This window comes from Bradyrhizobium sp. CIR18, assembly GCF_014198295.1.
In the GTDB taxonomy this organism is placed as follows: domain Bacteria; phylum Pseudomonadota; class Alphaproteobacteria; order Rhizobiales; family Xanthobacteraceae; genus Bradyrhizobium.
In genome coordinates, this window is sequence record NZ_JACIHF010000004.1 from 1 (window position 1) to 55,455 (window position 55,455).

Sequence of the window (55,455 nt, forward strand, 5' to 3'; positions counted from 1 at the left end):
GCGAACACTACAGACTTGGCTGGCAATTGCCGTGACCGCGCCCCTCTCTCCTCATGTCCTCAGCCTCCAAGACCGATAACGCAACAGGCCCCTTGTGGGAGAAGGTGGCGCGAAGCGCCGGATGAGGGGTATCTATCCGCACGCACGAAACTAGAGATTCGCGCGCGGAGACATACCCCTCACGCAAGTGAGCTTTTGTCTACGAACGGAGCTGCCCTCTCCCACAAGGGGAGAGGGCACAGTAATGCGCAACCTCTCGCCTCAGTTCGCCAGATACACGTCCGGATCGGCGCTCCAGCTCGGCTTCTTGAAGGCGTTGCGCAAGGCGGGCGACATCGGGACGTTGTAGTTGAGGCCCTTCGGCGGCGTCGGGGACTGCAGCCATTTCTTGTAGAGCACCTCGATCTCCGGGCTTGCATAGAGCTCCGCAGTCGCGCGGTCGGCGAGCGCCTTGAACGGCGCGTCCTCCCGCCGCAGCATGATGCCGTAGGGCTCCGGCTTGGAGAACGCCTCCTCGCTGATCATGAAGGCTTGCGGCTCCTTCGAGCGCGCGATCGCGACCGCGAGCTGCACGTCGTCGAGTGCGTAGGCCTGGGCGCGGTCGGTTTCCAAGAGCAGGAAGGCTTCGGCCTGATCCTTCGCCGGCATCAGACTGATGCCGAGATTGCGTTCCGTATTGACCTTGGCGAGCTGCGTCAGGTTGACCGAGCCGGCCACGGCCGTGACCGCCTTGCCCTTGAGATCGTCGATGGTGTTGATCTTTGCGGCCTTCTTGGCGGCGAACCGCGTCGCACTGAGGAAATGCGTGTTGGTGAAGGCGACCTGCTTCTGGCGGTCGGCGTTGTTGGTGGTCGCCGAGCAGTGCAGGTCGAGCGTGCCGTTCACCATCAAGGGGATCCGGTTCGACGAGGTCACCGCGAGCGTGTCGACGACGATGTCGGGCATGCCCAGCTGTTTCTTCACGACGTCGACGATCCTGAGGCAGATGTCCATGGCGAAGCCGACCGGCTTCTGGTTGCCGTCAAGATAGCTGAACGGGACCGAGGCCTCCTGATAGCCCAGGGTGATCTTTTTGGTCTCCTTGACCTTCTGGAGCGTGCCCGACAGATCTTCGGCTGAAGCTGCGCCCGCAAGACATGTCAGGGCCAGGATAACGGTGGGTAGACGCATCGGCTGCTCCTAAAGGGGGCTCGCGCCTCCATCCCGGGCGCGATCGCGGGATTTGATAGCGCAGGCGCAGGCCAGCCGCCAGACGGGCTCGCGCCTATCAGCTATCGCAGCTTTCGATATGACGAGCGGCCGTTTGGCTCCGCCTGTGCCGAGACGGATATTACGCGTCGATGCCGCGTTGGACCAGGATGCGCTCGGCGCTGTCGTTCCAGACATCCATCTTGGTGATCTTGCCGTTGCGCACCACGAAGCGGTCGATGTAACGGTTGCCCTCGAATGGAGTGCCGTCCTTCCATTCGCCGTAGAGGGTGCCGACGCTGTAAACCACGGTCTCGCCGTCGCCGGGGCAGACATCGAACCGGTCCATCCTCTTCTTGACCCAGCGGTAGCGCTTGGCGTTGAAGCCGGTCGGGCCGCGCGGATGATCGAACTCGCGCCCGCCGGTGAAGGTGATCACGGTGCCCGGCGCCATATAGGCGGCCGCAGCGTCGGGATCGGGGATCATCGATGCCGTGAGATAGGCCTCCACGATCGCGGCGTCGGACAAATCAGCAGTTTCGGCTCTGGCGGCAACGGACATGGCAGGCTCTCCCGGGTTCGCGGAATATTACCGCCACTGTCGCCGAATCCATGCATATATTTTGAACATCTGCCTCGCTACACTGCCGACAATCTGGAGCCGCCGATCCCGGCTGATTGCTCTAAATTCCGTCCGCAAGAGCCATGATCACCCAGCCCGCCTTCGACCTGATCTTCCGTAACGCATTGTTGCGATCATCCGCCGCGCCTGTCGACATCGGCGTGAAGGGCGGCCGGATCGCCGCGATCGCGCCGAACCTCGCCTGCGAAGCCGTCGAGGTCGATATCGGCGGGCATCTCGCCCTGCCCGGTTTCGTCGACACCCACATCCATCTCGACAAGGCCTGCCTGCTCGACCGCTGCGGCCACGATCACGGCAGTCTCGGTGACGCCATCCGGGCCGTGTCGGCGATGAAACGCGACTTCACCGTCGAGGATGTTTACACGCGCGGCGCCAAGGTGCTCGAACGCGCGATCGTAAACGGCACGACGCGCATGCGCACGCATGTGGAGATTGACCCGCGGATCGGTCTGCGAAGCTTCGAGGCGGTGAAGGCGCTGAAGCGCGACTATGCATGGGCGCTCGACCTGTCGCTCTGCGTGTTCCCGCAGGAGGGGCTAACCAACGATCCCGGAGCTGAGGAGCTCCTGGTCCAGGCGCTGCGCGACGGCGGCGAGACGATCGGCGGCTGTCCCTATACCGACACCGATCCGACCGCGCATCTTGCGCGCATCTTCGATCTCGCCCAGGAATTCGACGTCGACGTCGATCTCCATCTCGACTTTGATCTCGATCCTTCCTGGTGGCATCTCGACGAGGTCTGCCGCCAGACCGAGCGGCGCAACTATCACGGCCGCGTCACGATCGGCCATGCGACAAAGCTCTCGGCCCTGCCGCCGGAGCGGATGAAGACGGCCACGGTGCAACTGGCGAAAGCCGGCGTCGCCGTCACCGTGCTGCCCGCGACCGATCTCTATCTGATGGGGCGCGACGCCACCCACAACGCGCCACGCGGGCTGACCCTCGCCCACAAGCTCGCGGGCGACGGCGTGGTTTGCTCGGTCGCCACCAACAACGTCCTCAATCCCTTCACGCCGTTCGGCGACGCCTCGTTGCTGCGGATGGCGAACTTCTACGCCAATGTCGCGCACGCCTCGGTGAGGGATTTCGACACCTGCCTCGATCTCGTGACCGAGCTGCCGGCGCGGCTGATGAACCTCCACGATTACGGCATCAAGGTCGGCAATCCCGCCGATCTCATCGTGCTTGATACGCAAGACAGCCGCTTCGCCATCGCCGAGCTGCCCGACGTCATGATGGGCTTCAAGGATGGCCGACAGACGTTCGCACGGCAGCGGCCCGCGCTGTTCCGGCCTAGGGCCTGAACGGGTTTCCGGTCGAAGCTCCAACGGTAAAATCGTCGGGAACACGGCTGATCATCGGACGTTTCGCGCCGATTCCTCCCAAGTCCGAGCCCGGTAGAATCCCGGACCGTAGCTGTGCGCATTGCACAACAGGCCGCCCGGATCATATTAAGGGGACGCACTGAACGACCTGTTCAGTGGGGAAGCATGTACATGTTCAGCGCATTCAGTAGCATGGATTATCGCTCCATTCGGGCCGACTCGCCGGCGGAAACGGCCGTCAAGCGCCTGAAGGGAATCGGCGAAGTCCTATCTGGCCTCGATATCTCGGCGATCCACACGCAGGACGACATGACCCGCGCGCTTTGGACGCTGGATACTGCCGACAAGTGCATCCGTATGATTCTCGCAGAGTTCCGCACCGCGCCCGCCAAGGAGCAGGTCGTCCGCGAGGCCAAATGCCTGGTCGACCTGATCGAGCTCGCCCGTGACGAAATCTCGAACTATCGCGACCGCGGCAGGGTTTTGAGCTCAACCTACGCGTTCGGCGTCAGCGTTTGATCTTGCTCAGGATTCGATCTGCCTCGGTACGCCAATCAGCGCTGCGCGCGAACTCCTTGGTGCCCCTGGCGCCGAACAGCCCTTCATCGGCGAGATCAGCGACCCAGGCCTGACGCTCGGCTGTGCCCTGCGCGGACCATGGTGTCAGTCCCGCCTCACGCACGGTCTCGGCGACCTCACGCACCTCCTCGGCGCGTCGGCGACCGTGCTCGATGACGCGCTGGAAGAAATAGGTGCCCTGCTTCTCCCAGTTGATCGCGGGAAAGGTTTCCGCGAGCGAGGCCAGCACGGCATCCTCGACTCCATAGGCGCGCGCGGTCGTAAAACTCTCGATGACCATGGCCTCCAGGCCCTTGATCATGATGCTGCGGCACATCTTCACCGCGGAGGACACGCCGAGCTTGTCGCTCGCGACCCTGGCGGCAAAGCCGATCGCGTTGAGCAGCGGCTCCAACTCTCTCGCGCCGGGACCGCCGAGCAGCAACGGCACCTTGATGCGATAGGGCGGCACCGAGGTCATCACGGCACCTTCGACATAGCGGCCGGCGGCGCCGTCGATCAGCGCCGCGGCGCGCTGCTTGGCGCCCGGAGAGGCCGAATTGAAATCGAGGAACCAGGTGCCCTGGTTGATCGCAGCGGCGCAGGCCTTCGCCACCGGCACGGCCTGGCTGGCGGTGACAGCGGAGATAATGAAATCTGATTTCGCGGTCAGCTCAGCATGAGATGCTGCCAGCGTCACACCGTGTTTCGCCGCATGCTCCTTCAGCGGCGCGCCCTGCTCGCCACCGAGCTTGATGTCATAGGCCGAGACCTTGATATCCTGCCGGCGCAAATCCTCGGCCAGGATACGGCCGACTTCGCCATAGCCGATAAGCCCGATCTGCCATCGTTTCGGATCCACCATCAGTTCAATCCTCGGGTCGTCTCGTCGAACAGCTCCTCGACCGCATAGCGGCGCGGGATCAGCGCCTGCTGGAATGCGTAGTCGACGATCAACTCCAGCGGCTTCCGGTTGACCTCGATCCCGAACGGGACAAGATCTGGCGTTGCCGCAGGCCCCACCTGCACCTTGTTCTGCTTGAGGAGATCATAGACGCCCGCAACGATCCCGGGACGCGTTCTCGCCAGTTGCTCGGTCACGACCACGAGATGATTGACCGGTACGACACCGCGCTTGGCGTACCATTTCGCGGCCTCCGCGGCCGGATCCGGGAACAGCGGCTTCAGCCTGGGACTATCAGAGGTCTCGCCGAGAACTGCGTCGAGCTCGCCGTCGAGCAGCATCTGCAGGATATTCTTGTCCTTCGGCGCGCGCTCGGTGGTGTCGACATATTCGGCGACGTGCGGATCCTCGAAGGTGACCCAGCGGATCTTGTCGAGATTGACGCCGTAATCGTTGGCGAGAATGCCCCTGATCCAGGCGCCGGTCGTCGTCGTGAACGAGCGGATGCCGACGCGCTTGCCTTCGAGATCGGACGGTCCGAGCGTTCCCTTCGTGGGATTGTAGAGCGCATAGGAATGCTGGAAGCGACCAAGCATTGTGGCCGGCAGCAGCACCAGCGGCTTGCCGTGGGCTTTCGCCATCAGGTAGGTGACAATCGCCATCTCGCAGACATCGAAGGCCTGCTCCCGCACCATCGGCTTGAACGCGGTGTTGGTCGGCGTGTACGTGATGAAGTCGAGATCGAAAAGATCGGAGCGGAACGCGCCGCTCTTCACCGCCTGCACGTGGGGATGATTGCCGAGCACGGCCTTCAGCTTGAGACGATCCATCCGCCCGCTCCGCTAATCTTCAGACGTCCTCGGGATTGTCGACATAGACGAGCCCGGCCTTCGCCAGCGCCTCGCGCATGCTGTACATGTCGAGGCCAAGCTCGCCCGAAGCGAGACGCTTGCGCTTGCCGCCCTCGTCAGCGTTGCGCTTCTTCGCCTTCCCGGCGACCTCGGCCGCATGGCGCTTCGGGACCACGACGACGCCGTCGTCATCGGCGACGATGATGTCGCCGGGATCGACATTGACGCCGGCACAGACCACGGGAATGTTGACCGAGCCGAGCGTCGCCTTGACTGTGCCCTTGGCCGAGACAGCGCGCGACCATACCGGAAATTTCATCTCATGCAGCGCATTGACGTCGCGGCAGCCGGCATCGATGATCAGCCCCTGCACGCCGCGTGCCTGCAGCGAGGTCGCCAGCAATTCGCCGAACATGCCATCGGTATTGTCGGTGGTGCAGCCGACGACGAGGATGTCGCCCTTTTTGCACTGCTCGACGGCGACATGGATCATCCAATTGTCGCCGGGCTGCGCCAGCACGGTGACGGCGGGCCCGGCGATCGACGCGCCCGCCCAGACCGGGCGCAAATAGGGCTTCATCAGACCCACGCGCCCGTAAGCCTCGTGCACGGTCGAGACGCCGTACGCCGCCATTCCGGCGGGATCGGCACGCTTGATATTGCGAACGACGACCGGCTTCATGCCAGCTCCTCCGCAACCGTTGGGAACAGGCGCTGATAGGCCTCGCCATAGGTCATGGGCACGCCGGTGTTGCGGCTGCCCTGGATGCCGCGGTTGAGCGCGACGCGCTCGTAATAGCCCCACAGATGTTTTTGCGCGGCGAGGATCTGGAATGCCTCGTACTTCTCCTTCCAGACCTCATCGATCTTGAGGAGCAGATCCGGCTTGTAGTTGCACTGCTCAGGCTGATGCGGCTCGAACAGGAACACCGGCGGCGCCGAATATTTGTACTGCGCGCCGGGCTTGTGACCCATCGCCTGCGCGACCACACGCGTCTCCTGGGCGAAATGCGCTGCGTTCGGGTGGTCGAAATTATAAGGGTCTTCCAGCGCGTGGGTCAGCACGAAGCTGGGATTGAGCTCGCGGTAGATGTCGACCATGCGGTCGAAATGCGCCTCGGTCAGCTTGAGGGGATAATCGCCGCAATCGAAGAACTCGATCTCCGCGCCTAGCAGCTTTGCCGCCCGCTCCGCCTCGTCCTTGCGCCCGGCCTTGACCGATTCCAGCGTCGCGCCCTTTTCCTTCCAGGCAAACTGGCTCTCGCCGCGCTCGCCAAAGGACAGGCAGACGATCTTCATGCGATAGCCCTTCTTCGCATGCAGCGCGATCGCGCCGCCGGCGCGCCAGACGAAATCGCCGGGATGGGCGGTGATGACGAGACCTGTCTTCATGGGAGAAACTCCCCTCTCTTGTTCGTAAGCATCATAGACCGCCTGCGTCGCGCCGGAAGCCAATTCATCGGATCGCAGCGGCCACGTGTTCCTCGCCGTCGAGCACGCGCCTCAGCCGTTCGCCGTCGAGCGCGCCTTCCCATTTGGCAATCGCGATGGTCGCGACCGCGTTCCCGATCAGATTGGTCGGCGTCAGCCCCTGCGACATCAGGCGATGGATGCCGAGCACCAGTGCCACGCTCGTCACCGGGATGGTGCCGGTCGCCGACAGCGTCGCCGCCAGCACGACGAAGGCGGCGCCCGCGATCCCCGCCGCGCCCTTGGAGGTCACCAGCAGGATCAGCAAGAGCTCGATCTGCTCGGCAAGCCCGAACGGCGTGTTGGTCGCCTGCGCCAGGAACACCGAGGCCGCGGCAAGGTAGAGGCAGGTGCCGTCGAGATTGAAGGAGTAGCCGGTCGGGATCACGAGCCCGACCACGCTCTTCTCGCAGCCCGCCTTCTCCAGCTTGGTCAGCATCCGCGGCAGCACCGTCTCCGACGACGTCGTGGCGATGCAGATCAGCAGCTCTTCCCAGATGTAACGGATCAGCTTGAGCAGCGAGAAGCCGCAGAGCCGCGCGACGGGGCCGAGTGCCACGACGATGAAGACCACGCAGGTGAGATAGAAGCCTCCGAGGAGCTTGCCGAGCGAGGCCAGCGATCCCACGCCGAACTTGCCGACCGTGAAGGCGATGGCGCCGAATGCACCGATCGGCGCCGCCCACATCACGAAGCCGACGACGGCGAACACCATTTTTGCGGCGATGTCGATCAGATGGACCAGCGGCGCGGCCCGTTCGCCGAGCTGCACCAGCGCAAAGCCGCAAAGGACCGAGATGAACAGCACCTGGAGGATGTTGCCTTCGGCGAAGGCGCCGATGAACGTCGCGGGCACGATGTTCATCAGGAATGGCACGAAGCCGATGACGCTGGTCTGCTTGACATAAGGCTCGATCGCGCTGGCATTGATGCTGGCGGGATCGATGTTCATGCCGACGCCGGGCTTGAGCAAATTGATCGCGATGAGACCGATGATCAACGCGATCGTGGTCATGATCTCGAAATAGACGATCGCCTTCACCGCGACGCGCCCGACCCGCGCCATATCGGCCATGTGGGCGATGCCGTGCACGACGGTGCAGAAGATGATCGGCGCGATCAGCATCCGGATCGCCTTGATGAAGGCATCCCCGAGCGGCTGCATCTCGGCGCCCGCCTCCGGACTGGCGATCCCAAGCGCGATGCCGGCCGCCATGGCGATGAGCACCTGGATCCAGAGCTCCCTCCACCAGGGCCGCCCGCGCGGCTTGTCGATCGCGAGCACCGTCATCGGTCGAACTCGAACAGGCGCGCCGGATTGTCGACAAGGATCTTCTGCTGTAACTCCGGCTCCGGCGCGAACAGCGGAATCAGATCGACGAGGTCGCCGTCATTCGGCATCACCTTGACGTTGGGATGCGGCCAGTCGGTGCCCCAGATGACGCGGTCGGGCGCGGTCTCGACGATCTTTCGCGCGAACGGCACCGCGTCGGTAAAGGGCGGACCGCTGGAGGACACCCGCTCCGAGCCACAGATCTTGACCCAGCATTTCTCGTCGCGCTGCATCAGCTCGATCAAAATCTTGAACGGCAGCTGGTCGAGCCCCTCGGAGGCCTTCACCCGTCCCATGTGGTCGATGGTGTAACTCAGCGGCAGCCTTGCCAGCATGTCGGCATAATCAGGCAGGTCGATCGCATCGAAATGCAGGTCGATGTGCCAGCCGAGCGGCGCGACCATGGCGATGACGCGATCGAACACGCCCTTGTCGGGGACGCCGCCGAGATGGCGGACGAAATTGAAGCGGCAGCCGCGAAAACCGCCCTCGTGCAGCGCACGAAGCCCGCGCTCGGTGATGGTGTCGTCGATATTGGCGACGGCACGGTAGGCACCGTTACTCTGCGCGATCGCATCGAGCGCCACACTGTTGTCGGTGCCGTGCACGCTGGCATTGACGATGACGGCGCGCTCGACACCGATCTTGGCATGCAGCGCGCGGAAATCCTCCAGCGGCGCATCCGGCGGCGTGTAGGATCGGTCAGGCGCGTAAGGGTATTTCGAGCCGGGCCCGAAGATGTGGCAGTGCGCATCGCAGGACAGTTTTAGCAGCTTGAACTTCGGCGTGCGCGTGTTCCGATCGGGCGGCGGAATGGTGGGTGTGTACATCATCGTCATCAGGTGAACTTGAACAGGCGTGCGGGATTGTCGACCAGCAGCTTTTGCCGGACCTTTGCGTCGGGCGCGTAGAGGGGAATCAGGTCAACGATCTCGCCGTCGTTCGGCATGACCTTGACGTTAGGGTGCGGCCAATCGGTGCCCCAGAGCACGCGATCGGGCGCGTTGTCGATCAGCGCCTTGGCAAACGGCACCGCATCGTGGAACGGCTTGCCGACGGCGGAGGCGCGCTCGAGGCCGGTGATCTTGACCCAGCACTTCTCGTCCTTTTTCTGAAGGTCGAGCAGCGCGGTGAAGCCGGGATCGTCAAGCCCCTTCCCGGCCTGCACCGTGCCCATGTGATCGATCACATAAGGCGTCGGCAGCGCAGTCAGGAGGCCTGCGAATTCGGCGATCGTGCCCGGCTCAAAATAGACGTCGATGTGCCAGCCGAGCTCGGCAACGCGGTGCACGATGCGCTGGAACTTACCCATATCGCCGACGCCGCCGAGACGCCTGAGGAAGGCAAAACGGCAGCCGCAGATGCCGGCCTTGTCGAGCGCCGCCAGCTCCTTCTCGGTCATCTCGTCATTGACGTTGGCGATGCCCCTATAGGCCCCCTCGCTCTGGGCGATGGCGTCGGTGACGACGCGATTGTCGGTGCCGTGCACGGTCGCATTCACGATGACGCAGCGCTCGACGCCGATCGTCTCGTGCACGCGGCGGAACGCCTCCAGTGGCGCATCAGCCGTGTTGTAGGGACGCTTTTCCGCGAAGGGGTAACGCGACGCCGGCCCGAAGATGTGGGTATGGCTGTCGCAGGATTTTGCCGGCAGCTTGAACGACGGCGTCGTGGGATTTGGGTCCGGCGGCGTGATCGTCGACATCGCTTTCGGCTCTGCGCCTTGCGCACACGCCTCGCTCGCAAGCGCCGTACCGGCCAGTCCGGTCAAGAGATGCAAGCACTCCCGCCTGTTCATGTTCCCAACACCCTGTCACATCGTCCGCCTGCGAGCGGAAGCGCTGTTACGCGCCTCCCCTCGGGTGGCTTCTTTCAAGTCTTGCTGCTGACGACCGGCCGCCGCCGCGCCGGCGCGGCATGATCGAGCGGCGGCGCCTGGAATGAGGCGACCGTGGCCTGCACCAGCTGCTCGATAGCGCTGGCGGCATCGCCGCCATCGGCCTCGCCGCGCGACAGGCGCGAGACGCGATCCGGTGTCACCAACGAGTAATAGAGTGCGCCGAGCAGGAAGTGACTGCGCCAGACGATGTCGGTGCGCGGAATGTGCGGCAGGCTCTCGTGGATCGCATCGATGAAGGCGTGGCTGGTGTCGTCAAAGGTCTGCGCGATGATTTTTCGCGCGACCTCGTTGCCCTCGGCCGACATCACGGCGCGCAGCCGCGTGAAGCGCGCCCCCCCGCCGGCGAGGTCGCTGCCCGAGGTGAAGGCCGGCACCACATAGGCGCGCACGATCGCTTCCAGCCGGTCCTGGAGATCGCGCACCCGCCTGGCGGCGGCGAGCAGCTCCGAACGTCGCAAATTCATCGGCCCGCAATGGCGCCGGTAGATCTCCAGCAGCAGGCCGTCCTTGGTCTTGAAATGATAGGTCACGCTGCCGGGATTGGCTCCGGCAGCCTGCGCGATGTCGCGCACCGAGACGGCGTTGAAGCCGTTGGTGGCGAACAGCTCCTCGGCCGCGGCGAGGATTGCCTCGCGCATGTTCGGCTTGCGGGCCGTTTCCTTGCTGGTGGGCTTGCGTACCATGTGATTTGTACTATCGTACAAAAGATCAGGTCTCGTCAACAAAAACCATGGGCGGCATCCGGACGGCCTGGAAGACCGATGCAAGGATGCGTGCGCCCGCAAGGAGTGCTGGGAAAATGCTGGGTTTGAACAAGACAATCGGCGGATTGTTGCTGGGCGCCGGTTTGCTGCTCGCGGGCAGCGCCGCGCAGGCCGCCGACACTTATCCAAGCAAGCCGGTTCACATCCTCGTGCCTTACGCGGCCGGTGGCGCGGTCGACGTGCTCGCGCGCACGCTGAGCCAGGCGCTGGCCAAGTCCTGGGGTCAGCAGCCAGTAGTCGACAATCGTCCCGGCGCCGGCGGCATCGTTGCCTCGCAGGCGCTGACGCAGGCCGCGCCCGACGGCTACACGCTGATCCTGGTCGCGAGCGGCCATCCGCTCAACCAGTTCATCTATCCGAGCGTGCCCTACGACACGTTCAGGGATTTTACCGCAATCACCGAAGTCGCCTCCTCACCGCTCGCGATCGTGGTGGCCAAGGACAGTCCCTACAAGACGCTCGGCGACCTCCTGGCTGCGGCGAAGAAAGAGCCGGACAAGCTATCTTACGGCATGTCCGGAAACGGTACCTCGGCGCATCTGGCCGGCGAACTGCTGAAACACATGTCCGGCAGCAAGATCGTCGCGATCCCCTACAAGGGCGGCGCGCCGGCATTGACGGCCGTGATCGCAGGCGAGATCCCGCTCAGCATCAATCCGCTCGCGGAAGCGATCGGACAGCTCGAAGGCGGTCCGGTGCGCGCGCTCGCGGTGACTTCGGCTGAACGCTCCAAGGCATTACCTGACGTCCCGACCGTCGCAGAATCCGGCGTCGCCGGTTACGACGTTTCGGTGTGGTGGGGCGTGCTTGGTCCGGCAAAAATGCCGCCGGAGATCGTGGCGAAGCTCGAGACCGATCTGAAGGCGGCGCTGCAGGATCCGAACGTGCTGTCGACGCTCGGCAAGATCGGCGCCGCTCCGGTCGGCTCCTCCGCCAAGGAGTTTGACGCCTACATGCGCGCCGAGGCGACCAAATGGGAGCCGGTGCTGAAGGCGGCCAACATCCGCGCGCAGTGAGGCTCTTTGCATGAGGGCCTTCTCTGGACGCCTCGCCCGCACCGCCCTTTTGGTGGCCGCAATCATCAGCCTGTTCGGCGCGTCCGCGCGCGCCGACGGCGAGGCAAAGCTGCTGGCGCCGAGCGGGCTTGCGCGTCGGCATCTATCCGGGCAGCCCGACCTCGATGGTGACGGATGCCGTCGGCAAGCCGCACGGCCTCGCCTATGATCTCGGCGCCGAGCTCGCCCAGCGGCTCGGCGTTGGCGTCGATTATGTCAGGTTCGAGCGCGTTGCCGACATCGTCAGCGCGATCCACGATGGCAAGATCGACTTCACCGTGACCAACGCCACGCCGGCCCGCGCCAACGAGGTGAGCTTCAGCCAGCCCGTGCTGGCAATCGAGCTCGGCTTTCTCGTCCCGGCGAATTCGCCGATCAGAGAGGTCGAGGACATCGAGAAGCCCGGTGTGAAGATCGGCGTCACCAAAGGCTCGACCTCCGAGCGCACGCTGCCGACAAAATTCAAGAACGCGACCATCGTTCCCGCCGCAAGCGTCAAGGCCGCCATCGCGATGTTCGGGAGCAGTGAGATCGATCTCTACGCGACCAACAAGCCGACGCTGTTCGAAATGTCCGACCAGATGCCGGGCGCAAGGATTCTCGACGGCAATTGGGGCCTGGAGCACATGGCCATCGCGATCCCCAGAGGACGCGAAGAGGCGCTGTCCCTGCTCAACAGCTTCGTTGCGGAGAAACAGTCGTCCGGCGCGTTGGAGACGATCCAACGTCAGGCCGGCTTGCGCGGCGCGATGAAGGTAACGCGCAAGTAGGTCTCGCCGAGCGAGACCGCACGACGCAGCTGCTGCAGTCTCTCGAAAACCTGCGAACGATTGGCGATCGCAGCATCGCGATAGCCTCGCGTCCATTTGCTGCAAATCAACGCGGCAAGGTGGACAAAGCGTCATTTGTCTTCGGGGCTGCGCTAGGCGACCAGTGCCAAGATCGCCGGAGACCGAAGAATGAACAAACCCCTGTTGTTGACACTCCATCGCTGGATCACGCTGGTCTTTGCGCTTCCCCTGTTCGCGATCATCACCACCGGCCTGATCCTGGCGTTCGAGCCGCTGATGCAAGCCAATGGCATCGGCGGTCCGGCGATCGATGCCGCGCGCGTCGTCGAGCTGGTGAAGACGTACGATCCACACAACAAGGCGCGCGGGCTTTCGATCAATGCGGCTAGCCAGCGGATGACGCTGCAAGGCTCCGGCGCGCCGGCCATCGACCTCGTGACCGGCGCACCCGCTGCGGCCAGCTCCGGCCCGATCGATCTCTTCCGGTGGGCGCGGATCACGCATGAACGGCTGCTCGGCCAGGCGTGGCTGGTGACAAGCTCGACCATCGCCATGGTCATCCTGATGCTGCTCGGCAGCCTCATGGGACTGCCGCGGCTGCGCAACACGCTGTCCGGATGGCACAAGGGCACGGCCTGGTTCGCGCTGCCGCTCGTCCTGTTGAGCCCGCTGACCGGCCTGTGCATGGCGTTCGGCCTGACGTTTCAGAGCGGAGGCGTTCCGGCCGGCAGCGGCCGTCCCCTCGCCCTGCCCGACGCGATACGCATGGTCGCGGCCTCCCACGATCTCACGCACGTGATCTCGATCGGTATGCGCGGCGGCCACATGATGGCGCGAATCTATGACGGAGGAGAACTACGCGCCTATGCCGTCAATTCATCGGAGGTCACGCCACTGCCACGCAATTGGCCGCGCCTGATCCATGAGGGAAACTGGTCGGCCCTGATCGCCTCGTCGCTCAATGTGGTGACGTCGATCGCGCTGCTCACGCTGCTGTCGACCGGTCTCCTGATCTGGGCCCGACGTAAACTGCGCAAGCGGCGACCGCGCTCCGACCGCCAGGCCGGCGCGGCCGTGGTCGGCGCCCGCTGATCGCTCGGACGGTCAATTTTGCGCGCTCGCCCGCATCTTCTCCGGCCGCGCGACGGGCCGCAGGAGATCGGCATCATCGTCGGCCGACGGGATCAGGATCGCGCGCTCGCGCGGCAGCGCCTCCGGCATCTCGTCGCGGATGAAGGCGACGAGCTTTTCCCTGATCTCGCAGCGCAGGTCCCAGGATTGCGGGGCGTTTCTTGCGCTGACCAACGCACGTAGCTCGATGGTCCGGGAGTCCGCGTCGATCACCTGGAGATTGACCACCGCGCCATCCCAGAGCTTGGACTGCTTCACGGCATCCTCCAGCCAACGCCGGATGCGCGGCACGTCGGCGCGATAATCGACGTGCAGCGCGATCACGCCGATCAGGGAGGCGGTGTCTCGGGTCCAGTTCTGGAACGGCTTTTCGATGAAATAGGACAGCGGCACCACCATGCGGCGCCAGTCCCACAGCCGGATCACGACGTAGGTCGAGGCGATGTCCTCGACCCAGCCCCATTCGTTCTCGATGATCACGGCATCCTCGATGCGGATCGGCTGCGTGATCGCGATCTGCAGGCCGGCGATCAGGTTGCTGAGCAGCGGCCGTGCGGCAAGACCGACGATGATGCCGGCCGCGCCGGCGGAGGCGAACAGGCTGACGCCGTATTGCCTCACCGAATCGAACGTCATCAGCGCGGTGGACACCGTGATGACGACGATGATGGTATCGGTGACGCGCTTGAACACGCGAACTTGCGTGACGTGCTTGCGCGCGACGAAGTTCTCGGTGACATCGCGGAAATTCTGCAAGTACCGCGCCGCGCTCATGTCCACGATCCGGATCGAGATCCAGCCGATCAGGGCAATGACGGCCACGACGAACAGGCGCATCAGTGGCGTGCGGATCATGTCGTCGAGCGGGGCAAGCGGCAGGACCAATGCGACGGCCGCCAGGCAAAGCGCCAGCTGGGCCGGGCCCGCGGTGCGGTCGATGAACACGCTCAGCAGCGGAAGGCGGGTTCCGAAGGCGCGCGCGAGCAGCCATACGGCGACCCGGTAGACGAACAGCGCAAGTAAGATCGCGCCGACAACCAGGCCGAGGCCGACAAACCACGACGGTATCCAGCCGAACATCCTGTCGATGTCGGCCATCAGGGCCTGCAGATTCATCGATTGTCCCCGTCATTGCATTCGCGTAGCCCGCTCAACGCCTCCCGGCCGGCTTGGCTCCCCTCTCTCGTGCAACGCAGCATTCCGCAGATGCAACCGTCGCCGAACTGCGCTAATTTCGGGGCACGATGACCAGACGTACCGGCAGCGCCGATCTTCCCTTGCACACCGGGCGGGTTCCGCCGTGGCTTGCGAGCCGCATGGCTTCGCTCGGATCGATCGTCACGCAGGCGATCGTGCATCATTACGGCCGCGATGCGTTTCTCCAGCGGCTGTCGCATCCGTTCTGGTTCCAGTCATTCGGCGCCGTGATGGGAATGGACTGGCACTCCTCCGGCATCACCACGTCCGTGATCGGCGCGCTGAAGCGCGGGCTCGGGCCGCTCCAGGATGAGCTCGGCATCTATGTCTGCGGCGGACGCGGCCAGCATTCGCGCAAGACGCCGGACGAGTTGATGCAGCTCGGCGACCGCGTCGGATTCGACGGCGCAAAGCTGACCCGCGCCAGCCGCCTGGTGGCGAAGGTCGACAGCGCGGCCGTGCAGGACGGCTTCGATCTCTATCTCCACGGCTTCTTCGTGACCGCCGACGGCAAATGGACGGTGGTGCAGCAAGGCATGAACGGCGACAAGCGGCAGGCCCGCCGGTATCACTGGCATTCCGAGGCGCTGAAGAGCTTCGTCGATGCGCCGCACAGCGCGATCGACGGCCCGCAACAAGGCGAGATCGTCAATCTGACCGACCACCGCGCCGATATCTCGCGTAGCGCGCAGCTCGAGCTCCTCAGCGATCTCGGCCCCGATCGCATCCTCACTGAATTCGAGCGGCTCACCGGGACTGCGCCCGAGCCTGCGCAGGCCATGCTGCCGCATCTGATCATGCCCGCGCATCATGATGTCCGGCCGAAGGATGTGTTCGCGCGGCGCCTGCACGGCACCCTCGCCGCAGCCGCCGAACGCGGCCCGGTCGATTTCCCGGAGCTGCTGCTGACGCCCGGCGTCGGCGCGCGCACCGTGCGCTCACTGGCGATGGTCGCCGAGGTCGTGCACGGCGCGCCCTATCGCTTCAAGGATCCCGCGCGCTTCTCGCTCGCCCATGGCGGCAAGGATCGGCATCCCTACCCTGTCCCGATCAAGGTCTACGACGAGACCATTCGCGTGCTGAAGGGCGCGATCCAGAGCGCCAAGCTCGGACGTGACGAAGAGATGCAGGCGATCAGGCGCCTCGACGACCAGGCGCGGCGGCTGGAACGCACCGCGCGCGGCCCGTCCGTCGAGACCTATATCGCCGGCGAGCGCGGGGCCTCACCCGACCTCGACGGCCGCTCCGTGTTCGGCTGGGAGCGCGACCTCGTGCCGACAAAAAAGCGGACCGGCTGAAGACCGGTCCGCGAGTTCAGCGGGAGGAACGCCCCTCTCAGGTCTCGTCAGTCTCCGGCGTCTCGTCGAGCCGGTTGGCTGCGTGATCCTGATACTGTTCGGTCTGAATGGACTTGCCGTCCATGCCGCGAATGTCCGAATGCTGGGCCTTGTCGCGGTTGGACAGGACCATGTTATCGCCGATCTTCTCCTTGGGCACATCGGTCAATGCACCGGTGCCGTCGCCCTTGCCATGCATGCCGGATCTGAAGTGCGTCTTGCTGCCGTGCCCACCTGGCATCAGTCTCTCCTCTTGGCCGTGATCTTCTCTAGTGCTTCTGTTGCGCCGCTGTCGGTTTCGGCTGCTTGTGGCCGCTCTGGCCGGAGTCGTTGTGCTTGTTGTGGTCGCTTTCCTGGTTGAGGCCGCCGCGGCTCACCGGAAATTCGCTGTGTCGAGCTTCCGGCCGCGCGCGATGAGCAGCGGTACCCTCGACGTTGCGGCCGGATGCCTGATCGAGCTCCCTCGCATCGGGAATGTCAGGCTTGCGCTCGAGAATGCGAACCTGCTGTTCGTGGGTCTTTCTGCCTTGCATTCTGATCTCCAATCGTCACCTGCCGCCGCCCTTGCCGGCCGCGTCGTGGCGGTGATGAGAATCCTGCTCGCCTCCACCACCGGAGACGCGGCTGTGGCTTCGCTGTTCATCGTCCGCAGGCGGCTTCTTCACTTCCAGCGGCGCCTTCGCGTTCTCATGCGATGCGCCGGGGCCGCCCTGGCGAATGCTGTTGGGTGTCTTGGTGGATGTCGACATGAATGTCGCCTCCTCAACGGTCTTGCTGGTATCCCTGATTGGTCGTGTTCTGCTTGATGTTGCCTTGCTGTCCCTGTTGGTCCGGATTTTCCGCGCGCTGCTGACCGCGCGGAGTCTGATCGGCCGATGTTTGCTTGGTGTCGCCAGTTCCCTTCCGGCTCTGATTGGCCGGCGGAACATTCGGCATTTTGCTGGTCATGATCCAACCTCTTCGAGAGATGGGACTTCTGGGCCCGGAACTGTTCCGTCGCGTGCCTCAGGTCCCGGTGGACAACAGCAAGCGCCGCAGGCCGTTCCGAGCGGATCATGGTCAGCGACGATTTGCCGAAGGAGAGAGCTTCACTCCGCCCGCACGGGAGAACGATCGGCCATCGCTGGCGCCGCAGCGGCAAATGTTCCGTGGATCTCGGCCGTGACGGGAAGCTTCGCAATCATGCGAATCCCCGGGCGCTTGCGCCAATGGATCTGCGAGGGGTCGACGGCCAGACCAAGTTTCGGCCAGCGCACGAACAGCGCTTCCAGCGCGCAGGCCACCTCGATCCGCGCAAGCTGATGGCCGAGGCAGAAATGGATTCCCGTCCCGAACGAGAGGTGACGGTTCGGCTTGCGCTCGAGATCGAGGCTTTCAGGGTGATCATGCATCGCCGGATCCATGTTGGCGGCGGCGAGCATCACCATGACACGGTCGCCCTTCTTCAGACGCACGCCTTCGACCTCGACGTCCCGCCGCACATAGCGTGGCTTGGAGAACTGCACCGGTGACACGAAGCGAAGAAACTCCTCCACCGCAAGCCCGACACGGCTCCAGTCCTGCTCCAGCCAATCGCGGAGGCCAGGACTCCTAAGCAGCTCGTAGGCGGAACCGCTGATAAGATGCGTGGTCGTCTCGGAGCCGGCTGCGAGCAGCAAAAACACCATCGAGACCATTTCATCCGGCGTGATCTGGGCACCCTCGCGCTCGACCTGGACCAGCTCGGCGATCAGGCCTTCGCCGCCCTGCACGCGCGCGGCCTGCAATTGCTGCTCCAGGTAGCTCCGCATCTTTCGGAACGCCCACAGCAAGCGGAAGAAGCTGACGACATTCGTCAGCGAGGACATCGCGTTGCCCCAGGCGATGAATTTGGGCCGGTCGGCCAGAGGCAATCCCAGAAGCTCGGAGATCACTGCGAGCGGCAGGATGCGCGCGTAGCGCTGGACCAGATCGGCTGGCCGTCCCTCCGCGAACAGCTCGTCGGCCAGGCCGTCGGCAATGGCACGGATGCGCGGCTCCATCGCGACGATGGCACGACGGCGAAAGGCCTCGTCCACGATGCTGCGGAGCCTGGTATGGTCAGGCTCGTCCATCGTCAGCATGTTGTTGGCGATGGTCCTGACGAAGCTCGGCATCCACCAGCGCAGACCCGCGACGTCACCATCCTCCTTGCGCAGCGTGAAGGTAGCGCCGTCCTTCAGCACCTGAGCCGTCGCGTCATGGGTCGTGGTGATCCAGACATCGCCGACCAGAGGAAATCGCGTCGCGACGAGAGGACCGGACATGCGCAACGCCGCGATCGCCTTGGGCGGATCGCGAAAGAAGGCCTCGCTGGTGAAATCGAGGCGCGCTGTCATGGGATCACCGGAGTGATTGCTGGCGTCTCACCCAAATGGTATGGGCGGGCCAACGCGCAAGTCGGAACCCGCGCGAGGAGACGGCGATCTATCCACGCCCCGGCGAGCGCTGGCCGGTCTTGCGTTGCTGCTGGTTGGTATAGGCGTCCCAATGGCTCCAGCTGCCGTTGCTGAGGCTCTGCATGTCGGTGCCGAGCGGACGGCGCGTGCGCTTGTCGTGATCGGCGATCACGCGCTCGGACTGGGCGATCTTGCGCTTGAGTTCCGCGATCGCCTTCTGGGTCTGGCCGTTCCGCTTCGAGGAGGCGATCTCGCCCATCGTGAAGCGCGCCGTCTCCAGCGCCTTCAACTCGGCGCGGTTCTTCTTCAACTGGACCCGGTGCCAGGCGATGTTGCTGTCGCTGTCCGCAACCATGTGGGAACTCCGCTGATTCGTTCCCACAGTGTATCAAGCGCCGAATCGGCGCCGCAACGGGCCCCACGCGGCGAAAATGCGGTCTTCTCAAGCTAGAATTGCGCGTTAGCGCTCGGCAAAGGCCTTTTCGACCACGAATTGGGCCGGCTCGCCGTGATTGCCCTCGATAAAGCCGCGCTCACCCAGGAGCACGCGGGTATCAGCGACCAATGCCGGGCTGCCGCAAATCATGACGCGGTCGTGGGCGGCCTCCAGCGCCGGCAGGCCGATATCGGCGAACAGCTTGCCTGTGGTGATGAGGTCGGTGATGCGGCCGCGGTTGCGGAACGGATCGCGCGTCACGGTCGGATAATAGACCAGCTGGTTCTGAATGTACTCGCCGATCAGCTCGTCCTTCGGCAGCGTCTCGGTGATCATCTCGCCATAGGCGAGCTCCTTGACGTGCCGGCAGCCATGCAACAGCACGACCTTCTCGAACCGCTCATAGGTCTCGGGGTCCTTGATCACGCTCAGGAACGGCGCAAGGCCCGTGCCGGTGCCGATCAGGTAGAGGTTGCGCCCCTCCTCCAAATTGTCGATCACCAGCGTGCCGGTGGCCTTGCGGCTGACGATGATCTCGTCGCCTTCCCTCAAATGCTGGAGCCGCGAGGTCAGCGGACCGTCCGGCACCTTGATCGAGAAGAACTCCAGCGTGTCCTCGTAATTGGCGCTGGCGACGCTATAGGCCCGCAGCAGCGGCTTCTCGCCGACCTTGAGCCCGATCATGGTGAATTCGCCGTTGCGGAAGCGGAAAGTCGGGCTGCGCGTGGTCTTGAAGGAGAACAGCGTATCGGTCCAGTGGTGGACGCTCAAAACGCTTTCCTGGTTGAAATTGCTCATCTCACCTTCCCTGTCGCTTCCAATGCGGTTCCGAGGCGGGCAGCTATGCGTCGTTTGTACACGATCATTCGTATACTAATGAATAATCCTGCTTGATCCCGCGGTCAAGGCTGCCCAAGATCGAAAGCGTTGCAGTTAGGAATAAGGAGCCCCTTCCATGGCGCATGACGCACCCCAGGCCACCGGACCCTCGAAGCTCGTGATCCGGAATATCGGCCTGATCCTGTCCGGCGCCCTGGAAAAGCCGATCCTGGATGGCGACACCATCGTCGCCGAGAACGGCAAGATCACCGCGATCGGCCGCTTCAAGGACGTCGACATCGAAGGCGCGACCACGATCGTCGAGGCCAATGGGACCACGGTCGCGCCGGGCCTGATCGACAGCCACGTCCACCCTGTGGCGGGCGACTGGACGCCGCGCCAGAACCAGATCGGGTGGATCGACAGCAACCTCCACGGCGGCGTTACCACCATGATCTCCGCCGGCGAGGTGCACATGCCCGGCCGCCCCCGCGACGTCGTCGGGCTGAAGGCGATGGCGATCTTTGCGCAGCGCGCATTCTGGAATTTGCGCCCCGGCGGCGTGAAGGTTCACGCCGGTGCGCCGGTGATCGAATGCGAGATGGTCGAGGAGGACTTCAAGGAGCTGGCCGCCGCCGGCGTCAAGCTGCTCGGCGAGGTCGGCCTCGGCGGCGTCAAGGACGGTCCCACTGCACGCAAGATGGTCGGCTGGGCGCGCAAATACGGCATTCAGAGCACCATCCACACCGGCGGCCCCTCGATCCCCGGCTCCGGTCTGATCGACAAGGACGTGGTGCTGGAGGCCGACACCGACGTGGTCGGCCACATCAATGGCGGCCACACCGCCCTGCCCGACGATCAGATCCGCTGCATCTGCGAGGGCTGCAAGCGCGGCCTCGAGCTCGTGCATAACGGCAACGAGCGCTCCGCTCTGTTTACGCTGCGCACCGCGCGCGAGATGGGCGATCTGCACCGGGTCATCCTCGGCACCGACGCGCCCGCCGGCTCCGGCGTGCAGCCGCTCGGCATTTTGCGCATGGTCTCGATGCTGTCCTCGCTCGGCGAACTGCCGGCCGAGCTTGCGTTCTGTCTCGCCACCGGCAACACCGCCCGGATGCGCGAGCTCGATTGCGGCCTCATTGAAGTCGGCCGTTCCGCCGACTTCGTCATCATGGACAAGGCCCAGCACTCGCCCGGCAAGAACATCCTGGAGAGCGTCCAGCTCGGCGACCTCCCGGGCATCGGCATGACCATCATCGACGGCATCGTGCGCACCCAGCGCAGCCGGAACACGCCGCCCGCGGGGAAAGTGCCGGAGGTGGTGGCGAAGTGACGCAGCCGGAGCGGCACACCGCTCGGCATCGCCCCTCGATGGCGTTGAACAAGTCTGCGACCTGCTGCGTCTAACGCAGGCAGCCCCCGGCGGCGGCATTTCATTGCTGGACCATCGAGGGAAACATGAAGAACTCATCGCGAATAGCCGTCGGCGTTGCTGGCGCGGTGGCGGGCTATATCGCGATCTTTGTGCTGTTTTCCCTGTTCGATTTCGGCAACCGCGCGGACCCGATCACCTCGGGTCTGTTGGGACTGTTCGTTTACTCCCCCATCGGCGCGATCGCCGGCGCGGTGGTTGCCAACTGGCTGGTGAGGCGTTCAGGCCAGGACGCGGGCAATGGCAGCATCGCGCGCAACAGCCTGAAGTCTCTCGGCGTCGTCGTCCTGCTCTGCGTCGCCGGGATCGGCATCTACATCGCTTACGCCTATGCGACTGCGACGCCATGGCTCAACCGGAACGGCGGCAATCCCCTGCTCGTATTTGAGGTCCGTTTTCCGGCCGGGGTCGCGGCGCCGACATCGGCCCAGGGCATCACCATCGAATTGCAGACCGACCTCAACACGATGCCGGGCGAAGTGACCCCGACCGCCTTCTATCGTGACGGCGACCAGCCCGTCATCGCAGGCGAAGTCGAGCTCGCGTTTCGAACCTCGCACCGGCAGCTCGCTGTCAATATCGAGGGCCAACCGGGCCGAATCTATCCGATCGACTTGACGGCCCGGGCGCCGCATACGCCGGAGTTCGGGACCTGGCGGCGGCTCGCAGACGGCAGCGAAATTCGCTACCGCGCCAAATGGCCGGGCAAGACGTAAGCGTTCGAGATCAGCGCTTCTTCGCGATCTCACATCGCACATAGGTCTGGCGCTTGGCCTGCCCGACCGGTCCGTTGTCCATCACCAGCTTGCCGTCCACAGCGATGGAGACCCGGGGATTGGAGCGAAACTTCTCGCCCTCGCCTTCGCAGGCGAGCTTCATTTTCCAGCCGAGCTTTCCGTCGGCGGTGATCTCGCCGGCGCGGCAGCGCGTCTCGTACCAGTAGAGGCGATTGCCGCCTTCGACGCTCATGCGGTTGGGGCTGTCGTCATCGCGGCAGTCTTTTTTGGTGGACGCCCAGAAGCCCTCGTAGGGCTGCGCGGCAAAGGCGGGCGCGCAACTGCCCGCCAGCACCGCACCGAGAGTGAGGAGCATCGTAAACTTCGCCGCGACTCTCATGACTAATACCTCGACAAGTCCCTCATCGAGGTTAGTCGCCCGTCCCCGCACCTTGTTCAACTGCCGTAGGGTGGGCAAAGCGACTTGTCCGCCATAGCTCGAAGAGCGACGGCGGAAGCGTGCCCACCATTGAGAAGCGGTGGGCACGGCCCTTCGCGCCTTTGCCCACCCTACGAGACCTTCTACGGCACCCTCACCGCAGCTTGTTCAACAGCGCCATCAGCATCTCGCGCTCTTTCGTGTCGAGCGGCGCCAGCGTCTCGCGGGTGATGGCGAGCGCGTTCGGCGCGACCTTCTCCGAAAGCTGCTGACCGGCGCGCGTCAGGCTGACCAGCAGCCGCCGACCGTCCTCGGGATCCTGGCTGGTCTCGGTCAGGCCACGCGCCGTGAGCCGATCGATCACGCCCTTGATCGTCGCGACGTCCATCGCCGTCAGCCGGCCGAGCTGGTTCTGCGAGCACGGCCCGGTCTCGGCGAGCTTCGACAATGCCGCCCACTGCGTCGGCGTCAGATTGGTGCCGATATCGCGGGAGAAGATCGAGCTGTGGCGCTGCCAGACCTGGCGCAGGATGAAACCGACCTGCTCGTCGAGCACGTAAGGCGGTTTTGCCGGTTTGACGCCCTTCTTCACCGCGACACTTCTCGCCATCCGTCCCCCGCCTCTCACAACGACAGATGCGCGTCGCGGATATCCGGACGCGCATCGAGCTCGGCCATGGTGCCGCCGAAGCAGATGCGGCCGCGCTCGATGATGTAGGCGCGATCGGAAATCAACCGCGCGAAATGCAGATTCTGCTCGGAGACGACGATGCTGACGCCCTCCTTCTTCATGGTCAGGATGGCATCGACCATCTGCTCCACGATCTTCGGCGACAGGCCCTCCGAGGGCTCGTCCAGCAGCACCAGCGACGGATTGCCCATCAGCGTGCGCGCGATCGTCAGCATCTGCTGCTCGCCGCCGCTCATGCGGCCGCCGGGACGGTTCTTCATCTCGCCGAGATTTGGAAACAGCGCGAACAGCTTTTCGCGCGTCCAATGCGGCGCGTTCGGACGCTTGGGCTGCTTGCCCACTTCGAGATTTTCCTCGACGGTCAGGTCGGTGAATATCCGGCGCTCCTCCGGCACATAGCCGAGCCCCTCGCGCACGATCTCGTGGGTCGGCTTGGCCGAGACGTCCCTGCCCTCGAACATGATGCGGCCGGTTCGTTGCGCGACCAGGCCGACGATCGAGCGGAACGTCGTCGACTTGCCGGCACCGTTGCGCCCGAGCAGCGCTACCACCTCGCCCTCGCCGACCTCGAAGCCGATGTCGAACAGGATATGCGCCGGGCCATAATGGCTGTTGAGGCCCTCGACGGTGAGCTTCATATTGGTGCTCCCTCGCGATGGCGGGCATCGTAAACCAGGCCCTCGCCGAGATAGACCGCCTGCACCTGCGGATTGCCGCGCACCTCGGCTGGCGTGCCCTCGGCAATCAACGTCCCTCGATTCAACACGATGATGCGGTCGGCGTGCTCGAACACCACGTCCATGTCGTGCTCGGTGAAGAGCACGCCGATCGATTTCTCCCGCGCAATGCTCGCGGTCAGCCGCATCAGGTCGACCCGTTCGCGCGGCGCCATGCCGGCGGTCGGCTCGTCCATCAACAGCAGCTTGGGCTGGTTGGCGAGCGCCACCGCAAGCTCGAGCCGCTTGAGGTCGCCATAGGCAAGCTCACCGCAGGGGCGATCGGCATAGCCGCCCATGCCGACCAGCTCGAGCAGACGGCCGGCCTCGCCGCGGTCGAACTTCGGCGCCGAGCCGAACAGATTGAACAGCTGCTTGCCGTGCGAAATTAGTGCGACCTGCACGTTCTCGCGCACGGTCATGGTGGCGAAGGTCGCGGTGATCTGGAAGGTGCGCCCGACGCCGAGCCGCCAGACCTCCCGCGGCTTCCTGCCCGTGATCTCTTCACCGCGCAGGCGAACATGGCCGGTATCGGGCTTGTTCTGGCCGTTGAGCATGTCGAAGCAGGTGCTTTTTCCCGCGCCGTTCGGCCCGATCAGCGCCAGAATTTCGCCGGCGCGCAGCGAGAACGACACGCCGCGCACGGCGTGGATGCCGCCATACGATTTGGTCAAGCCTTCAACGGCGAGAAGTGGAGGTGCAACACTCATTCGGCAGACTCGATCGGCTTGGCAAGCAAGGGAGACCCCGGCGGCGATGCCTTCCTGCGGCGCTGCGCCAGCATCTCCAGCATGCCGACAATGCCCTTGGGGAAGACGACGACGATCAACATGATGAAGCCGCCGAGCACGAGCTTCGACAAATCGGTCTGGCTGACCAGCCAGATGTTCAAGGCCTTGTAGACGATGGCGCCGATCACCGCGCCGGACACCGTCTCGACACCGCCGAGCAGCACCATCACCAGCGCATCGACCGAGAGCGAAATGCCGAGATTGTCTGGGAAGACACTGCCCTTGAGGTAGGCAAACAGCGCGCCGCCGATGCCGGCGGTCGTCCCTGCGATCACGAAGGCCGTCCACTGGATGCGCTTGGCATTGATTCCGATCGCCTCGGTGCGCAGCAAAGAGTCGCGCGTCGCCCTTAGCGCGTAGCCGAATGGCGAGAACACCATCGCCCGCAGCGCAATGGTCACCAGCGTGGCAACGCCGAGCACCAACCAGTAGAAGTGCGACGGGCTCGCCGCCCATTTTTCCGGCCAGACGCCCAATATGCCGTTGTCGCCGCCGGTGACGCTCACCCATTGGAACGCGATCGACCAGACGATCTGCGCGAAGGCGAGCGTCAGCATGGCGAAGTAGACGCCGGAGAGCTGCACGGCGAAAAAGCCGAACACGGCGGCGCCCATGCAGCCGAGCAACGGCCCGAGCAGCAGGCACACGATCATCGGCAGCCCCGCCATCTTGGCGAGGAAAGCGACGCCATAGGCGCCGAGGCCAAAATAAGCGGCATGGCCGAAAGACGCGAGGCCGCCGACCGACATCAGGAAGTGCAAGGAGACGGCGAAGATGACGAAGATTGCGATCTCCGAGCCGACGGTCAGCGCGTAGTTACCGGCGAACAGCGGCAGCGTCGCCGCGATCACGAGCGCCGCAAGCGCCGCAAGCCGCTCGTTCGACGTCAGCGGGCGCCAGGGATTGACGGTGAGACCAGGCGTCTTGCGCGCGGGCGCTTCCGGCTTGCCGAATAGGCCCCACGGCCGGACGATCAGCACCACCGCCATCACCAGGAAGACCAGGATGATGGAAATCTTGGGGAAGATCAGGATGCCGAAGGCGTTGAGCTCGGAGACCAGCACCGCCGCGACGAACGCGCCGACGATGCTGCCGAGGCCGCCGATCACGACCACGACGAAGACTTCGACGATGATGCGCAGATCCATCGCGTGATGCACGGCATCGCGCGGGATCTGAAGCGCGCCGCCCAGCGCGGCGAGGAAGACACCGACCGCGAACACGGACGTGAACAGCCATTTCTGATTGACGCCGAGGGCTGCGACCATGTCGCGGTCCTGCGTCGCCGCGCGCACCAAAACGCCCCAGCGCGTGCGCTGGAACAGCAGCCAGAGAATGCCGAGCACGACGGGGCCCAGCACGATCAGGAACAGGTCGTAGCTCGGGATGTTCTGGCCGAAGAAATCGATCGCCCCCTTGAATCCGGGCGCACGACGGCCGACGAGATCGTCAGGCCCCCAGATCAGCACCACGAGATCCTCGACCATCAAGGTCAGGCCGAAGGTCGCGAGCAGCTGGAACAGTTCCGGCGCGTGATAGATGCGGCGGAGCAGTACCATCTCGACCAGCACACCGATCAGTGCCACGGCAATCGCCGCGAGCACGATGCCGCCCCAGAAGCCGAACGCGCCCGACAGGCGCTCCGTCAGCGTGAAGGCGATGTAAGCGCCGATCATGTAGAAGGCGCCATGCGCGAAATTCACGATCCGCGTCACGCCGAAGATGATCGACAGGCCCGAGGCCACCAGGAACAGCGACGCCGCGCTGGCGAGACCGGTCAGAAACTGTACGACGTAAAAGGCCATCGGCGGTCCGGGTTGGTGTTGCATGCCGAGGCACGCGGTCTTGGTTCACCTCTCCCCGCTCGCGGGGAGAGGTCGAATTTGCGCGATGCGCAAATTCGGGTGAGGGGGAGTCTCCGCAAGACTCGCTGTCACCTCCCTCGCGGAGGCTCCCACTCACCCCGACCCTCTCCCCGCAAGCGGGGCGAGGGAGAAGGAAGACATCAATCCTTCGGACGCAGCTTCTCGACTTCGGCATCGCTGGGCAGATAGTCCGCGCCCTTCTTGTAAGCCGAATCCACCATCACGCCCTTGCCGTCCTTCAGTGCGGTCTTGCCGACGAAGGCACCGAGCGTCGACTGATGGTCGATCTTGCGGAAGGTGATCTCGCCGAATGGCGAGGGCATCGACAGTCCCTCCGCGGCAGCGATCAGCTTCTCCGGATCGGTCGAGCCCGCCTTCGCCAGGATCGCGGCGGCCGCCTTGATGGTCTGGTAGCCGACGATGGAGCCGAGGCGCGGATAGTCGTTGTACTTGGCCTGGTACGCCTTCAGGAACGCGTCATGCTCGGGCGTCTTGATCGAGTACCAGGGGTACCCGGTGACGATCCAGCCCTCGGGCGTCTCATCCTTGAGCGGATCAAGATACTCCGGCTCGCCGGTCAGGAAGGAGACGACCTCGCGCCCCTTGAACAGGCCGCGGGTGTTGCCTTCGCGCACGAGCTTGACGAGGTCGGCACCGAAGGTGACGTTGAGAATCGCTTCGGGATTGGCGGCGGCAACCGCCTGCACCACGGGGCCCGCGTCGATCTTGCCCTGCGGCGGCCACTGCTCGTCGACCCACTGGATGTCAGGGCGCTTCTCCGACATCAGCTTCTTGAACACGGCAACGGCGGACTGGCCATACTCATAGTTCGGCGCGATCGTCGCCCAGCGCTTGGCCGGCAGCTTTGCGGCTGCTTCCACCAGCATCGCCGCCTGCATGTAGTTCGAGGGACGCAGGCGGAAGGTGTACTTGTTACCCTTGGACCAGGTCACGGCATCCGTCAGCGGCTCGGCCGCGAGGAAGAACACCTTCTTCTGGTTGGCGAAGTCACTGACGGCAAGGCCGATGTTCGACAGGAACGTACCCGTCAGCATCGCGACACCCTCGCTCGACACCAACTCGTTCGCCGCGGTCTGCGCGTCCGCCGGCTTGCCGCCGTCGTCCTTGGAGATCACAACGAGCTTCTTGCCATTGATGCCGCCGGCCGCGTTGATCTCTTCGACCGCGAGCTGCCAGCCCTTGCGATAGGGCTCGGTGAACGCCGGCAGCAGCGAATAGCTGTTGATCTCGCCGATCTTGATGTCCTGCGCCAGGGCCGAATGAGCCATGCCGCCCGCCAGAAGCGCGAAGGCCGCGCCGACGAAGTAATTTCTTGCTCGCATCCCAACCTCCAGTTTTGAACTCTTTACGTCTTCTGCGTGATCTCATCCGAGAGGCTGTGCCCGCCTCCCGCTTCGAGCCCTATCTCAGACCGTCCTCGCCCTTCACTTCCGCAACCGTGAGCCCGCCGACGCGCGGTAGCGGCCGGCCGCTGTCGGTAACGGCGACCGCGACCATGATCTCGTTGGCACGCGGCGCGTCGTTGATCTGCACTTCCATGCCGTCGAAATGGCTGCGCACGAACGCGGCGTCCTTGTGCCCCAGCGGGATGTCGAGCGTCGTGCCCGGCCCGCTGCGCTTCTTCGACGACGGGATCAATGCCGCGCCCTTGCTCAGCACCTTGCGAACCGGCGCGCCCATCTTGGGGTGGAGGATCGCGGCGGCATGCTCCAGCTCACCGTTCTCGCCGACGGCGGCGGCCTTGCCATAGCTCTGCGCCTTCGCACCATCGATGCCGAGCGCCGCCACGGCGCGCTTCGACAGCAGCTCACCCAGCTCCTCGCCGATCGCGATCAGCGGCGAGAGATCCTCGACATATTGTCCGGCAAAGGGATTTTCGATGACTGCGATCGCCGCGGCACGCCGGGTCGGCGGCGAGACCTGGCGGCCCATCTCCATCTGCGTCTCTTCGACGACGGTGACGATCTTGCGGATGATCGCGCTCATGTTTCGCTTCCCCGTTCAGGCACAGACCGCGTTCTCCAGCACAAGCGGGCGCGTTCGTTGCTCTTCTATATCCTTAGGTTCGATGACAAGCATATCACCACAAAGCCGCACCACGGCACCCTCGATCAATCCGCGATCGAACAATTGGCGTGCACATTCCGCGCCAGATTCGAGCGCGACGGCGATCTCGTCCTGCGACAACTCGCCGACGTCGCGCGTCACGAGGCGCTCGCCGAGATCGCTGTCGGGCTGCAGCTCGCTTGCAGGCGTCCGGATAATGGAGGGATGCCCGGGCAGATCGACAGCGTTGCCGATGATCGTGGCAGCCGCATCGGCCTGCGACGCCGTTGCCGCCAGCACCGTCACGGCATCGGCAATGCCGAGCGAAAAGCTGCGGCCGTGCCGGCCGCTTGTCGCGATGCCCCGCACGGGGTCATCCGCGTCAACCCTCATCGTCCGCATCACGCCGGCGCGATCGGGCCGGTCCATCAGGCCGACCGAAAAATGCTCGCCCTTGCCGAGATGAAGCGCGATATCGCCGCCATTGTTGACATAGGCCTGATCCAGCGTCGCAGCGCCCAACATGGCGCCCAGGATCTCCTCCGCCACGCTACCGGCAACAGCCGCCATCGGCGTGATGAAGCAATCGGAGGCATAGGGTGCGACAGCGGCATGCATCCGGCGGGCCACCACGCCCTTCAGCGAAGTCCGATTCCCGGCGGCCGTGCGCAGCTCCGGCAATTCGGCGCAGAGCTCGTCGAGCAGTCCAGTGAAGCGGCGCACAGCCGCCTCATAGGCTGCACGCACATCGTCCGCGCGCCCCCTCGCCTCAACGACCAGATCAATCGGTCCATCCTGCAAATGCAGCCGCCGGCCATCAGACAGCAATGCGATTTGCGGGAGCCTTGTCATGCCCGCGGCCCCGGGATCGGGTTCTGCCAGGGCAGCTGGCGGACATCGTCGCCGTTCTGGACCTCGGAGAGCGGCTTCACGTAATCCATGTGCCCGCCGAGCGCGGCATAGTCGGACAGCTTCATCGTGAACTCGATCGGCGCAACCAGCGCCGGCGTCGGCACGTAGCCGAACGCGCCCGCCGGCATCTGCGTCACGTCGACCATGTAGGTGATGCCGCCCCCCGGCCAGACATAGACCGGTGCACCGCCGCTGGTGACGCGCGTCAGCGCGTCCTTCACCGAGCGCGTCAGCCGCACCGGATTGTCGGTGACACCGGCACGCAGCGAGCCGCCGGCACCGGCCATGAACAGCACCGTGCACAGCGCCGGCTCGCAATTCTCCTGGATGCGCTCGACCGAGAATTTCAGATCATCCGGCATCTCGGTCTCGACCGGCTTCAGGGCCTCGTCAAGCACGTAGTAAGACGAATGCTCGCCGGTCGTGGAGACCATCAGCATCGAGAGACCCGGTTTTGCCTCCTTGGCATCGAACGGCCCGAGGATGGCGAGCGGATCGGAGATGTTGGTGCCACCCCACCCCGTGCCGGGATCTGCGACCTGGAAATAGCGGCCGGGCGTCGAGCGGCGGCCCTTCATCTTGATGCCGGTGTCGGCGATGTCGAGCAGCTTGCCGGCCTGATGCTCCGAGAGCACGCCGGTGATGTGGTCGTCGACCACGACGACTTCGTCGACCTTGCCGTGCCATTGCTTGGCGAACATGCCGATCGTCGCCGAGCCGCAGCCGACGCGCATGCGCTCTTCTTTCATGCCGTTGACGATCGGCGGTTGGCCGGCCTGGACGACGACGCTCGCGCCGCCGTCGATGGTCAGCTCGACCGCCTTGCAATTGGCGAGATCCATCAACGTGTCGCAGGTGACGCGGCCCTCCTTCTTGGAGCCGCCGGTGAGATGATGCACGCCGCCCAGCGACAGCATCTGCGAGCCGTATTCGCTCGTGGTGACATGGCCGACCGCCTCGCCCTGCGCGCGCACGGTCGCGGTCTCCGGCCCCAGATAGCGGTCGGTGTCGATCTTCACCTTGATGCCGCAATAGGAGAAGATGCCCTCGGTGACGACAGTCACCATGTCGACGCCGTCGACCTCCGCGGAGACGATGAACGGCGCCGGCTTGTAATCGGGGTAGGTCGTGCCCGCACCGATCGCAGTCACAAAGGTCGAAGGTTCGTGGACGATCTTGCCGTCCCAGTCTTCGGTGCGGCTGAACGGGACCAGCTTGCCGCCATGCGAGACCGTGCGCTCCAGGATCACATGCGGATCGACGCGGACGAGCTTGCCGTCGTGGTTGGCGTAGCGATCGCAGGCGCCCGCCGCGCCCGGCTTGATGTAGCACATCACCGGACAAGCATCGCAGCGGATCTTGTCGATAGCAGCGCTCGTCGTTTCCATCACCATGTCAGAGCCAGCGAGACCGCGGTTATCATTCGTATACGAACGATGGTGCGCGCGCCCCGGATGGCTGTCAAGCGGCGGTGCAGCGCAAAAGATGCGGCTGCTGCATAAAACCTCATTTGCCTATCCGCTCTGTCCACAAAGAAGGCAGTCGCGCTGCAGTGCGGCATGCATGGCTTGCACGTTTGTGTACAAACGGTATCGTCGCGACGTAGATTTTCGCCATGACTTTGGCCGAGCGCTTGGAAACGAGGATGACGCAGACACCGATCCGCCTCACCGTGAACGGGGGGATCCACGAGGTCGCTGCAGCGCCGGAGACGCCGCTGCTCTACGTGCTGCGCAACGATCTCGCGCTCAACGGCCCGAAATATGGATGCGGCCTCGGCGAATGCGGCACCTGCACTGTCCTGATCGACGGGACGGCGGCCCGCTCCTGCGTGATTCCCGTCGGTGGCTGCGCCGGCCGCGACATCGTGACGCTCGAAGGGCTCGGCACGCGCGACAAGCCTGACCTCGTGCAGCAGGCCTTCATCGACGAGCAGGCCGCGCAATGCGGCTATTGCCTCAACGGCATGATCATGACCACCAAGGCGCTGCTCGCGATCAACCCGCGGCCGACCGAGCAGGAAGCGCTGGCGGCGCTGCGCTACAATCTCTGCCGCTGCGGCACGCATGTCGAAATCCTGCGTGCCGTGATGCGCGCTTCAGGCCAGCTCACCGAGGCCGTTGATTGATGGCCTCCCCTGCCCCTAATGGAGCTGAGCGCCAATCCGGTTCGCTCGTCGTCGTCCGCACCGTGGATGAACTCACGTCCGAGACTTTCATCCGCATCACCGCGGATGGATCGGTCAGCGCGTATAACGGCCATGTCGATCTCGGCACCGGCATCCGCACTGCGCTCGGCCAGATCGTCGCCGAAGAGCTGGATGTGTCCTTTGCGCGCGTCGTCGTGGTGCTCGGCGACACTGCGGTGGTGCCCAACCAGGGCGCGACGATCGCGAGCGAGACCATCCAGATCACCGCTGTTCCCCTGCGCAAGGCCGCGGCGCAAGCCCGTCACTTCCTGATCGCGCGCGCGGCCGAGCGGCTGGAGCTGCCGGCGGCGGACCTCAGAATCGAGGACGGCCTGGTGCGCGGCCGCGACAACCGCAGCATCAGCTACGGCGAATTGATCGGCGACGAGACGATCCGCCTGGAGTTGGCCGACGACGTCACCGTCAAAGCGGTCGGCGATTATGCCATCGTCGGTCAGTCGACGCCGCGCGTCGACCTGCCCGCCAAGGCCACGGGCGAATTGACCTTCGTTCACGATATCCGCGTCCCCGGCATGCTGCACGGCCGCGTGGTGCGACCGCCCTATGCCGGTGTCGATGCCGGGCCGTTCGTCGGCACCAGCCTGATCGCGGTCGATGAAGCGTCGGTACGCGACATTCCTGGCCTCGTGGCGGTCGTGCGCATCGGCGACTTCGTCGGAATCGTCGCCGAACGTGAGGAAAATGCGATCCGCGCGGCGGAGCAGCTCAAGGTGAGCTGGCAGCCGACGCCTACCCTCACCGATCTCGCCGACGTCGAGACCGCGCTGCGCGCCAATCCATCGACACCGCGCACGCTGATCGACAAGGGCGACGTCGATGCGGCGATATCAGGCGCGGCCAAGCCGATGCAGCGCACTTACGTGTGGCCGTATCAGATGCACGCCTCGATCGGCCCATCCTGCGCCGTCGCGGATTTTCAGGACGGCAATATCCGGGTCTGGTCCGGCACGCAAAATCCGCACGTGCTGCGCAGCGACCTCGCATTGTTGGTCGAGCGTCCCGAGAGCGAGGTCGAGGTGATCCGGCTGGAAGCCGCCGGCTGCTACGGGCGCAACTGCGCCGACGATGTCACCGCGGATGCGCTACTGCTGTCGCGCGCCGTCGGCCGGCCCGTGCGCGTGCAGCTGACACGCGAGCAGGAGCACGCCTGGGAGCCCAAGGGCACCGCGCAGCTCATCGACGTCAATGGCGGCCTGGATGCGAACGGCGGTATCGCAGCGTATGATCTCGCCACGCGTTATCCCTCGAACGCTGCGCCGACGCTGGCGCTGCTGCTCACCGGTCGCATTCCATCCGAGCCCGCCGTGCTGCAGATGGGCGACCGCACGGCGATCCCGCCCTACGATTACGACCACATGCGCGTCGTCGCCCACGACATGCCGCCGATCGTGCGCGCCTCCTGGTTCCGCGGCGTCTCCGCGCTGCCGAACACGTTTGCGCACGAATCCTACATCGACGAAGCCGCAGCCGAGGCTGGCGTCGATCCGATCGAATACCGCCTGCGCTACCTCAAGGACCAGCGCGCCGTCGATCTCGTCAATGCGGTCGCCGAACGCGCGGGCTGGACGCCCCGGCCGACGCGCGAAGAGAAAGACGGCGAGATCGTGCACGGGCGCGGCTTTGCCTATGCGCTCTACGTCCACAGCAAGTTTCCCGGCTACGGCGCGGCGTGGTCGGCCTGGATTGCCGACGTCGCGGTGAACAAATCGACCGGCGATGTCAGCGTGACGCGCGTGGTTGCGGGACAGGATTCCGGATTGATGATCAATCCGGACGGCGTCCGCCACCAGATCCACGGCAACGTCATCCAGTCCACCAGCCGCGCGCTGATGGAGGAAGTCTCGTTCGAGCGCGGCGCGGTCGCGGCACGGGAATGGGGCGCCTATCCGATCATCCCGTTCCCCGACGTGCCCAAGATCGACGTGCTGATGCTGCCGCGTCAGGACCAGCCGCCGCTCGGCGTCGGCGAATCCGCTTCGGTCCCGAGCGCGGCGGCGATAGCGAACGCGATCTTCGATGCCACTGGCGTGCGCTTTCGCGAGCCGCCCTTTACGCCCGAACGCATCCTGAGGGGATTGCACGGTGAAACTTCGCCCGTGCCGCAGGCCCTGCCCGCGCCCGCCGCGCCGCCGCCGTCGCGCATCTGGGAGAATCCGTTCGCCAAACGCGCCGGCATCTTGGCTGCGATTGCTACCGTCTGCACCGCCGCGATCGGCATCGGCGCGGCGCTTCTGCCGGGGCGCGCGATTGCGCCGATCGCCCGGCCCGACGCATCGGTCTATTCCACCGCGACGATCGCACGGGGAGAGCAGCTTGCTGCGCTCGGCAATTGCGCGGAGTGCCACACCAATATCGGCGGCGTACTCAATACCGGCGGCCGCGCATTGGAGACGCCATTCGGCACGATCTATTCAACCAACATCACGCCCGATGTCGAGACCGGCATCGGCGCCTGGTCCTATCCCGCCTTCGAGCGCGCGATGCGCGATGGCTTGCATCGCGACGGCCGGCAGCTCTATCCCGCCTTCCCCTACACGCATTTTACCAGGACCAGCGAAGCCGACCTTCAGGCGCTCTATGCCTATCTGATGGCGCAGCCTGCATTGCGCGCGACGGCGCCGGCGAACACGCTCGCCTTCCCGTTCAACCTGCGCCCGCTGCTCGCGGGTTGGAATGCGCTCTTCCACCAGGCAAAGGAATTCAAGCCCGACCCCACCAAGTCCGAGGCCTGGAATCGCGGCGCCTATCTTGTCGAGGGCCTCGGCCATTGCAGCGGCTGCCACTCGCCGCGCAATGCGCTCGGCGCCGAGCAGCGCAATGCCTATCTCGCCGGTGGCTTCGCGGAGGGCTGGGAGGCGCCGCCGCTGACCTCGCTCTCTCACGCCCCGATCCCGTGGAGCGAGGATGAGCTGTTCGCCTATTTGCGCACCGGCCATTCACGCTATCACGGCGTCGCCGCCGGCCCGATGGCACCCGTTGTCAGGGATCTCAAGGCCCTGCCCGACCAGGACATCCGCGCGATGGCGGTCTATCTCAATTCGTTCAACGACGCCGCGGTCGATGCGCCTGCGCTCGCGGTAAAACTCGAAAGTGCGACCCAAGTCACCGTCGCCTCGTCCACCGGCGCGCGGCTCTATCAGGGAGCCTGCGCCGTCTGCCACGAGGTCGGCGGCCTGCCGTTGTTCGGCAGCCGGCCCTCGCTCGCGCTCAACAGCAATCTGCACAGCGCCACATCGGACAATCTCGTGCAGGTGATCCTCCACGGCATCGCCGAGCCCGTGTCGAGCGACCTCGGCTACATGCCGGCGTTCCGGAACAGCATGAGCGACGCACAGGTGGAGGAGCTCGTCAACTTCCTGCGCCAGCAATTCGCGCCGGGCAAGCCGGCATGGTCAGGCGTCCGCGAGACGATCGCGCGGGTGCGCAATTCAATCCACTAACCGTGCTTCTTCGCCTCCACCGGCGGCGTGCCGTGGGTGTGGAAGGACTCGATCGTCTTCAGCCCCCACGCCTGGCCCTTCTTGCGCTCCTCCTCGGTCCACACGATCGGCTTCCAGTCCGGCGCAAGGATCAGGCGTGCGCCGGCATTGGCGACTTCGACGCGGTTGCCGCCGGGCTCGTAGACGTAGAGGAAGAAGGTCTGCTGGATCGCGTGCTTGTGCGGGCCGGTCTCGATGTGGATGCCGTTCTCCAGGAAGATGTCGGCAGCACGCAGAATCTCCTCGCGGCTGTCGAGCGCGTAGGTGACGTGGTGGAAGCGGCCCGGCACGCCTGAATGGTCGAGCGAATAGGCGAAGTCGTAGCTCTTGTTCGACATCGTCAGCCACATCGCAGCTTCACGGCCGTCATTGAGCACGATCTGCTCGGTGAGGCGGCAGCCGAGGTAATTCTCGAAGAACTCGCGGTTGGCCTTGATGTCGACGGCGAGGCAGTTGAGATGATCGAGCCGGCGGACATTGACGCCGCGCGCGGGAAAGCGCTGCGCCTGGTTCTTCAGTGCGGGCTTCAGCTCGGGCGGCGCCTGATACCATTCGGTCTCGTAATAGAGCTCGACGATGTGACCATCGGGATCGCGGCAACGGAAGGTCGGCCCCTGCCCCATGTCGCCGTCGATCCAGCCGATGTCGAAACCGGAACCCTTGAGCGCGGCGACGCGGCGCTCCAGCGCCTGCTGGCTGCGCGCGCGCAGCGCCATGTGCTCCATGCCCGACGTCTTCGATGCCGTCAGCTTGAGCGAATAGCGTTCGTAATCGTCCCAGCCGCGCAAGTAGACCGACTCACCCTTCTGGCCGCTGACAGTCATGCCCATGACGTCGACGAAGAATTTCAGGCTCTCATCGGGCTTGGGCGTCAGCAGCTCCATATGGCCGAGATGAGCGAGATCGAGGATCGGTTCGGGCTGCATGGCTTTCCTCCAGGGCACAGCTGGCGATCCGCCGACCGGATCGCATCATCGGGAGCAAGGCGCAACGCGCTCAGCCCCCGGGAGACGGTCACGAGGCCCCTAGCCTATTTGTACTAATGTACAAATGATTAGGTCCCGTCAACAAATCAAACACCCTGGATCGAAGGAGAACGTTCCCCCGAAGGGTGGACTGACTGGCCGGATGGTAAAATGTTCCTTAATTGCCATTCGGCTCCAACGGCCTGAAATAGCGCTGATTTCCCGCCGTTTCCGCCCGCAAGTATGCAATCGGAACAAACCTCCCGGCCGAATTGTCGTGGATTTAACGAAGTGCCCGCGCCTGGCGCTTAACCGTTTGTGCAGCCACGGCCGCGCATAGTCCGGGCAAATCCCTCGCTCTCGCCAGGTTCATTCATCGTGACATCCTTTGGACGCGTGATTTCGGTTCGCGGATCGCTGGCCCGGGTCGGGCTGCTGGCAGAAAGCCAGATGCCGATCTCGGAAGTTCGGGCGACCGTCGGCCGCTTCGTCAGTATTCGCAGCGCCAGCTCGGTCATCGTCGCGATGATCACCGAGGTGTCCTGCGAGAACCTGTCGAGCAGCGACAGTTATATCGCGGTTGCCTCGGTCGACCTGCTCGGCGAGATCCTCAACGCCAGCGACAAGCCGAAATTCCAGCGCGGCGTCACCAACTATCCGACCATCGGCGATTCCGTCGATCTGATTACCAGCCAGGAGCTGCGCACGATCTACGCGCCGACCGGCTCGGACCAGATCAATGTCGGATTCCTCCAGCAGGATCGCTCGGTCGTCGCCTATGTCGATGTCGAGGAGATGCTGTCCAAGCATTTTGCAGTGCTGGGATCGACCGGCGTCGGCAAATCCACCGGCGTGTCGCTCCTGCTCAACGAGATCCTGAAGGCGCGCCCGAACCTGCGCATCTTCCTGCTCGACGTGCACAATGAATATGGCCGCTGCTTCGGCGACCGCGCGCTGGTGCTCAACCCTCGAAACCTGAAGCTGCCGTTCTGGCTGTTCAATTTTGAGGAAATCGTCGACGTGCTGTTCGGCGGCCGCGCCGGCGTGCCGGAGGAGCTCGACATCCTGGCCGAGGTGATCCCGCTCGCCAAGGGCGTCTACACCCAATATCAGAACGCCGACCGCATCGGCCTCAAGCGCATCGATCCCAAGCAGATCGGCTACACCGTCGACACCCCTGTGCCGTACCGCCTGGTCGACCTGATGTCGCTGATCGACGAGCGCATGGGCAAGCTCGAGAACCGCTCCTCGCGCATCATCTATCACAAGCTGATCTCGCGCATCGAAGCGGTGCGCAACGACCCCCGCTACGCCTTCATGTTCGACAACGCCAATGTCGGCGGCGACACCATGGCCGAGGTCATCAGCCATCTGTTCCGCCTGCCGGCGAACGGCAAGCCGATGACGGTGATGCAGCTCGCCGGCTTCCCCGCCGAGGTGATCGATTCCGTCGTCTCGGTGCTGTGCCGCATGGCCTTCGATTTCGGCCTGTGGAGCGACGGCGTCTCGCCCCTGCTGTTCGTCTGCGAGGAAGCGCATCGCTACGCCTCCGCCGACCGCAATATCGGCTTCGGCCCGACCCGCAAGGCGGTGTCGCGTATCGCCAAGGAAGGCCGCAAATACGGCGTCTATCTCGGCCTTATCACCCAGCGGCCGGCCGAGCTCGACGCCACCATCATCTCCCAGTGCAATACGCTGTTCACGATGCGTCTTGCCAACGAGCGCGACCAGGCGCTGCTGCGCGCCGCTGTGTCGGACGCCGCCGCGAACCTGCTCTCCTTCGTGCCCTCGCTCGGCACGCGTGAAGTGCTGGCCTTCGGCGAAGGCGTCGCACTACCGACCCGGTTGCGCTTCAAGGAGGTGCCACCGCACCAATTGCCGCGCGGCGAGGCTACCATCAGCAGCGTGCCTTCGGTCACCTCCGGCCACGACATGCATTTCGTCAGCGCCGTGCTCGAACGCTGGCGCGGCGCCACCTCGCAGCGCGACGTGCCGAATGACCCTGTGTTCTCGGCTCCGCCCGCCAAGACGCTCTCCAATGTCGAGGCCCCGATGCTGCAGCCCTCGATGGGGCTCGATCCGGACCGCTTCTCGCTGCTGAAGAAGCCGCTGCGGTAAGGACTCGCGTGTCCCGGACGCGCTGCAGCGTGAAACGCTGCTGCGCAGAGCCGGGACCCACGCCGCGCACACCCTCCTCTCCGACATTCTGGGCCCCGGCTCAGCAGCGCACTGCAACGGACGATGCTTCGCATCGCCGGGAGCGCCGCGCTGCGTCCGGGGCACGAGACGTAACGACTCCTCTGGAGCCTCTCGCCCGCATCGACTATGTTTTGCCGGTACGAAGCCGACGTTCTACACATGACGAACCCTCGCTCGAACGCATGGGACGCGTGCCGAAGAAGTGACTAGATGACCGAAATGGACTGGCCCGAAATCCTGCTGCGCCTCGGCACCGCGACGCTCGCCGGTAGCGCGATCGGCCTGAACCGCGACCTGCACGGCAAGCCGATCGGGCTGAAGACGCTCGGCATCGTCGGGCTCTCCACCGCGGCCGTCGTGCTGCTCGCGGTCCAGTTCGCCGAGCCCGGCAAGATCACCGATGCGACGAGCCGTGTGATCCAGGGCATCCTGACCGGCATCGGCTTCCTCGGAGCCGGCGTCATCGTCCACGAGAGCGACCGTTTTCGCGTGCGCGGCCTGACCAGCGCGGCCTGCACCTTCCTCGCCGCCTGTCTCGGCATTGCGTGCGGCGCCGGGCAATGGAAGATCGTCATGGTCGCATTGGCGTTCACTTTCGTGCTGCTCACGATCGGCCGCCGCGTCGAACGCTGGCTGCATCGGATGCTTGGCGGCAAGGATGAGAGACATGACATCGGCCACGATATCGAAGCGCGCCATCCGTCAGAGGCCGATCGCCGTCCATAATTCTCAGCGCGGCTCACCTGCGCGGCGCCAGCAGACAATCGCCAGAACGACCGGCAGCGACAACGCCAGCCACGAAAGCGCGTCCCAGACATCGTCTCCGACCAGCGCAAGGCCGAGCCCTGCGCCGCAGACGATGCCGACGAGGAGAGGCCAGCGGAAGACGTCCCACACGCTTCTGTGAACCCGAGGCTGGTTCGAGACGGGAGTGACCATGGGCTATGTGCCGACTGCCGCGGTGCGGCCCGCGTCGAGCGGCTTGCGGCGGGCCGGTGACTTTCGCCGCGCCGCCCAGAGATAGATCCCGCTGACGAGAATGATGATCGTGATGATGTCCAGCAGCGCCCAGATGATCTTCAGCGGAAGCCCACCATAGTCGCCGAAATGCAACGGCCGGGAGACCTGAAGCGTCTTCAGATACCAGGGCACCTCGGGGGCCACGATGGTCTTGCCGTCATTGGCGTCGACGAGCATCGGCTGGAGCATGCGCGCCGTGAAGGGCGTCGCGCCCTTGGTCCAGACGACCAGATGCTGCGGGCTGCCGAAGCGTGCCGATGTCGGCATCGTCACCGAGGTGACCAGACGATCCGGAAATCTTGCGCGGACGAGCTCGACGGCAGTCTGAACCGACGGGATCGGAGCCACGGGCTTGCCGAGATGAGGCGCCAGCAAGACCGGGATCAACTGCGCGCGCCACAGGTCGAACAGCGGCGTCGCCAGTGTGTTGATCATGCCGGTGAGACCCACAACCATCGCCCAGGTCACGGTGACGATGCCGAAGAGATTATGGGTATCGAGCCATTTGGCGCGCGGAGACGATCGCCGGCGGATCGTGCCGAAATCGAGCCGCCGCATGAACGGCCAATAGACGACCACACCGGACATGATCGACGCGGCGAACACAAGACCCATCGTGCCCAGAAACAATTCGCCGGGCAGGCCTGCAAACATGTCCTTGTGAATCCGCAACACGAAATCCATGACGCTCTGATGTGGAGCCTCCTCCCCGAGCATTTCGGCCGTCCGCGCATCGAACGTTAGACGATGGAAGTTACCCGGCGCCGGGACAGCGGTCGGAGACACCGCAACCGTCACCAGCGGCTCCGTCTGCTTGAGATTGAGAAGCAGGACGTAGTGCCCCGGAAAGCGCGCTTGAACCGCAGCGATCATCCGGTCGAGCGAGAGACGCGGCGTTCCCTCCGGCATGGCGGGCGCCGCGATCTCATCCTCGAGCAGATCGTCGATCTCGTCGTGGAAGACCAGCGGAAGCCCGGTCATGCACAGCATCAGCAGGAACAGCATGCACACCAGCGACGTCCAGGTGTGAATGCGCGACCATAGCCGGATCGTGCGTGCCTGAACCATGATCTCTACCAGCGATAGCTGACGGTGCCTGTGATGGTGCGCGGGCTGGTGTACTGGCAGCCGCCGTTCGCCGTGCAGGCAAGCGTGACGCGATCGGCGATGTTCTTCACGTTGAGCGCCATGTTGACGCCCTTCGGCTGGCGATAATGCAGGCCGGCATCGAACACGACGTAGCCCTCGTTGACGATGGTGTTGGTGATATCGGCGAAGGTCGGCCCGTTGTAGCGGACGCCGCCGCCAAGACCCCAGCCGTCCCATGTGCCGCCCTGGACAGTGTAGTCGAGATAGGCCGACGCCATCTGGCGGGCGACCAGCGTCGGCACCTTGCCGAGGTCGGTGCCAGTGCTTTGCGTCACCTTCACATCCTGGTTGGTGTAGGTCGCCACCAGGTTCAGCCCGGGCATGATCTGCGCCAGCGTCTCGAACTCGAAGCCGCGCGAATTCACCTCGCCGAGCTGGACCGAGAAGCCGAGATGCGATGGATCGCTCGTGAGCGAGTTTTGCCGCGTCAAATCATACAGCGCCACCGTCATCAACAAGGTCCGCGACGGTTGGTACTTGACGCCGACCTCATGCTGCTGCGCCCTCGTCGGCTTGAACGGGCTGCCCGCAAAGTCCGTGCCCGGCGTCGGCAGAAACGATTCCGAATAGCTGTAGTAAGGCGCCACTCCGGAATCGAACACGTAGGAGACGGCTCCTCGCTTGGTGAAGGCCGTGTCCTTGGTGTCGGTGGTCTTGTTGGTCGCCAAGGCGTAGGTATTCTGTTCCGAGGCGTCGTAACGTCCGCCCAACGTGAAGATCCAGTTCTGGATCTTCATCTGGTCCTGCGCATAGACGCCGACTTGGTCGATCGTCTGGTTCGCTGAGGGGGCAGTGAGCGCAGTCGGAACCGCAATGGCCTGGTCATAGACGGGATTGAACTTGCTCAGCGGCGGTGCAGCTCCGAAATAGGTCCGGTCCGTCATGTTGAACGTCAGATAGTCGACGCCGGAGACCACCGTATGTTGGAGCGGCCCGGTGCTGAACTTGCTGATCAGGTGGTTGTCGGTCGACAGTGTGTCGATCTGCTCCTGGATACGCATCGAGCGTCGCGGAAAAACCGAGGTCGTATCGAGCGGAGTTCCGATGAACGTCAGATACCGATAGTCGAGCTCGGTGTGACCATAACGAGCCTTGGATTCGAAGATCAGGTTGTTGCTGAAGCGGTGCTCGAGCTGGTAGCCGACGCGCTCCTGCTCCTGGTCGAATTTGTTGTAGCTGGGGTCGCCGAGAAACACCGGCAACGCCGTGATGCCGGTGACCTTCCCGCCCGTCACATGGACCATCGACAGCGGAAAGGCATTTCCAGTCACATCGTGCGTGTAGTCGGCGAGAATGGTCAGCGTCGTATCGTTGGTCGGCTTCCAGGTCACGGCCGGAGCGATATAGGTCCGGTTGTCCTTCACGAAATTCGAGAAGTTCGCGATCTGCGCATCGGAATCCCTGAACACGCCGGTCAGCCGATAGAGCAGCGTACCGTCCTTGGTCGCGGGACCGCCGAAATCGAAAGCGCCCTGGAAGCGGTCGTAATTGCCGAACTGGCCGACGATCTCGCCGAAGGCCCGTTCGGGCGGCCGCTTGCTGATGACGTCAACGAGGCCGCCCGGCGCGCCCTGCCCATACATGACCGAGCTCGGTCCCTTGATGACGTCGATGCGTTCGAAGCCGTAGGGCTCGTTGCGGAACAGCGACAAGAAGTTGGGATCGCCGACCTCACGAAGCCCGTCGCGATAGGCACCGTAGCCATTGTTGTCGAAGCCGCGGATGAAGACGTTGTCGAAGCGCGGGTCTTTGCCGCCCGGCTGGATGGCGAGACCTGCGACATACTGCAATCCTTCGACAAGCGTCGTGGCCGAGCGCGCATCGAGCTGATCGCGGCTGACCACCGAAACGGATTGAGGTGTCTCAAGAATAGGTGTGTCGGACTTCATCGCGGCCGAACTGACGACGGGCACAAACCCCTTCACCGGATCCGTACCGCGTTCCACCGCAGCGGAGGCCGGCTGAGAACCGGCCTCGGCAGCCTGTCCTGCCACGTGTGATCGCGCACGTCGGACACTCGCAGATCGCGAGCTGCGCGATGTCGTGACCTGACGCTTGTTCGCGCGGCCTTGCTCGACCACGACGGGCGGAAGATCCGATGCTCCACTCACGCCCTGGGCTTGCGCGTTGCCGCCAAAGGCGATGGCCGGAGGAAGCACGAGAAGACCGCACAACGTCGACACGCATCCGCGCTTCGTTGCGCGTGCGTGAAACACAAATTCCAGCATTCCCAGTCCCCGAATTTACGGGGACGACCATGCAAAGACTCCGAACGCACAATCAAAGTCTTTCGGACATTCACGTCGTAGAATCTATGTAGACTAGACCTGTTCTAATGAAACGACGTCAGCATCTCGCAGGCGTCTTCCGTTGGCTGCACGAATTCCCGACGCTGAACGAATTCCGCCGCGCGCCGCGATGAGCGATCGACCTGCCGCGTCACGATCTAGAATCGCAAGCGTCGTGCCCATATGGGTTTCAGCAGTTCGAGCACCGTGAGCACCAGCAATCCCGCGCCGAGCGTGACCATCAGATCGTCCAGGTGCAGAGGGCCGAAACGAAACAGACTGGACGCAGGCGGCCAGAACAAAGCCGCGGCGAGAACGAGCGCGATCGACAGGAATATCCAGAGCAAAGCCGGGTTCGGACGGAAGAAGGCTGACAAGAACGACGCGCTGAAGGACCGGTTGACCAGCACCAGCGCGACGACGCAGACGACCAGCGCGATGAAAGCCAGCGTGCGCGCCTCGTCGGGTGGAATACCGGAACGAAGCGCAACGACGAAGATCATGGCGATCAAGGCAAATGCCATGACGCCTTGAAGGATGCTCCAGCCGACCAACGCCCACGAGAACAACTCCGCATCGGCACGCCGCGGCGGGCGCGTCATCACATCGCGCTCCTCCCGCTCGGCTTCGAACACGAGCGCGCAGACCGGATCGATGATCAGCTCCAGAAACGCAATGTGAACGGGTCCGAGTATCAGAGGCAGCCCGAAAACCAGCGGAAGCAGGGCCAGCCCCGCGATCGGAACGTGGACGGCGAAAATGAAGGCCATCGCCTTGCGGAGATTGTCGTAGATCCGGCGCCCCAGCCGGATCGATGCGACGATGGAGCCGAAATCGTCGTCGAGCAGGACGATCGAGGATGCCTCGCGGGCGACATCGGTGCCGCGGCCGCCCATCGCGATCCCGATATGGGCCGCCTTCAGGGACGGCGCGTCGTTGACGCCGTCGCCGGTCATCGCGACGATCTCGCCGTTGCGCTTCATCGCCTGAACGATCCGCAGCTTCTGCTCCGGCAGGACCCGCGCGAACACGTTCACGTTCCTGACGAGGGCCTCCAGCCCGTTCTCGTCCGCGAGCCTGATCTGCTCGCCGGTCGTGACCTCATTGACGTCGAGCCCGGCCTGCCCGGCGATCGCCATGGCGGTCGCCGGATAGTCGCCCGTAATCATGACGACGCGGATGCCGGCCGAACGACATTCGGCCACCGCCTCAGGGACGTGCGGACGAAGCGGATCGGCCAACCCAACCAGACCGAGGAAGCGAAACGAAAAACCTTCCTGCGAGCTCGGCAGGATCTCAGCCTCGCAGGTCGCTGCGGCCACGCCGAGCACGCGAAGACCGTCCTTCGCCATCGCCGCGACCGCATCCCGCAGCGCGTCCTGGTCCGCACCGTCCAATTTACAGAGGCGCGCAATCGCTTCGGGAGCACCTTTGGCCGAGGCGAACAATCCCTGGGACGATTGCCAAACCTGGGTCATCGCCAGCAGCTCGGGACGCAGGCCGTAGGTGCGGATCAAGGTTCGAGCACCCGGGAATTCATCACCCTCCGGCAGGCTCGCCTGCGCGAACGCGTGCAGGGCCTTCTCCATTGGATCGAATGGTTGGGGCGAGCTCGCCAGAGCACTGCAACGCGCCAGCTCGAAAAACTCCGCTCCGACGGACGCCGGTCGCGAAGACACGAGGCGCACGCTTGTCCCGCCGCGTAGCCTCAGCTCCGCAACCGACATCCGGTTCTGCGTCAGCGTGCCGGTCTTGTCGGTGCACAGCACTGTAGCGGAGCCGAGCACCTCGATCGCGGCCGCGCGCCGCGTCAGCACCCGCGCCTTCGAGATCCGCCAGGCGCCCATGGCCATGAACACCGTGAGGACGACGGCGAACTCCTCAGGCAGCATGGACATGCCGATCGCGATGCCTCCGAGCATCGCCTGCAGCCAATCCCCGCGCAGCGTTCCGTAAAGCAGGACGGCCGCCAGGCTGATCATCGCGCCGCCGAGAAAGCAAAGCCGGACGAGCCGTGCGGTCTGCTGCTGCAGCCGCGGCGGCTCCGGCTGCAAGCCATGCAGCGACAGTCCGATCTTCCCGATCTCGCTGCGAGGGCCGGTGGCCTTGACCTCGGCGAGGCCCTCGCCTCGCACGACCAGCGAGCCCGAATACACGAAGGGCAGGTCATCGCCGCCCGGGCGATGCTCAGCCAAGCCGGCCTTTTCAGTCAAGGAAGCTTTGGCGACCGGCGTCTTGAGGGCCTGCTTGCGAACCGGGAACGATTCTCCGGTCAGCAGGGACTCATCGACCGCCAGATCACGTGCGCTGACGAGCACCGCATCCGCCGGAATCCGATCGCCCTCGGCCAGGACGAGGAGATCGCCGCGGACGACGTCCCGGCCGGCGATGCGCCGGCGCTCCCCGTCCCTGACCACGAGCGCTCGCGGACTGGTCAACTCTCGCAACGCCTCCAGCACGCGCTCGGTGCGGGTTTCCTGCACGATCGTGATCACGACGGAGATGGCGCCGAATGCCAGGAGGAGCAGCGCCTCGCGAAGGTCGCCGAGCAGCAGGTAGACCAGCCCGCCGCACATAAGGAGTGCGAGCATCGGCTCGCGCAGCACCTCGAGAACGATGCGCAGCGGCGTGCGCCGTTCGGGCCGAGGCAGTTCGTTGTAACCTTCCTGCTGCAGCCGCAGCCCGGCCTCGGTTTCGCTGAGCCCGGGCGAACCGCCGCTTTCTGTCTTTCTCACGTCTTCCGCCGCATGCTCCAGAGACTTCCAGCCCCCACGACGGCTGTCACCAGCAGGACGGCGACGAAGGTCTGGATGATGGTGAAGTTCAGGGCATCTCGCGCGACGAACAGCGCGGTGACCGCGCCGGCGACGATAAAGACGATGCGAAAGATGATGCTCACGGCCGTGCCTCCAGTCTTGCATGACTTGGAGCCCGCGCCCGCGACGTCGGGGCACAACGCTGCTTCTGCAACCATGCAGGCAGACTTTAGCCGGTCGGAGCGACGCAGATTTGCGGCAGGTCAAGCCTGATCCGGCCATCGCCGCACCCGGCCGGTCGACGGGTGCGACCTGATGTCCGCGTCGAAGTGATCAGTCGCTAACGCTTCGCCATCAACTCGAGCGCCGGAGCAAAGCGCTCCGCGAACGTCAACGACTTGGCGTGGTGAACTGCGGCAAACGATGCCGAAATGCCGACCGAAGCGACCGCGAGCAACGCAATTACGAAAGCCAGACGGCGCATGTTCGCCTCCTGTGTGAGCTCGACTACCCCATAGAGATGGGACGGCTCTGTTTCAGGACGGTTTCGTGGGCGCGGAAATTGATTTCACTCAAGCGCCTGTGATGGGATCCGGCTTATCTGGACGCATTCCGTAACCAACTAACAATGGTCGACGTATTTTGCAGAGGAGCGCGGCCGTGTTGGGAATTCTACATCCGCGAACACGATCCTAAGCACTGCGGCGACCAGCAGCATTCGCTGGAATGAGAGTCATCAAGGACTATTCAAATGAATATTGTGATCCAGAAGCTCAATGGCCTGTGGCATCTCATCGTCGGGGCGAGCCAGATCCGAACGCCCTTCCTGGACACCCAGGACCGCGCGTTGGTGGTCACTTACGCCCGTCGCGCCTATCCCGGCGCCAGGATCTTCCAGCGCGACTGACGGGAGCGCAGGCGCCTATTCCGTTCAGAGGCACGGGGTATATCCGGTCGCCTGGAGCCCCACGATCTTTCCATCTGGTTTGGCCGACCATTTCACCGAGACGTGCGTAGATCCGCAGACGAAATTGACCGGCCCGCGGTACTTGTAAGTCATCTCCCGTGAATCCGCAGGGCATGATCCGTAGCGGCGCATCGATCCCGGCCGTATCTCCGGCAACCTGCACAACGGGCGCGGCTGCGCGACGTCCGAAAAACCATCTTTCAGCAAGGATGCTCTCAACACTGCCTCGTCGGTCCCTTCCGGGAACTGCGCATTCAGGGTCGCCGTCATTGGACCATCACGGTCATTCAGAGGCGAGGCAAGCGGCTCCGCCAGGATTCTTGGAGGCGCCCAGTTGTAGCTGAGGAATAGATTCAGCGCATATCCGGTGATGGCGAAGAACAGCGAATAGAGCGCTATGGTCCGTATCCAGAGAGACCTCTCCGCTGAGACGGCCGGCAGGCGCAAGCTCAATCCGCCGCACGCCAATCCAAACGACGCAATGATGAGCAGGATCGCAACTGGCACCAAGTATGGATAGCTGGCCAGCCAGCACACCAGAACGACGGCCAGCAAGCTCCAGCCCAGCGCCCGCCCATCCCGACGGAGAAGGGCAATGAGCGGCGCGATTGCCGCCATCATCGTGAAGATGAAAACGCCCTGCTGAGGCATCACAGCACGCAATTCCCGCTGCCCTATTCATCGTCCTCCGGACCGCACCAGCCGGGCAGGTAAATCGCATCCTTGCTCTTGGCCGCCGACATCGCCTTCTCGATCGCCTTGTCGAAATCAGCCTCCACCGCCTTGCGCGAGACTTTTCGGCGCAGGAAATCGGCCCAGAGGAATTCGGAGAACGGCGTGGTGTCCTTGGCGAAGCCGCCCAGGCGGCGCAATTCGCCGGCAAGGCTGCGGAACGGATCGTCCTTGAGATCGGCAACCGATTTCGGCAGGTCGCGGAACTGTCGCCGTTCGCCCTTGGCGTCGTAAGGATAGACCCAACGCTTGTTGTCCATCACACCCCAGAAGGCCTCGCGCTCGACCATGCGGAGGTCGCCGACGATGGTGACCAGCACCTCCTTGACGCCTTCGTCGTGCAGTGCGCGGCCGAGATGATGATGGTCGATCACATAGTACCGCGCGTCGGGGCCGTAGACGACAGGGATCATGTGCTTGCCGAGAAGATCGGCCTGCTTCTTCTTGTCATGCTCGCGCCAGCGCTTCCGCTTCTCCTTGACCTCGCGCATGCCGACCGTCATCTGCGTCGGCCGGAGCGACAGGATCGGGACCGGGTGCACTCTCGGCTCACGCGCGTTGGTCGTGGTCATGGTCGAAGGCCCCTCGCATGGATGCAACTGACGGATCAGGTTCCCCGACTATGACATGGGCCTTGCGGCGGCAAAACGTGTTCGGAAGGACGCGGAGATCACAAGCCGATGTAGAGAGGGGAACGAAGGCGTGAAGTCCTTGGCCCTTGCTACCTCCGTTGTTGCAACGCAACCCTTGCATCCCTGTCGCCGACACGACGGCCGGTTCCGCGGTTGCTTCCCACCGTCCATGCACAAATAGTGCGAGCGTACAAATGCACGCGGGCATTGCGAAGATTTTCTGCAACACGTTCATCCCATGTGCTATCTAAAATCGCTGCTTCGGAGTGATCCCCGCCCCATGACTACCCAGCGGCCCATAAGCTCTGACGACGAGCACCGGGTGCTCCAGTTCAGGCCGCGCACCTCGCCTTCCCCGACGGTCCACCGCGGTAGCGGCACCGTGCAGGCGTTGCGAGTCGCCCCCGAACCACTCGACCTGTCGCGCTACGAGAAGCCCCGCGCCGAGCCGGACGATTTCCGCCATCGCATGCTCGCCAACATCGCGGCGCTGGCCTTCACCATCGCGCTGACCGCAATCGGAATTTGGCTCGCGGTCAGCATCGCCGACCTCCGCCGGACCCAGGATTGCGTGCTGATGGGCCGTCGCGACTGCGTCAAGATCACGACGCCACATATCTAGGCCCGCCTCGCCCCGGCCCCGGCGGGCAAGGGACTCCAGCGGGGCATCCCCAGCCCTCTCTCGCCGCCTGCCCGGCTCCATTGAACTCAGGGCGGCGCTCCGATATACGGGCTTTCGACCCGGCCAGAGGGGGGTTTGAGGGCGTCATCAGGGGCGCGATGCCCACCCACCGTGCCACTCTGGATAATCTGACAAATATCCGCAATATATCAAAGGCTTAGTGATGTCTTCCACATTCGATCAGGTCGCCACGATCATCGCTGAAACCTGCGACATCCCGCGCGACACGATCACGCCGGATAGTCATGCCATTGACGATCTCGGCATCGACAGCCTCGATTTCCTCGATATCGCGTTTGCGATCGACAAGCAGTTCGGCATCAAGCTCCCGCTGGAAAAGTGGACCCAGGAGGTCAACGACGGCAAGGCGACCACCGAGCAGTATTTCGTGCTGAAGAATCTGTGCGCCCGCATCGACGAACTGGTTGCGGCCAAGGGCGCGAGCGCCTAAGCGCGCGGTCATGCAACTCGAATACTTCCACATGATCGATCGCATCGTCGACCTCAAGGTCGACGAGAAGACGATCGTCGTCGAAGCGCAGGTCCCGCAGGAGAGCACCATCTTCGAGGGGCACTTCCCGGGTTACCCCTTGATGCCCGGCGTGCTCCTGATCGAATCGATGGCGCAGGCCTCGGGCTGGCTTCAGCTCGGCGTGTTCAAGTTCGAGCGCATGCCGATCCTTGCCGCCGTGAAGGAGGCCAAGGTCCGCGGCTCGGTCTTCCCAGGCGATCTCATGAGCATCGAGGCGAGCCTCGTCCATGAAGGCTCCGGCTATGCCATGACCGAAGCCAAGATCAGGGTCGGCGGCAAGCTGCGCGCGAACTCGGCGCTGACCTTCACGCTGATCCCCTTCCCCAATGCGGATATGCGCGGCTACATGACGAAAGTCGCCGAGCGCGTCGGCTTTCCGCAACAGGCCGTATCGCCATGACTGACACTGCTTCGAAGCCCGGCCAGACCGAAGTCTGGATCACCGGCATTGGACTCGCGACCTCGCTCGGCGAGGGCCTGGACGCCAACTGGGCCGCGCTTGCCGAGAAGCGCATCAATGTGGACGAGAAGGGCTTTGCGCCCTACGTCGTGCATCCCTTGACGCCTGTTAGCTTCGACAGCCAGATCCCGAAGAAGGGCGACCAGCGCCAGATGGAAGCCTGGCAGCGCATCGGCACCTACGCCGCCGGCCTTGCGCTCGATTCCGCCGGGATCAAGGGCAACAAGGACATCCTGTCGAAGATCGACATGGTGGTGGCCGCAGGCGGCGGCGAGCGCGATCTCAACGTCGACACCGGCGTCTTGACGGCCGAGGCCAAGGGGGCGAACGCGCCCGGCTTCCTCAACGAACGGCTGATGAGCGATCTCAGGCCGACGCTGTTCCTGGCGCAGCTCTCCAACCTGCTCGCGGGAAACATCGCCATCGTGCACGGACTTGGCGGCACCTCGCGCACCTTCATGGGCGAAGAGGTCGCCGGCGCCGATGCCGCCCGCATCGCGCTGGCCCGCATCGCCTCGGGCGAGAGCGACATCGCGCTGGTCGGCGGCTCGCACAATGGCGAGCGCAAGGATTTGCTCGTCCTCTACGAATTCGGCGATTTCAACCTCAAGGACAAGTTCGCTCCGGTCTGGGCGCGCAAGGACCACGCCGGCTTCGCGCTGGGGTCTGCCGGCGCCTTCCTGGTGCTGGAGTCGAAAGCGCATGCGCAAGCGCGCGGCGCAAAGCCGTTCGCAAGACTGTCGAGCGTGGTCGCCGACCTCGCCCGGCGCAAGCAGCCCGGCGACATGGCCGCGACGCTGGAGCAGCTGTGGGCCAAGCTGCCCAGGCGCGAAGGCAAGGGCGCGATCATCTCAGGCGCGACCGGTGCAGAGCCCGCGACAAGCGAAGAGCGCGACTTCCTGAAAGGCCATGCCGACTTTCCGGTGCGTTCGACCGGCACGATGTTCGGCCACACCATGGAGACGCAATTTCCGCTCGGCATCGCGCTCGCCGCGCTGTCGATCTCGCGCGGTGCGCTGTTCCCGCCGAACGATTCCACCGGGACCGAGATTGAAATGCAGGGAGCGCCCACCCAGATTGTGGTGGTGGGAGCCGGACACTGGCGCGGCGAAGGCATGGCGCTGGTCGAGGCAGTTAGCTAGCTCACCCGGGGGATCGACATGACTGCACCACGCGACAAACTCGGGCGCCCCGTCGTCGTCGTCACCGGCATGGGCATCATGACCTCGCTCGGTGCCGGCAAGGCCGACAATTGGGCGAAGCTCGTCGCCGGCGAATCCGGCATCCGCACCATCACGCGCTTTCCGGTCGACGGACTGAAGACCACGATGGCCGGCACCGTCGATTTCGTCAGCGTCGATCCGTTCTCCTCCACCGGCCTGTCCGAGCGGATGGCTGAGCTCGTGACGGAGGAAGCGCTCGAGCAGGCCGGGATCGGCGCCAAGGCCGATTTTCCGGGACCCCTCTTCCTCGCGGTTGCGCCGGTCGAGGTCGAATGGCCGCAGCGCCGCGAGCTCGGCCGCGCCGTCGGTGCGCTCGACTTCAACTATGACGATCTCTTGCGCATCTCCGGTGGCGGCAAGTACAGCGCCTATCATCACCGCTTCATGTTCGGCTCGGTAGCCGCACATCTCGCCGAGACCTTCGGCACCAAGGGCTCGCCGATCTCGCTGTCGACGGCCTGCGCGTCTGGAGCCACCTCGATCCAGCTCGGCGTCGAGGCGATCCGCCGCGGCGAGACCGACGCTGCGCTGTGCGTCGCGACCGATGGCACCGTGAATCCGGAAGCCCTGGTACGCTTCTCGCTGCTTTCGGCGCTGTCGACCCAGAACGATCCGCCGCAAGCCGCCTCCCGCCCCTTCTCCAAGAACCGCGACGGCTTCGTCATGGCCGAAGGCGCCGGCGCGCTCGTGCTGGAAAGCTTTGAGGCCGCCACCGCACGCGGCGCAAAGATTCTCGGCGTCATCGCCGGCTGCGGCGAGCTCACCGATTCCTTCCATCGCACCCGCTCTTCGCCCGACGGCAAGCCGATCATCGGCTGCATGAACAAGACGCTGGCCGATGCCGGCATGACGCCGGACCAGATCGACCACATCAACGCGCACGGCACCGCGACGCCCGAGAACGACAAGATGGAGTTCAACACGACATCGGCCGTGTTCGGTGAACTCGCGCAGAAGATTCCGGTGACGTCCAACAAGTCGATGGTCGGCCACACCATCTCGGCGGCCGGCGCGGTGGAGGCGATCTTCTCGCTGCTGACGCTCGAGCATCAGCGCATCCCGCCGACGATCAACTACGAGACGCCGGATCCCACGATCCTGTTCAACGTCGTCGGCAACAAGGCGCGCGACGCCCGTGTCACCGCGGTGATGTCGAACTCGTTCGGCTTCGGCGGCCAGAACGCCTCGCTGATCCTGACCCACGAACCGGCCTGACCGGACGCATGGCGCTGCTTCCTGCGAGGACGAAGGCCCGCGCGCGGGAGGCTGCAAAATCGATCGGCGGCAGCCTGATCGGCGCCGCCACCGTGGGCATGCTGCGCACCACGCGCTATTTCGATCCGGCCAAGACCTCGGACTTCTTCGCGCGCGTCGTGAAGCTGATCGGCCCGCGCCTGCGCGAGCACCGCATCGGCCGCGCCAACCTCACTGCGGCGTTTCCCGAGAAGTCGCCCGAGGAGATCGAACAGATCCTGATGGGCGTCTGGGACAATCTCGGCCGCGTCGGCGCCGAATTCGCCCATATCGACCATGTCTGGGATTACGATCGCGACCACCCGGAAAAAAGCCGGATCGAATTGTCGCCGCGCAGCATCGAGCTGTTCGACCAGATTCGCGACGACGGCAAGCCGGCGCTGATCTTTGCCGCGCATCTCGCCAATTGGGAGCTGCCGGCGCTCGCTGCCGTCGCGCATGAGCTGGATACCGCGATCCTCTATCGCCGGCCGAACATCGCCTCCGCCGACCGCATCATCCAGGAGATGCGCCAGGTCAACATGGGCACGCTGATCCCGGCGGGCCGCGACGCGCCGCTGCGGCTCGCGCAGGCGCTCAAGGACGGCAAGCATGTCGCCATGCTGATCGACCAGTATCTGACCGCCGGCGTCGAGGTCACCTTCTTCGGCCGCAAGACCCGCGCCAACCCGATGCTGGCGCGCCTCTTGCGCCAGGTCGAATGCCCGATCCACGGCGTCCGCATCATCCGCCTGCCCGGCGGCCGCTTTCGCGGCGAGCTCACCGAGGAAGTCCAGCCGGTGCGCGATGCCGACGGCAAGATCGACATCCAGGGCACGACCCAGGCAATCACCAGCGTCGTGGAGAGCTGGGTGCGCGAGCATCCCGAGCAGTGGCTCTGGCTTCATCGCAGGTGGCGGTAGTTACGCCGTCATTGCGAAGAGCGGAGCGACGAATGCCCCTCACCGCCCCGTCTTCACCTTGGTCCAGAGCCGGTTGATGATCCGCTGCGTCGCCGGCTCGCGCGCCGTGATGACGAACAGTTTTGCGAGCGTCGCCTCGTCCGGATAGATGTTCTTGTCGTTCAAAATCTTCGGATCGACCAACTTCTGGCTGGCGAGGTTGCCGTTGGCATAGGACAAGAAGTCCGAGTTCTTGGCGGCGACATCGGGCCGATAGAGATAGTTGATCAGCTCGTAGGCTTCGTTGACGTTCTTGGCATCCGCGGGGATCGCGAGATTGTCGAAGAACATCTGCGCGCCCTCCTTCGGAATGGCGTAGCCGATCTCGATGCCACTCTTCGCCTCGGCAGCACGCGCGCGGGCCTGCATGATGTCGCCGGACCAGCCGACCACGAAGCAGATCTCGCCGGTCGCGAGCGCGCTTAAGTATTCGGAGGAGTGGAATTTGCGCACGGAGGGGCGGACTTTTGCGACGACATCGGCGGCCTTCTCGAGATCGGCCTGCTTGGTCGAGTTCGGATCGAGCCCGAGATAATTCAGCGCCGCCGGAAAGATGTCGTCGGCGGAGTCGAGCATGTGCACGCCGCAGTCTTTGAACCTCGCGAGGTTCTCCGGCTTGAAGACGATGTCCCAGCTGTCGATCTTGGCATCCGGCCCCAGGATCGCTTTCACCTTGGCGACGTTGTAGCCGATGCCCGTCGTGCCCCACATGTAGTTGGCGGCGTAGTTGTTGCTGGGATCGTAGGTCGCAAGGTTCTTGGTCACCATCGGCCAGGCATTTTCCAGGTTCGGCAGCTTCGCCTTGTCGAGCTTCTGGAAGATGCTGGCCTTGATCTGGCGCTGCAGGAAATAGGCCGTGGGCACCACGACGTCGTAGCCGGACTTGCCGGCCATCAGGCGCGTCTCCAGCGTCTCGTTGGCATCGAACGTGTCGTAGACGACCTTGATGCCGGTCTCCTTGGTGAAGGCCTCGAGGACATCCGGCGCCATATAGTTGGACCAGTTGTAGAAGTTGACGACCCTCTCCTCGGCCCTAACGGGAGCGGAAAGCAACGTCAGCGCGGCGGCGATTGCAAAAGCACGGCAAAGCCCGGAGCGGCCGACATTGGTCATCTCTACCTCTTGCGTCCACGCACCGCGTCCGAGAGCCGCTCCAGCGCGGTGTCGAGCGTCTCGTCCTTCTTGGCAAAGCAGAAGCGCACCACCGAGGTCACGGGGTCCTGCTCGTAGAACGCCGACACGGGGATCGCCGCCACCTTGTAGTCCTTCACGATCCGCCAGCAGAATTCGGTGTCGCTCTCGTTGAGCCCGAGCGGCGACAGGTCAACGGTGAGGAAGTAGGTGCCTTGCGACTTCAGCACGGGGAAGCCGAGGCTCTCCAGCCCCTTGGTCAGGCGGTCCCTGCTCCGCGTCAGGTCCTTCCGCATCGACAGGAAATATTCGTCCGGCTTGCCGAGGCCGTAAGCGACGGCGGCCTGCAGGTTCGGCGCCGTGGTGAAGGTCAGGAACTGATGCACCTTGGCGGCGACGCGGAGCAGCGGCGGCGCGGCGCAGACGAAGCCGATTTTCCAGCCCGTCAGCGAGAAGATCTTGCCGGCCGAGCCGACCTTGATGGTGCGTTCGCGCATGCCGGGAATGGTGATCAGCGGGATGTGCTTGTGCTCGTCGAAGGTGACGTGCTCCCAGACCTCGTCGCAGATCGCGATGACGTCGAACTCCTGGCAGTAGCGCGCCAAGAGCTCAAGATCCTCGCGCGGAAAAACCACCGCGCTAGGATTCAAGGGGTTGTTGAACAGCACCGCCTTGGTCTTTGAATTGAAGACGCTTTTCAGCATGTCCTCATTCAGCCGCCAGTGCGGCGGCTCGAGCCGTACGAGGCGCGGAATGCCACCGGCCTGGCGGATGATCGGCAGATAGGAATCGTAGACCGGCTGGAAGCAGACCACCTCGTCGCCGGGCTGGACCACCGCGAGGATGGCCGAGGTCAGCGCCTCGGTGCCGCCGGAGGTGACCATCACCTCGCTCATCGGATCGAGCTTGAGCCCGTGCCAATGGCCGTAATGGGTCGCGATCGCCTGGCGCAGTTCCGGCAGGCCCATCATCGAGGGGTACTGGTTGTAGCCGTTCAGCGAGGCCTCGGCCGCGGCGCGGCGGATGTCCTCCGGACCCGGATCGTCGGGAAAGCCCTGGCCGAGATTGATGGCGGCATTGTCGCGCGC

General features: G+C 64.4%; 56 protein-coding genes (1 of these 56 only partly in view). 19 read left to right on the forward strand and 37 right to left on the reverse strand.

Annotated elements, in window-relative coordinates; genetic code table 11:
* Positions 1-261: 261 nt before the first annotated feature.
* Both GGD65_RS15855 and GGD65_RS15860 read right to left on the reverse strand, forming a co-directional pair.
* Entirely contained in the window at positions 262-1,170 is a 909-nt protein-coding gene (locus GGD65_RS15855) for an amino acid ABC transporter substrate-binding protein (RefSeq protein ID WP_183235864.1), read from the reverse strand.
* 160 nt (positions 1,171-1,330) lie between these two features.
* Entirely contained in the window at positions 1,331-1,750 is a 420-nt protein-coding gene (locus tag GGD65_RS15860; protein ID WP_183235865.1) for a nuclear transport factor 2 family protein, read from the reverse strand.
* 143 nt (positions 1,751-1,893) lie between these two features.
* Here GGD65_RS15860 and GGD65_RS15865 point away from each other — a divergent pair, with 143 nt between their 5' ends.
* Complete coding sequence (locus tag GGD65_RS15865) at positions 1,894-3,135, forward strand: amidohydrolase family protein (protein ID WP_183235866.1); 1,242 nt, start codon at positions 1,894-1,896, stop codon at positions 3,133-3,135.
* A 192-nt stretch (positions 3,136-3,327) separates the two neighbouring features.
* Positions 3,328-3,675, forward strand: coding sequence for a hypothetical protein (locus tag GGD65_RS15870; protein WP_183235867.1), 348 nt, complete (start codon positions 3,328-3,330; stop codon positions 3,673-3,675).
* Here the strand turns inward: GGD65_RS15870 and GGD65_RS15875 are convergent.
* The 8 genes from GGD65_RS15875 to GGD65_RS15910 form a co-directional block, all read right to left on the reverse strand.
* The gene (locus GGD65_RS15875; RefSeq protein WP_409362742.1) at positions 3,665-4,579 is read right to left on the reverse strand and encodes a DUF1932 domain-containing protein; all 915 of its coding nucleotides are present in this window, start codon (positions 4,577-4,579) and stop codon (positions 3,665-3,667) included. The genes GGD65_RS15870 and GGD65_RS15875 overlap by 11 nt on opposite strands.
* Positions 4,579-5,448, reverse strand: coding sequence for an ABC transporter substrate-binding protein (locus tag GGD65_RS15880; protein ID WP_183235868.1), 870 nt, complete (start codon positions 5,446-5,448; stop codon positions 4,579-4,581). The genes GGD65_RS15875 and GGD65_RS15880 overlap by 1 nt, the downstream gene beginning before the upstream one ends.
* Before the next feature lie 19 nt (positions 5,449-5,467).
* The gene (locus GGD65_RS15885) at positions 5,468-6,151 is read right to left on the reverse strand and encodes a 4-carboxy-4-hydroxy-2-oxoadipate aldolase/oxaloacetate decarboxylase (RefSeq protein ID WP_179730910.1); all 684 of its coding nucleotides are present in this window, start codon (positions 6,149-6,151) and stop codon (positions 5,468-5,470) included.
* Positions 6,148-6,861 (reverse strand): PIG-L deacetylase family protein, encoded by a 714-nt coding sequence (locus GGD65_RS15890; protein WP_008552603.1) that lies wholly within the window; start codon positions 6,859-6,861, stop codon positions 6,148-6,150. The genes GGD65_RS15885 and GGD65_RS15890 overlap by 4 nt, the downstream gene beginning before the upstream one ends.
* A 64-nt stretch (positions 6,862-6,925) precedes the next feature.
* Positions 6,926-8,230: a C4-dicarboxylate transporter DctA gene (gene dctA / locus GGD65_RS15895; protein WP_183235869.1), complete on the reverse strand. Its 1,305-nt coding sequence runs from the start codon at positions 8,228-8,230 to the stop codon at positions 6,926-6,928.
* Positions 8,227-9,111 (reverse strand): amidohydrolase, encoded by an 885-nt coding sequence (locus GGD65_RS15900; protein ID WP_183235870.1) that lies wholly within the window; start codon positions 9,109-9,111, stop codon positions 8,227-8,229. Before GGD65_RS15900 ends, dctA begins: the two co-directional genes overlap by 4 nt.
* Positions 9,111-10,070, reverse strand: coding sequence for an amidohydrolase (locus tag GGD65_RS15905; protein ID WP_183235871.1), 960 nt, complete (start codon positions 10,068-10,070; stop codon positions 9,111-9,113). Before GGD65_RS15905 ends, GGD65_RS15900 begins: the two co-directional genes overlap by 1 nt.
* Positions 10,071-10,144: 74 nt before the next feature.
* The gene (locus tag GGD65_RS15910) at positions 10,145-10,855 is read right to left on the reverse strand and encodes a TetR/AcrR family transcriptional regulator (RefSeq protein WP_183235872.1); all 711 of its coding nucleotides are present in this window, start codon (positions 10,853-10,855) and stop codon (positions 10,145-10,147) included.
* 116 nt (positions 10,856-10,971) lie between these two features.
* On the opposite strand from GGD65_RS15910, the gene GGD65_RS15915 reads away from it, so the two are divergent.
* The 3 genes from GGD65_RS15915 (at position 10,972) to GGD65_RS15925 (ending at position 13,874) form a co-directional block, all read left to right on the forward strand.
* Positions 10,972-11,952 (forward strand): tripartite tricarboxylate transporter substrate binding protein, encoded by a 981-nt coding sequence (locus tag GGD65_RS15915; protein WP_183235873.1) that lies wholly within the window; start codon positions 10,972-10,974, stop codon positions 11,950-11,952.
* 128 nt (positions 11,953-12,080) lie between these two features.
* Positions 12,081-12,761, forward strand: coding sequence for an ABC transporter substrate-binding protein (locus GGD65_RS15920; protein ID WP_246783296.1), 681 nt, complete (start codon positions 12,081-12,083; stop codon positions 12,759-12,761).
* A gap of 189 nt (positions 12,762-12,950) precedes the next feature.
* Positions 12,951-13,874: a PepSY domain-containing protein gene (locus GGD65_RS15925; protein ID WP_183235874.1), complete on the forward strand. Its 924-nt coding sequence runs from the start codon at positions 12,951-12,953 to the stop codon at positions 13,872-13,874.
* A 12-nt stretch (positions 13,875-13,886) separates the two neighbouring features.
* Here the strand turns inward: GGD65_RS15925 and GGD65_RS15930 are convergent, their stop codons facing one another.
* On the reverse strand, positions 13,887-15,029 hold the full coding sequence (locus GGD65_RS15930) for a mechanosensitive ion channel family protein (RefSeq protein ID WP_183235875.1): 1,143 nt from the start codon (positions 15,027-15,029) through the stop codon (positions 13,887-13,889).
* A gap of 128 nt (positions 15,030-15,157) precedes the next feature.
* Between GGD65_RS15930 and GGD65_RS15935 the strand changes: the two genes are divergently transcribed.
* Entirely contained in the window at positions 15,158-16,408 is a 1,251-nt protein-coding gene (locus GGD65_RS15935) for a DUF763 domain-containing protein (RefSeq protein WP_183235876.1), read from the forward strand.
* Between the two features lie 37 nt (positions 16,409-16,445).
* Here GGD65_RS15935 and GGD65_RS15940 read toward each other — a convergent pair whose 3' ends face one another.
* The 7 genes from GGD65_RS15940 to GGD65_RS15970 form a co-directional block, all read right to left on the reverse strand.
* The gene (locus GGD65_RS15940; RefSeq protein WP_018320985.1) at positions 16,446-16,688 is read right to left on the reverse strand and encodes a hypothetical protein; all 243 of its coding nucleotides are present in this window, start codon (positions 16,686-16,688) and stop codon (positions 16,446-16,448) included.
* 28 nt (positions 16,689-16,716) lie between these two features.
* Positions 16,717-16,980: a hypothetical protein gene (locus tag GGD65_RS15945; protein ID WP_183235877.1), complete on the reverse strand. Its 264-nt coding sequence runs from the start codon at positions 16,978-16,980 to the stop codon at positions 16,717-16,719.
* A gap of 15 nt (positions 16,981-16,995) precedes the next feature.
* On the reverse strand, positions 16,996-17,196 hold the full coding sequence (locus GGD65_RS15950) for a hypothetical protein (RefSeq protein WP_018320983.1): 201 nt from the start codon (positions 17,194-17,196) through the stop codon (positions 16,996-16,998).
* A 13-nt stretch (positions 17,197-17,209) separates the two neighbouring features.
* Positions 17,210-17,395, reverse strand: a complete 186-nt coding sequence (locus tag GGD65_RS15955; protein WP_018320982.1) for a hypothetical protein — start codon at positions 17,393-17,395, stop codon at positions 17,210-17,212.
* A gap of 140 nt (positions 17,396-17,535) precedes the next feature.
* Entirely contained in the window at positions 17,536-18,804 is a 1,269-nt protein-coding gene (locus GGD65_RS15960; RefSeq protein WP_183235878.1) for a cytochrome P450, read from the reverse strand.
* An 88-nt stretch (positions 18,805-18,892) separates the two neighbouring features.
* On the reverse strand, positions 18,893-19,219 hold the full coding sequence (locus GGD65_RS15965; RefSeq protein WP_018320980.1) for a hypothetical protein: 327 nt from the start codon (positions 19,217-19,219) through the stop codon (positions 18,893-18,895).
* 105 nt (positions 19,220-19,324) lie between these two features.
* Positions 19,325-20,098: a ferredoxin--NADP reductase gene (locus tag GGD65_RS15970; RefSeq protein WP_183235879.1), complete on the reverse strand. Its 774-nt coding sequence runs from the start codon at positions 20,096-20,098 to the stop codon at positions 19,325-19,327.
* A gap of 157 nt (positions 20,099-20,255) precedes the next feature.
* On the opposite strand from GGD65_RS15970, the gene GGD65_RS15975 reads away from it, so the two are divergent.
* Both GGD65_RS15975 and GGD65_RS15980 read left to right on the forward strand, forming a co-directional pair.
* A complete protein-coding gene (locus tag GGD65_RS15975) occupies positions 20,256-21,452 on the forward strand; it encodes an amidohydrolase family protein (protein WP_183235880.1) in 1,197 nt (398 codons plus the stop codon).
* Between the two features lie 125 nt (positions 21,453-21,577).
* Positions 21,578-22,267 (forward strand): hypothetical protein, encoded by a 690-nt coding sequence (locus GGD65_RS15980; RefSeq protein ID WP_183235881.1) that lies wholly within the window; start codon positions 21,578-21,580, stop codon positions 22,265-22,267.
* A 10-nt stretch (positions 22,268-22,277) separates the two neighbouring features.
* On the opposite strand, the gene GGD65_RS15985 is transcribed toward GGD65_RS15980, so the two are convergent.
* The 9 genes from GGD65_RS15985 to GGD65_RS16025 form a co-directional block, all read right to left on the reverse strand.
* Entirely contained in the window at positions 22,278-22,667 is a 390-nt protein-coding gene (locus GGD65_RS15985) for a hypothetical protein (RefSeq protein ID WP_183235882.1), read from the reverse strand.
* Positions 22,668-22,860: 193 nt separating this feature from the next.
* Positions 22,861-23,316, reverse strand: a complete 456-nt coding sequence (locus GGD65_RS15990; RefSeq protein ID WP_018320975.1) for a MarR family winged helix-turn-helix transcriptional regulator — start codon at positions 23,314-23,316, stop codon at positions 22,861-22,863.
* A gap of 14 nt (positions 23,317-23,330) precedes the next feature.
* Positions 23,331-24,035, reverse strand: coding sequence for an ABC transporter ATP-binding protein (locus tag GGD65_RS15995; protein WP_183235883.1), 705 nt, complete (start codon positions 24,033-24,035; stop codon positions 23,331-23,333).
* The gene (locus GGD65_RS16000; protein ID WP_183235884.1) at positions 24,032-24,823 is read right to left on the reverse strand and encodes an ABC transporter ATP-binding protein; all 792 of its coding nucleotides are present in this window, start codon (positions 24,821-24,823) and stop codon (positions 24,032-24,034) included. Before GGD65_RS16000 ends, GGD65_RS15995 begins: the two co-directional genes overlap by 4 nt.
* Positions 24,820-26,709, reverse strand: coding sequence for an ABC transporter permease (locus GGD65_RS16005; protein WP_183235885.1), 1,890 nt, complete (start codon positions 26,707-26,709; stop codon positions 24,820-24,822). Before GGD65_RS16005 ends, GGD65_RS16000 begins: the two co-directional genes overlap by 4 nt.
* A 200-nt stretch (positions 26,710-26,909) precedes the next feature.
* The gene (locus tag GGD65_RS16010; RefSeq protein WP_018320971.1) at positions 26,910-28,112 is read right to left on the reverse strand and encodes an ABC transporter substrate-binding protein; all 1,203 of its coding nucleotides are present in this window, start codon (positions 28,110-28,112) and stop codon (positions 26,910-26,912) included.
* A gap of 79 nt (positions 28,113-28,191) precedes the next feature.
* The gene (locus GGD65_RS16015; protein WP_018320970.1) at positions 28,192-28,776 is read right to left on the reverse strand and encodes an amino acid synthesis family protein; all 585 of its coding nucleotides are present in this window, start codon (positions 28,774-28,776) and stop codon (positions 28,192-28,194) included.
* Positions 28,777-28,791: 15 nt separating this feature from the next.
* Positions 28,792-29,688: a UPF0280 family protein gene (locus GGD65_RS16020; RefSeq protein ID WP_183235886.1), complete on the reverse strand. Its 897-nt coding sequence runs from the start codon at positions 29,686-29,688 to the stop codon at positions 28,792-28,794.
* Positions 29,685-31,142: a hypothetical protein gene (locus tag GGD65_RS16025; RefSeq protein ID WP_018320968.1), complete on the reverse strand. Its 1,458-nt coding sequence runs from the start codon at positions 31,140-31,142 to the stop codon at positions 29,685-29,687. The genes GGD65_RS16020 and GGD65_RS16025 overlap by 4 nt, the downstream gene beginning before the upstream one ends.
* Positions 31,143-31,393: 251 nt before the next feature.
* Here GGD65_RS16025 and GGD65_RS16030 point away from each other — a divergent pair, with 251 nt between their 5' ends.
* Together GGD65_RS16030 and GGD65_RS16035 are read left to right on the forward strand one after the other, a co-directional pair.
* Positions 31,394-31,876, forward strand: a complete 483-nt coding sequence (locus tag GGD65_RS16030; protein WP_018320967.1) for a (2Fe-2S)-binding protein — start codon at positions 31,394-31,396, stop codon at positions 31,874-31,876.
* Positions 31,876-35,397 carry a molybdopterin cofactor-binding domain-containing protein gene (locus tag GGD65_RS16035; protein ID WP_183235887.1) on the forward strand — a complete coding sequence of 1,174 codons (3,522 nt, stop codon included), beginning with the start codon at positions 31,876-31,878 and terminating at the stop codon, positions 35,395-35,397. The genes GGD65_RS16030 and GGD65_RS16035 overlap by 1 nt, the downstream gene beginning before the upstream one ends.
* Here GGD65_RS16035 and GGD65_RS16040 read toward each other — a convergent pair.
* Positions 35,394-36,362, reverse strand: a complete 969-nt coding sequence (locus GGD65_RS16040; protein ID WP_179730946.1) for a catechol 2,3-dioxygenase — start codon at positions 36,360-36,362, stop codon at positions 35,394-35,396. The genes GGD65_RS16035 and GGD65_RS16040 overlap by 4 nt on opposite strands.
* Before the next feature lie 417 nt (positions 36,363-36,779).
* Between GGD65_RS16040 and GGD65_RS16045 the strand changes: the two genes are divergently transcribed.
* Together GGD65_RS16045 and GGD65_RS16050 are read left to right on the forward strand one after the other, a co-directional pair.
* Complete coding sequence (locus GGD65_RS16045) at positions 36,780-38,519, forward strand: ATP-binding protein (RefSeq protein ID WP_026202466.1); 1,740 nt, start codon at positions 36,780-36,782, stop codon at positions 38,517-38,519.
* A 291-nt stretch (positions 38,520-38,810) separates the two neighbouring features.
* Positions 38,811-39,326 carry an MgtC/SapB family protein gene (locus GGD65_RS16050; protein WP_183235888.1) on the forward strand — a complete coding sequence of 172 codons (516 nt, stop codon included), beginning with the start codon at positions 38,811-38,813 and terminating at the stop codon, positions 39,324-39,326.
* Between the two features lie 3 nt (positions 39,327-39,329).
* Here the strand turns inward: GGD65_RS16050 and GGD65_RS16055 are convergent, their stop codons facing one another.
* The 5 genes from GGD65_RS16055 to GGD65_RS16075 form a co-directional block, all read right to left on the reverse strand.
* Positions 39,330-39,497 (reverse strand): hypothetical protein, encoded by a 168-nt coding sequence (locus tag GGD65_RS16055; RefSeq protein WP_312014275.1) that lies wholly within the window; start codon positions 39,495-39,497, stop codon positions 39,330-39,332.
* Positions 39,498-39,542: 45 nt separating this feature from the next.
* Positions 39,543-40,688 (reverse strand): PepSY domain-containing protein, encoded by a 1,146-nt coding sequence (locus GGD65_RS16060; RefSeq protein WP_183235890.1) that lies wholly within the window; start codon positions 40,686-40,688, stop codon positions 39,543-39,545.
* Positions 40,689-40,693: 5 nt separating this feature from the next.
* Positions 40,694-42,763, reverse strand: coding sequence for a TonB-dependent siderophore receptor (locus GGD65_RS16065; protein ID WP_312017709.1), 2,070 nt, complete (start codon positions 42,761-42,763; stop codon positions 40,694-40,696).
* Between the two features lie 452 nt (positions 42,764-43,215).
* Positions 43,216-45,792 (reverse strand): HAD-IC family P-type ATPase, encoded by a 2,577-nt coding sequence (locus GGD65_RS16070; protein ID WP_183236116.1) that lies wholly within the window; start codon positions 45,790-45,792, stop codon positions 43,216-43,218.
* 361 nt (positions 45,793-46,153) lie between these two features.
* Positions 46,154-46,297, reverse strand: a complete 144-nt coding sequence (locus tag GGD65_RS16075; RefSeq protein ID WP_183235891.1) for a hypothetical protein — start codon at positions 46,295-46,297, stop codon at positions 46,154-46,156.
* A 267-nt stretch (positions 46,298-46,564) separates the two neighbouring features.
* Here GGD65_RS16075 and GGD65_RS16080 point away from each other — a divergent pair, with 267 nt between their 5' ends.
* Positions 46,565-46,720 carry a hypothetical protein gene (locus GGD65_RS16080; RefSeq protein WP_183235892.1) on the forward strand — a complete coding sequence of 52 codons (156 nt, stop codon included), beginning with the start codon at positions 46,565-46,567 and terminating at the stop codon, positions 46,718-46,720.
* A 24-nt stretch (positions 46,721-46,744) separates the two neighbouring features.
* Here GGD65_RS16080 and GGD65_RS16085 read toward each other — a convergent pair whose 3' ends face one another.
* Both GGD65_RS16085 and GGD65_RS16090 read right to left on the reverse strand, forming a co-directional pair.
* Entirely contained in the window at positions 46,745-47,431 is a 687-nt protein-coding gene (locus tag GGD65_RS16085) for a hypothetical protein (protein ID WP_183235893.1), read from the reverse strand.
* 23 nt (positions 47,432-47,454) lie between these two features.
* Positions 47,455-48,084, reverse strand: coding sequence for a ParB-like protein (locus GGD65_RS16090; protein ID WP_183235894.1), 630 nt, complete (start codon positions 48,082-48,084; stop codon positions 47,455-47,457).
* 340 nt (positions 48,085-48,424) lie between these two features.
* Here GGD65_RS16090 and GGD65_RS16095 point away from each other — a divergent pair, with 340 nt between their 5' ends.
* From GGD65_RS16095 to GGD65_RS16120, 6 genes are all read left to right on the forward strand, one after another.
* Positions 48,425-48,766: a hypothetical protein gene (locus GGD65_RS16095; protein WP_183235895.1), complete on the forward strand. Its 342-nt coding sequence runs from the start codon at positions 48,425-48,427 to the stop codon at positions 48,764-48,766.
* A 223-nt stretch (positions 48,767-48,989) separates the two neighbouring features.
* On the forward strand, positions 48,990-49,277 hold the full coding sequence (locus tag GGD65_RS16100; RefSeq protein ID WP_007592476.1) for an acyl carrier protein: 288 nt from the start codon (positions 48,990-48,992) through the stop codon (positions 49,275-49,277).
* A 10-nt stretch (positions 49,278-49,287) separates the two neighbouring features.
* Positions 49,288-49,758, forward strand: coding sequence for a 3-hydroxyacyl-ACP dehydratase FabZ family protein (locus GGD65_RS16105; protein WP_018320951.1), 471 nt, complete (start codon positions 49,288-49,290; stop codon positions 49,756-49,758).
* Complete coding sequence (locus GGD65_RS16110) at positions 49,755-50,960, forward strand: beta-ketoacyl-ACP synthase (RefSeq protein WP_018320950.1); 1,206 nt, start codon at positions 49,755-49,757, stop codon at positions 50,958-50,960. The genes GGD65_RS16105 and GGD65_RS16110 overlap by 4 nt, the downstream gene beginning before the upstream one ends.
* A gap of 18 nt (positions 50,961-50,978) precedes the next feature.
* A complete protein-coding gene (locus GGD65_RS16115) occupies positions 50,979-52,256 on the forward strand; it encodes a beta-ketoacyl-ACP synthase (protein WP_183235896.1) in 1,278 nt (425 codons plus the stop codon).
* An 8-nt stretch (positions 52,257-52,264) separates the two neighbouring features.
* Entirely contained in the window at positions 52,265-53,197 is a 933-nt protein-coding gene (locus GGD65_RS16120) for a lipid A biosynthesis lauroyl acyltransferase (protein ID WP_183235897.1), read from the forward strand.
* A 39-nt stretch (positions 53,198-53,236) separates the two neighbouring features.
* Here the strand turns inward: GGD65_RS16120 and GGD65_RS16125 are convergent, their stop codons facing one another.
* Both GGD65_RS16125 and GGD65_RS16130 read right to left on the reverse strand, forming a co-directional pair.
* Positions 53,237-54,349 (reverse strand): polyamine ABC transporter substrate-binding protein, encoded by a 1,113-nt coding sequence (locus GGD65_RS16125; RefSeq protein WP_183235898.1) that lies wholly within the window; start codon positions 54,347-54,349, stop codon positions 53,237-53,239.
* 2 nt (positions 54,350-54,351) lie between these two features.
* Positions 54,352-55,455 carry the 3' portion of an aminotransferase gene (locus GGD65_RS16130; protein ID WP_183235899.1) on the reverse strand. Its footprint extends 78 nt past the window's final position, so 1,104 of the gene's 1,182 nt are visible here — the last part of the coding sequence; the start codon falls outside the window, past its right edge; the stop codon is at positions 54,352-54,354.

Coding starts and splice junctions, on each gene's coding strand:
- GGD65_RS15855 (WP_183235864.1), bottom strand. CDS start 1,170: ATGCGTCTACCCACCGTTATCCTGGCCCTGACATGTCTTGCGGGCGCA.
- GGD65_RS15860 (WP_183235865.1), bottom strand. CDS start 1,750: ATGTCCGTTGCCGCCAGAGCCGAAACTGCTGATTTGTCCGACGCCGCG.
- GGD65_RS15865 (WP_183235866.1), top strand. CDS start 1,894: ATGATCACCCAGCCCGCCTTCGACCTGATCTTCCGTAACGCATTGTTG.
- GGD65_RS15870 (WP_183235867.1), top strand. CDS start 3,328: ATGTTCAGCGCATTCAGTAGCATGGATTATCGCTCCATTCGGGCCGAC.
- GGD65_RS15875 (WP_409362742.1), bottom strand. CDS start 4,579: ATGGTGGATCCGAAACGATGGCAGATCGGGCTTATCGGCTATGGCGAA.
- GGD65_RS15880 (WP_183235868.1), bottom strand. CDS start 5,448: ATGGATCGTCTCAAGCTGAAGGCCGTGCTCGGCAATCATCCCCACGTG.
- GGD65_RS15885 (WP_179730910.1), bottom strand. CDS start 6,151: ATGAAGCCGGTCGTCGTTCGCAATATCAAGCGTGCCGATCCCGCCGGA.
- GGD65_RS15890 (WP_008552603.1), bottom strand. CDS start 6,861: ATGAAGACAGGTCTCGTCATCACCGCCCATCCCGGCGATTTCGTCTGG.
- dctA (WP_183235869.1), bottom strand. CDS start 8,230: ATGACGGTGCTCGCGATCGACAAGCCGCGCGGGCGGCCCTGGTGGAGG.
- GGD65_RS15900 (WP_183235870.1), bottom strand. CDS start 9,111: ATGACGATGATGTACACACCCACCATTCCGCCGCCCGATCGGAACACG.
- GGD65_RS15905 (WP_183235871.1), bottom strand. CDS start 10,070: ATGAACAGGCGGGAGTGCTTGCATCTCTTGACCGGACTGGCCGGTACG.
- GGD65_RS15910 (WP_183235872.1), bottom strand. CDS start 10,855: ATGGTACGCAAGCCCACCAGCAAGGAAACGGCCCGCAAGCCGAACATG.
- GGD65_RS15915 (WP_183235873.1), top strand. CDS start 10,972: ATGCTGGGTTTGAACAAGACAATCGGCGGATTGTTGCTGGGCGCCGGT.
- GGD65_RS15925 (WP_183235874.1), top strand. CDS start 12,951: ATGAACAAACCCCTGTTGTTGACACTCCATCGCTGGATCACGCTGGTC.
- GGD65_RS15930 (WP_183235875.1), bottom strand. CDS start 15,029: ATGAATCTGCAGGCCCTGATGGCCGACATCGACAGGATGTTCGGCTGG.
- GGD65_RS15935 (WP_183235876.1), top strand. CDS start 15,158: ATGACCAGACGTACCGGCAGCGCCGATCTTCCCTTGCACACCGGGCGG.
- GGD65_RS15940 (WP_018320985.1), bottom strand. CDS start 16,688: ATGCCAGGTGGGCACGGCAGCAAGACGCACTTCAGATCCGGCATGCAT.
- GGD65_RS15945 (WP_183235877.1), bottom strand. CDS start 16,980: ATGCAAGGCAGAAAGACCCACGAACAGCAGGTTCGCATTCTCGAGCGC.
- GGD65_RS15950 (WP_018320983.1), bottom strand. CDS start 17,196: ATGTCGACATCCACCAAGACACCCAACAGCATTCGCCAGGGCGGCCCC.
- GGD65_RS15955 (WP_018320982.1), bottom strand. CDS start 17,395: ATGACCAGCAAAATGCCGAATGTTCCGCCGGCCAATCAGAGCCGGAAG.
- GGD65_RS15960 (WP_183235878.1), bottom strand. CDS start 18,804: ATGACAGCGCGCCTCGATTTCACCAGCGAGGCCTTCTTTCGCGATCCG.
- GGD65_RS15965 (WP_018320980.1), bottom strand. CDS start 19,219: ATGGTTGCGGACAGCGACAGCAACATCGCCTGGCACCGGGTCCAGTTG.
- GGD65_RS15970 (WP_183235879.1), bottom strand. CDS start 20,098: ATGAGCAATTTCAACCAGGAAAGCGTTTTGAGCGTCCACCACTGGACC.
- GGD65_RS15975 (WP_183235880.1), top strand. CDS start 20,256: ATGGCGCATGACGCACCCCAGGCCACCGGACCCTCGAAGCTCGTGATC.
- GGD65_RS15980 (WP_183235881.1), top strand. CDS start 21,578: ATGAAGAACTCATCGCGAATAGCCGTCGGCGTTGCTGGCGCGGTGGCG.
- GGD65_RS15985 (WP_183235882.1), bottom strand. CDS start 22,667: ATGAGAGTCGCGGCGAAGTTTACGATGCTCCTCACTCTCGGTGCGGTG.
- GGD65_RS15990 (WP_018320975.1), bottom strand. CDS start 23,316: ATGGCGAGAAGTGTCGCGGTGAAGAAGGGCGTCAAACCGGCAAAACCG.
- GGD65_RS15995 (WP_183235883.1), bottom strand. CDS start 24,035: ATGAAGCTCACCGTCGAGGGCCTCAACAGCCATTATGGCCCGGCGCAT.
- GGD65_RS16000 (WP_183235884.1), bottom strand. CDS start 24,823: ATGAGTGTTGCACCTCCACTTCTCGCCGTTGAAGGCTTGACCAAATCG.
- GGD65_RS16005 (WP_183235885.1), bottom strand. CDS start 26,709: ATGGCCTTTTACGTCGTACAGTTTCTGACCGGTCTCGCCAGCGCGGCG.
- GGD65_RS16010 (WP_018320971.1), bottom strand. CDS start 28,112: ATGCGAGCAAGAAATTACTTCGTCGGCGCGGCCTTCGCGCTTCTGGCG.
- GGD65_RS16015 (WP_018320970.1), bottom strand. CDS start 28,776: ATGAGCGCGATCATCCGCAAGATCGTCACCGTCGTCGAAGAGACGCAG.
- GGD65_RS16020 (WP_183235886.1), bottom strand. CDS start 29,688: ATGACAAGGCTCCCGCAAATCGCATTGCTGTCTGATGGCCGGCGGCTG.
- GGD65_RS16025 (WP_018320968.1), bottom strand. CDS start 31,142: ATGGTGATGGAAACGACGAGCGCTGCTATCGACAAGATCCGCTGCGAT.
- GGD65_RS16030 (WP_018320967.1), top strand. CDS start 31,394: ATGACGCAGACACCGATCCGCCTCACCGTGAACGGGGGGATCCACGAG.
- GGD65_RS16035 (WP_183235887.1), top strand. CDS start 31,876: ATGGCCTCCCCTGCCCCTAATGGAGCTGAGCGCCAATCCGGTTCGCTC.
- GGD65_RS16040 (WP_179730946.1), bottom strand. CDS start 36,362: ATGCAGCCCGAACCGATCCTCGATCTCGCTCATCTCGGCCATATGGAG.
- GGD65_RS16050 (WP_183235888.1), top strand. CDS start 38,811: ATGACCGAAATGGACTGGCCCGAAATCCTGCTGCGCCTCGGCACCGCG.
- GGD65_RS16060 (WP_183235890.1), bottom strand. CDS start 40,688: ATGGTTCAGGCACGCACGATCCGGCTATGGTCGCGCATTCACACCTGG.
- GGD65_RS16075 (WP_183235891.1), bottom strand. CDS start 46,297: ATGCGCCGTCTGGCTTTCGTAATTGCGTTGCTCGCGGTCGCTTCGGTC.
- GGD65_RS16080 (WP_183235892.1), top strand. CDS start 46,565: ATGAATATTGTGATCCAGAAGCTCAATGGCCTGTGGCATCTCATCGTC.
- GGD65_RS16085 (WP_183235893.1), bottom strand. CDS start 47,431: ATGCCTCAGCAGGGCGTTTTCATCTTCACGATGATGGCGGCAATCGCG.
- GGD65_RS16090 (WP_183235894.1), bottom strand. CDS start 48,084: ATGACCACGACCAACGCGCGTGAGCCGAGAGTGCACCCGGTCCCGATC.
- GGD65_RS16095 (WP_183235895.1), top strand. CDS start 48,425: ATGACTACCCAGCGGCCCATAAGCTCTGACGACGAGCACCGGGTGCTC.
- GGD65_RS16100 (WP_007592476.1), top strand. CDS start 48,990: ATGTCTTCCACATTCGATCAGGTCGCCACGATCATCGCTGAAACCTGC.
- GGD65_RS16105 (WP_018320951.1), top strand. CDS start 49,288: ATGCAACTCGAATACTTCCACATGATCGATCGCATCGTCGACCTCAAG.
- GGD65_RS16110 (WP_018320950.1), top strand. CDS start 49,755: ATGACTGACACTGCTTCGAAGCCCGGCCAGACCGAAGTCTGGATCACC.
- GGD65_RS16115 (WP_183235896.1), top strand. CDS start 50,979: ATGACTGCACCACGCGACAAACTCGGGCGCCCCGTCGTCGTCGTCACC.
- GGD65_RS16120 (WP_183235897.1), top strand. CDS start 52,265: ATGGCGCTGCTTCCTGCGAGGACGAAGGCCCGCGCGCGGGAGGCTGCA.
- GGD65_RS16125 (WP_183235898.1), bottom strand. CDS start 54,349: ATGACCAATGTCGGCCGCTCCGGGCTTTGCCGTGCTTTTGCAATCGCC.